Annotated in this window: 50 protein-coding genes and 1 tRNA gene (2 of these 51 running past the window's edge); 25 read left to right on the forward strand and 26 right to left on the reverse strand. The window is 70.0% G+C overall.

Translation table 11 applies throughout. The features are described from left to right. From OG714_RS31860 to OG714_RS31880, 5 genes are all read left to right on the forward strand, one after another. A protein-coding gene (locus tag OG714_RS31860; RefSeq protein WP_406126159.1) for a carbohydrate ABC transporter permease crosses the window boundary here: on the forward strand, positions 1-677 show its 3' portion. Its footprint begins 217 nt before the window's first position; only the last 677 of its 894 coding nucleotides appear in the window; the start codon falls outside the window, past its left edge; its stop codon occupies positions 675-677. Positions 678-871: 194 nt separating this feature from the next. Continuing rightward, positions 872-1,792 carry an ABC transporter ATP-binding protein gene (locus tag OG714_RS31865; RefSeq protein WP_406126160.1) on the forward strand — a complete coding sequence of 307 codons (921 nt, stop codon included), beginning with the start codon at positions 872-874 and terminating at the stop codon, positions 1,790-1,792. Next, positions 1,792-2,607, forward strand: a complete 816-nt coding sequence (locus tag OG714_RS31870; protein WP_406126162.1) for an ABC transporter permease — start codon at positions 1,792-1,794, stop codon at positions 2,605-2,607. Before OG714_RS31865 ends, OG714_RS31870 begins: the two co-directional genes overlap by 1 nt. Positions 2,608-2,632: 25 nt before the next feature. Continuing rightward, positions 2,633-3,967: a sensor histidine kinase gene (locus OG714_RS31875; RefSeq protein ID WP_406126163.1), complete on the forward strand. Its 1,335-nt coding sequence runs from the start codon at positions 2,633-2,635 to the stop codon at positions 3,965-3,967. Continuing rightward, complete coding sequence (locus OG714_RS31880) at positions 3,964-4,629, forward strand: response regulator (protein ID WP_406126165.1); 666 nt, start codon at positions 3,964-3,966, stop codon at positions 4,627-4,629. The genes OG714_RS31875 and OG714_RS31880 overlap by 4 nt, the downstream gene beginning before the upstream one ends. Before the next feature lie 17 nt (positions 4,630-4,646). Here the strand turns inward: OG714_RS31880 and OG714_RS31885 are convergent, their stop codons facing one another. Beyond that, complete coding sequence (locus OG714_RS31885) at positions 4,647-5,993, reverse strand: sialidase family protein (RefSeq protein WP_406126166.1); 1,347 nt, start codon at positions 5,991-5,993, stop codon at positions 4,647-4,649. A gap of 230 nt (positions 5,994-6,223) precedes the next feature. Next, complete coding sequence (locus OG714_RS31890) at positions 6,224-6,925, reverse strand: hypothetical protein (protein WP_406126167.1); 702 nt, start codon at positions 6,923-6,925, stop codon at positions 6,224-6,226. A 252-nt stretch (positions 6,926-7,177) separates the two neighbouring features. Between OG714_RS31890 and OG714_RS31895 the strand changes: the two genes are divergently transcribed. Continuing rightward, on the forward strand, positions 7,178-7,330 hold the full coding sequence (locus OG714_RS31895; RefSeq protein ID WP_406126168.1) for a hypothetical protein: 153 nt from the start codon (positions 7,178-7,180) through the stop codon (positions 7,328-7,330). A gap of 8 nt (positions 7,331-7,338) precedes the next feature. On the opposite strand, the gene hutH is transcribed toward OG714_RS31895, so the two are convergent. The 4 genes from hutH to OG714_RS31915 all read right to left on the reverse strand — a co-directional run bounded on the left by hutH (position 7,339) and on the right by OG714_RS31915 (position 12,001). Next, a complete protein-coding gene (hutH, locus tag OG714_RS31900; protein ID WP_406126170.1) occupies positions 7,339-8,871 on the reverse strand; it encodes a histidine ammonia-lyase in 1,533 nt (510 codons plus the stop codon). Positions 8,872-9,038: 167 nt separating this feature from the next. Then, positions 9,039-9,191, reverse strand: coding sequence for a hypothetical protein (locus OG714_RS31905; RefSeq protein ID WP_406126172.1), 153 nt, complete (start codon positions 9,189-9,191; stop codon positions 9,039-9,041). A 212-nt stretch (positions 9,192-9,403) separates the two neighbouring features. Then, entirely contained in the window at positions 9,404-10,828 is a 1,425-nt protein-coding gene (locus OG714_RS31910) for a GH1 family beta-glucosidase (RefSeq protein ID WP_406126174.1), read from the reverse strand. Positions 10,829-10,957: 129 nt separating this feature from the next. Continuing rightward, positions 10,958-12,001 carry a LacI family DNA-binding transcriptional regulator gene (locus tag OG714_RS31915; protein ID WP_406126175.1) on the reverse strand — a complete coding sequence of 348 codons (1,044 nt, stop codon included), beginning with the start codon at positions 11,999-12,001 and terminating at the stop codon, positions 10,958-10,960. Between the two features lie 492 nt (positions 12,002-12,493). On the opposite strand from OG714_RS31915, the gene OG714_RS31920 reads away from it, so the two are divergent. The 6 genes from OG714_RS31920 to OG714_RS31945 all read left to right on the forward strand — a co-directional run bounded on the left by OG714_RS31920 (position 12,494) and on the right by OG714_RS31945 (position 19,671). After that, positions 12,494-13,816, forward strand: coding sequence for an ABC transporter substrate-binding protein (locus OG714_RS31920; protein ID WP_406126176.1), 1,323 nt, complete (start codon positions 12,494-12,496; stop codon positions 13,814-13,816). Between the two features lie 288 nt (positions 13,817-14,104). Further along, the gene (locus tag OG714_RS31925) at positions 14,105-15,097 is read left to right on the forward strand and encodes a carbohydrate ABC transporter permease (RefSeq protein WP_406126178.1); all 993 of its coding nucleotides are present in this window, start codon (positions 14,105-14,107) and stop codon (positions 15,095-15,097) included. 14 nt (positions 15,098-15,111) lie between these two features. Next, a complete protein-coding gene (locus OG714_RS31930) occupies positions 15,112-16,029 on the forward strand; it encodes a carbohydrate ABC transporter permease (protein ID WP_406126180.1) in 918 nt (305 codons plus the stop codon). Positions 16,030-16,204: 175 nt separating this feature from the next. Then, positions 16,205-17,659 carry a GH1 family beta-glucosidase gene (locus OG714_RS31935; protein ID WP_406126181.1) on the forward strand — a complete coding sequence of 485 codons (1,455 nt, stop codon included), beginning with the start codon at positions 16,205-16,207 and terminating at the stop codon, positions 17,657-17,659. 108 nt (positions 17,660-17,767) lie between these two features. Then, positions 17,768-18,823: a LacI family DNA-binding transcriptional regulator gene (locus OG714_RS31940; protein ID WP_406126183.1), complete on the forward strand. Its 1,056-nt coding sequence runs from the start codon at positions 17,768-17,770 to the stop codon at positions 18,821-18,823. A gap of 62 nt (positions 18,824-18,885) precedes the next feature. Next, on the forward strand, positions 18,886-19,671 hold the full coding sequence (locus OG714_RS31945) for a serine/threonine protein kinase (RefSeq protein ID WP_406126185.1): 786 nt from the start codon (positions 18,886-18,888) through the stop codon (positions 19,669-19,671). Here the strand turns inward: OG714_RS31945 and OG714_RS31950 are convergent. The 5 genes from OG714_RS31950 to OG714_RS31970 all read right to left on the reverse strand — a co-directional run bounded on the left by OG714_RS31950 (position 19,643) and on the right by OG714_RS31970 (position 23,042). Then, positions 19,643-20,140, reverse strand: coding sequence for a GNAT family N-acetyltransferase (locus OG714_RS31950; protein ID WP_406126186.1), 498 nt, complete (start codon positions 20,138-20,140; stop codon positions 19,643-19,645). The genes OG714_RS31945 and OG714_RS31950 overlap by 29 nt on opposite strands. Before the next feature lie 64 nt (positions 20,141-20,204). Beyond that, positions 20,205-20,277: transfer RNA gene (locus OG714_RS31955), tRNA-His, on the reverse strand. 82 nt (positions 20,278-20,359) lie between these two features. Further along, a complete protein-coding gene (gene orn / locus OG714_RS31960) occupies positions 20,360-20,962 on the reverse strand; it encodes an oligoribonuclease (protein ID WP_406126188.1) in 603 nt (200 codons plus the stop codon). Between the two features lie 119 nt (positions 20,963-21,081). Continuing rightward, complete coding sequence (locus tag OG714_RS31965) at positions 21,082-22,344, reverse strand: GlxA family transcriptional regulator (RefSeq protein ID WP_406126190.1); 1,263 nt, start codon at positions 22,342-22,344, stop codon at positions 21,082-21,084. Positions 22,345-22,721: 377 nt separating this feature from the next. After that, complete coding sequence (locus tag OG714_RS31970) at positions 22,722-23,042, reverse strand: hypothetical protein (RefSeq protein ID WP_406126192.1); 321 nt, start codon at positions 23,040-23,042, stop codon at positions 22,722-22,724. A gap of 311 nt (positions 23,043-23,353) precedes the next feature. Between OG714_RS31970 and OG714_RS31975 the strand changes: the two genes are divergently transcribed. Both OG714_RS31975 and OG714_RS31980 read left to right on the forward strand, forming a co-directional pair. After that, the gene (locus OG714_RS31975) at positions 23,354-23,881 is read left to right on the forward strand and encodes a universal stress protein (protein WP_019065779.1); all 528 of its coding nucleotides are present in this window, start codon (positions 23,354-23,356) and stop codon (positions 23,879-23,881) included. Between the two features lie 129 nt (positions 23,882-24,010). Beyond that, entirely contained in the window at positions 24,011-24,574 is a 564-nt protein-coding gene (locus OG714_RS31980; RefSeq protein ID WP_406126195.1) for a GPR1/FUN34/YaaH family transporter, read from the forward strand. 150 nt (positions 24,575-24,724) lie between these two features. Here the strand turns inward: OG714_RS31980 and glmS are convergent, their stop codons facing one another. Further along, positions 24,725-26,542: a glutamine--fructose-6-phosphate transaminase (isomerizing) gene (gene glmS / locus OG714_RS31985; RefSeq protein ID WP_406126197.1), complete on the reverse strand. Its 1,818-nt coding sequence runs from the start codon at positions 26,540-26,542 to the stop codon at positions 24,725-24,727. A 12-nt stretch (positions 26,543-26,554) separates the two neighbouring features. Continuing rightward, positions 26,555-26,812: a hypothetical protein gene (locus tag OG714_RS31990; protein ID WP_327403886.1), complete on the reverse strand. Its 258-nt coding sequence runs from the start codon at positions 26,810-26,812 to the stop codon at positions 26,555-26,557. A 165-nt stretch (positions 26,813-26,977) separates the two neighbouring features. Between OG714_RS31990 and OG714_RS31995 the strand changes: the two genes are divergently transcribed. Beyond that, complete coding sequence (locus OG714_RS31995) at positions 26,978-28,552, forward strand: purple acid phosphatase family protein (RefSeq protein ID WP_406126199.1); 1,575 nt, start codon at positions 26,978-26,980, stop codon at positions 28,550-28,552. A 70-nt stretch (positions 28,553-28,622) separates the two neighbouring features. Here the strand turns inward: OG714_RS31995 and OG714_RS32000 are convergent, their stop codons facing one another. Then, the gene (locus tag OG714_RS32000; RefSeq protein WP_406126200.1) at positions 28,623-29,501 is read right to left on the reverse strand and encodes a DUF4429 domain-containing protein; all 879 of its coding nucleotides are present in this window, start codon (positions 29,499-29,501) and stop codon (positions 28,623-28,625) included. A 95-nt stretch (positions 29,502-29,596) separates the two neighbouring features. On the opposite strand from OG714_RS32000, the gene OG714_RS32005 reads away from it, so the two are divergent. Beyond that, the gene (locus OG714_RS32005; protein ID WP_406132031.1) at positions 29,597-31,186 is read left to right on the forward strand and encodes a beta-N-acetylhexosaminidase; all 1,590 of its coding nucleotides are present in this window, start codon (positions 29,597-29,599) and stop codon (positions 31,184-31,186) included. A 71-nt stretch (positions 31,187-31,257) separates the two neighbouring features. On the opposite strand, the gene OG714_RS32010 is transcribed toward OG714_RS32005, so the two are convergent. From OG714_RS32010 to OG714_RS32035, 6 genes are all read right to left on the reverse strand, one after another. After that, on the reverse strand, positions 31,258-33,036 hold the full coding sequence (locus tag OG714_RS32010; RefSeq protein WP_406126202.1) for an IucA/IucC family protein: 1,779 nt from the start codon (positions 33,034-33,036) through the stop codon (positions 31,258-31,260). Then, positions 33,033-33,599, reverse strand: coding sequence for a GNAT family N-acetyltransferase (locus OG714_RS32015; protein WP_406126204.1), 567 nt, complete (start codon positions 33,597-33,599; stop codon positions 33,033-33,035). The genes OG714_RS32010 and OG714_RS32015 overlap by 4 nt, the downstream gene beginning before the upstream one ends. Next, complete coding sequence (locus OG714_RS32020; protein ID WP_406126206.1) at positions 33,596-34,879, reverse strand: lysine N(6)-hydroxylase/L-ornithine N(5)-oxygenase family protein; 1,284 nt, start codon at positions 34,877-34,879, stop codon at positions 33,596-33,598. Before OG714_RS32020 ends, OG714_RS32015 begins: the two co-directional genes overlap by 4 nt. Then, positions 34,863-36,305, reverse strand: coding sequence for a lysine decarboxylase DesA (gene desA / locus OG714_RS32025; protein ID WP_406126208.1), 1,443 nt, complete (start codon positions 36,303-36,305; stop codon positions 34,863-34,865). Before desA ends, OG714_RS32020 begins: the two co-directional genes overlap by 17 nt. Before the next feature lie 161 nt (positions 36,306-36,466). Further along, on the reverse strand, positions 36,467-37,300 hold the full coding sequence (locus tag OG714_RS32030; RefSeq protein ID WP_406126210.1) for a siderophore-interacting protein: 834 nt from the start codon (positions 37,298-37,300) through the stop codon (positions 36,467-36,469). 113 nt (positions 37,301-37,413) lie between these two features. Next, a complete protein-coding gene (locus OG714_RS32035) occupies positions 37,414-38,463 on the reverse strand; it encodes an ABC transporter substrate-binding protein (protein ID WP_406126211.1) in 1,050 nt (349 codons plus the stop codon). A gap of 263 nt (positions 38,464-38,726) precedes the next feature. Between OG714_RS32035 and OG714_RS32040 the strand changes: the two genes are divergently transcribed. Next, complete coding sequence (locus OG714_RS32040) at positions 38,727-39,848, forward strand: polyprenyl synthetase family protein (RefSeq protein ID WP_406126212.1); 1,122 nt, start codon at positions 38,727-38,729, stop codon at positions 39,846-39,848. Next, the gene (locus tag OG714_RS32045; RefSeq protein WP_406126213.1) at positions 39,845-40,516 is read left to right on the forward strand and encodes a biliverdin-producing heme oxygenase; all 672 of its coding nucleotides are present in this window, start codon (positions 39,845-39,847) and stop codon (positions 40,514-40,516) included. The genes OG714_RS32040 and OG714_RS32045 overlap by 4 nt, the downstream gene beginning before the upstream one ends. Before the next feature lie 7 nt (positions 40,517-40,523). On the opposite strand, the gene OG714_RS32050 is transcribed toward OG714_RS32045, so the two are convergent. Genes OG714_RS32050 through OG714_RS32065 form a run of 4 tightly spaced genes read right to left on the reverse strand, consistent with a single transcriptional unit; the run spans position 40,524 to position 46,307 of the window. Beyond that, on the reverse strand, positions 40,524-41,684 hold the full coding sequence (locus OG714_RS32050; protein ID WP_406126215.1) for an acyl-CoA dehydrogenase family protein: 1,161 nt from the start codon (positions 41,682-41,684) through the stop codon (positions 40,524-40,526). Between the two features lie 5 nt (positions 41,685-41,689). After that, on the reverse strand, positions 41,690-42,628 hold the full coding sequence (locus OG714_RS32055; protein ID WP_406132032.1) for a hydroxymethylglutaryl-CoA lyase: 939 nt from the start codon (positions 42,626-42,628) through the stop codon (positions 41,690-41,692). 23 nt (positions 42,629-42,651) lie between these two features. Next, positions 42,652-44,640: a biotin carboxylase N-terminal domain-containing protein gene (locus OG714_RS32060; protein WP_406132033.1), complete on the reverse strand. Its 1,989-nt coding sequence runs from the start codon at positions 44,638-44,640 to the stop codon at positions 42,652-42,654. Positions 44,641-44,690: 50 nt separating this feature from the next. Further along, entirely contained in the window at positions 44,691-46,307 is a 1,617-nt protein-coding gene (locus OG714_RS32065; RefSeq protein ID WP_406126217.1) for a carboxyl transferase domain-containing protein, read from the reverse strand. A gap of 116 nt (positions 46,308-46,423) precedes the next feature. On the opposite strand from OG714_RS32065, the gene OG714_RS32070 reads away from it, so the two are divergent. The 4 genes from OG714_RS32070 to OG714_RS32085 all read left to right on the forward strand — a co-directional run bounded on the left by OG714_RS32070 (position 46,424) and on the right by OG714_RS32085 (position 50,257). Continuing rightward, the gene (locus OG714_RS32070; RefSeq protein ID WP_406126219.1) at positions 46,424-47,026 is read left to right on the forward strand and encodes a TetR/AcrR family transcriptional regulator; all 603 of its coding nucleotides are present in this window, start codon (positions 46,424-46,426) and stop codon (positions 47,024-47,026) included. 180 nt (positions 47,027-47,206) lie between these two features. After that, positions 47,207-48,364, forward strand: coding sequence for an acyl-CoA dehydrogenase family protein (locus OG714_RS32075; RefSeq protein ID WP_406126221.1), 1,158 nt, complete (start codon positions 47,207-47,209; stop codon positions 48,362-48,364). Between the two features lie 35 nt (positions 48,365-48,399). Then, on the forward strand, positions 48,400-49,281 hold the full coding sequence (locus OG714_RS32080; RefSeq protein WP_406126223.1) for an acyl-CoA thioesterase: 882 nt from the start codon (positions 48,400-48,402) through the stop codon (positions 49,279-49,281). Positions 49,282-49,285: 4 nt separating this feature from the next. Further along, positions 49,286-50,257 (forward strand): cation diffusion facilitator family transporter, encoded by a 972-nt coding sequence (locus OG714_RS32085; RefSeq protein WP_406126225.1) that lies wholly within the window; start codon positions 49,286-49,288, stop codon positions 50,255-50,257. Between the two features lie 25 nt (positions 50,258-50,282). On the opposite strand, the gene OG714_RS32090 is transcribed toward OG714_RS32085, so the two are convergent. After that, the gene (locus tag OG714_RS32090) at positions 50,283-51,071 is read right to left on the reverse strand and encodes a phosphatase (protein ID WP_406126226.1); all 789 of its coding nucleotides are present in this window, start codon (positions 51,069-51,071) and stop codon (positions 50,283-50,285) included. A 66-nt stretch (positions 51,072-51,137) separates the two neighbouring features. After that, entirely contained in the window at positions 51,138-52,643 is a 1,506-nt protein-coding gene (locus OG714_RS32095; RefSeq protein WP_406126227.1) for a PucR family transcriptional regulator, read from the reverse strand. Positions 52,644-52,775: 132 nt separating this feature from the next. Between OG714_RS32095 and OG714_RS32100 the strand changes: the two genes are divergently transcribed. The 3 genes from OG714_RS32100 to OG714_RS32110 all read left to right on the forward strand — a co-directional run. Next, a complete protein-coding gene (locus OG714_RS32100) occupies positions 52,776-54,242 on the forward strand; it encodes a sodium:solute symporter (RefSeq protein WP_406126229.1) in 1,467 nt (488 codons plus the stop codon). A gap of 73 nt (positions 54,243-54,315) precedes the next feature. Further along, positions 54,316-55,284: an agmatinase gene (gene speB, locus OG714_RS32105; protein WP_365300712.1), complete on the forward strand. Its 969-nt coding sequence runs from the start codon at positions 54,316-54,318 to the stop codon at positions 55,282-55,284. Next, positions 55,281-56,902, forward strand: partial view of a thiamine pyrophosphate-binding protein gene (locus tag OG714_RS32110; protein WP_406126231.1) — the 5' portion only. Its footprint extends 64 nt past the window's final position; only the first 1,622 of its 1,686 coding nucleotides appear in the window; the start codon lies at positions 55,281-55,283; the stop codon falls past the right edge of the window. Before speB ends, OG714_RS32110 begins: the two co-directional genes overlap by 4 nt.

Genomic DNA, 56,902 nt, shown 5'->3' on the forward strand with positions numbered 1-56,902 from the left:
TCGAGCAGTCCGACATGACGCACTACTTCGTCAACACACTGATCATCGCGGTTCCGGCCGTGCTGGTCACGCTGCTGCTGTCGTCGATGGTCGCGTTCTACGTCAGCCGGTTCGACTTCCGGCTCAACATCTTCCTGCTGCTGGTCTTCACGGCCGGCAACCTGCTGCCCCAGCAGGTCATCATCACCCCGCTCTACCGCATGTACCTGCTCATCGACCTCCCCGGCATCACGATGAGCGGCAAGCTCTACGACTCCGCGCTCGGCCTGGTCCTCATCCACGTGGCGTTCCAATCGGGCTTCTGCGCCTTCGTGTTGAGCAACTACATGCGGATGCTGCCGAACGAACTGACCGAGGCGGCGCTGGTCGACGGCGCGTCGGTGTGGCGGATGTACTGGCAGATCGTGCTGCCGCTGTGCAAGCCGGCGATGGCGGCGCTGGCCACCCTGCTCTCCATCTGGATCTACAACGACTTCTTCTGGGCGATCGTGCTGATCTCGACCGGCGAGAACATGCCGATCACCTCCGCCCTGAACAACCTCTCCGGCCAGTACTTCACCGACCCCAACCTGGTCGCCGCCGGCGCCCTGCTCACCGCGATCCCCACGCTGATCGTGTACTTCGCACTCCAACGCCAGTTCGTCAGCGGCCTCACCCTGGGCGCCAACAAGGGCTGACGCACCGGCTGTCGAGCCCTTCGCAGGAGAACCACCGCGTACGGCTTCCCCGTCACCCCGCTCACTGGTACCCCGGTACCAGTGACCAGCGGGGTTTGTCCCCTGCGGGCCCACGGGTCGTGACGTGACCGCTCCTAGCCTCGAAGCAGTGCCCCGGCCGAATGCCGGGCCATGCAGAGGCGGGGAGTGGCACAGTGATCGAAGTTCGCGGGCTGACCAAGCGGTACGGGGACAGGACGGCGGTGGACGGTCTGAGTTTCACCGCGCCGCCGGGTCAGGTGACCGGGTTCCTGGGGCCGAACGGGGCGGGCAAGTCCACCACCATGCGGATGATCGTGGGCCTGGACGCGCCGACCAGCGGCACGGCCCTGGTCAACGGCAAGCGCTACGCCCAACACCGGGCGCCCTTGCAGGAGTTGGGGGTGCTGCTGGAGGCGAAGGCCGTGCATCCGGGCCGCTCGGCGTTCAACCACCTGATGGCGTTGGCGTACACCCATGGTGTGCCGCGTCGCCGGGTGGAGGAGGTCATCGACCTGGCCGGTCTGCACGATGTGGCGCACAGGAGGGTCGGGGCGTTCTCGCTCGGGATGGGGCAGCGGCTGGGCATCGCCGCCGCGCTCTTGGGCGACCCCGCGATCGTGATGCTGGACGAGCCGGTCAACGGGCTCGACCCCGAAGGCGTGCGCTGGGTAAGGGAGTTGCTGCGCGGGCTGGCCGCCGAGGGCCGCACGGTGCTGCTGTCCTCGCACCTGATGAGCGAGATGGCGCAGACCGCCGACCGTCTGGTGGTCGTCGGGCGGGGGAAGCTGCTGGCCGAGACGACCGTCGACGGGTTGGTGGAGCAGTCGGAGGACAAGGGCGTGCGGGTGGCCACCGGCGAACCCGCGCGGCTGCGCTCGCTGTTGGCCGCCCCAGGCGTCACCGTCACCTCGACGGGCGCCGAGCGGCTCGTGGTCTCCGGCCTGGACACGCGGCGGATCGGGCAACTGGCCGCCGAGCACCAGGTGCCGCTGTACGAACTGGTCACCGAGTCGGTGTCCCTGGAGGAGGCGTTCATGAACCTCACCCAGGACGCGGTGGAGTACCACAGCAGCGACGCGCGGCGGGCCGCCTGATGGCCGCGAACACCTTCACCGCCACCCCGCCCGTGTACCGCGTGACCGGTCGGCGGGTGATCCGCTCCGAATGGTCCAAGTTCTGGTCGCTGCGCTCCAGTCGGATCACGCTGGGGGTCGCCGTGCTGTTCCTGGTGACGATCGGGGTGATCGCCGCCGCCCTCTACAGCCCGAGCGGCCCGCTGGGCGGCAAGGACGCGGCATCCGGTGCCGCACTGACCCTGGCACTGGCCGGCACCAACCTCGCGGCACTGGCCGTGGGCGCGCTCGGTGTCCTGCTCTCGGCCGGCGAGTACAGCACGGGCATGGTCCGCTCGACGTTCGCCGCCGTGCCCGGCCGACTGCCCGTGCTGTGGGCGAAGTGCGCGGTCTACGGCCCGATCGCGTTCGTCACGTCCACCGTCGGCGCACTGGTCTCCTTCGGGCTCGGGAGCGCCACCCTGCACGGGGAGAAGATCGCCCTGTCCCTCGGGGACGCCGGGGTCCTCCGGTGCCTGCTGGGCGCGGGCCTGTATCTGGGCCTGGTCGGCGTGTACGGCGTGACGGTCGGCCTGATCGTGCGCAACAACGCCGGGGGCATCGCGATCCTGGCCGGCGTGGTGCTCGTTCTGCCCGGCCTGACCGGGCTGCTGCCCAGCTCCCTCGGCGACACCGTCAGCCGCTACCTGCCCAGCAACGCCGGCCAGTCGGTGATGACCCTGCACGAGTCGAGCGACTCCCTGGTCGGCCCGGGAGCGGGTCTGACGGCGCTGCTGGTGTGGGCCGTACTGCTGCTGGCCGGTGCCGCCCAACGGCTGCGCCGCAGTGACGTCTGAGGTCGCGTCCGTGAGGATGGAGCCGATGGACGACAACACGAGGGCGCGGTCGGCCCGGGCAGGGGCGACCGCGCCCTCGCCCGGGCCGGACGCCGTCTGGGCGCACCCCGTGATGCGGCTGCTGCTGCGGGTGCTGAGCCGGCTGCGGGCTGCCGACCGGCGGCGCCCCTGGCTCCTCGACACCACCGTGGTCGTCCTGGTCGCCGCCGCCACGCCGCCGGACCTGCTCGTGCACGGCCCCGGGCACCCCGTGTCGCGCCCGGTGGGAGCCGGCCTGCCCGTCGGCGTGGTGCTGGCCATCGCCGCCGTGCTGGTCGTGCCGCTGTGGTGGCGCCGCCGAGCTCCCGTCGCGGTCTACGGCGCCTGCCTCCTCGTGTGTCCGGTCATGTGGTCGCTCGGCCTGGGGCCCGCGGCGGCCGCCGTCCTGCTGATCGCCCTGTTCGACCTCGCCCTGCACGCTTCGCCCCGGGCGATCTGCTGGGCGCTGCCGGTGACCGTGACGGGGTGGGTGCTGCTCGTGGTCACCGTGATCCCGGCGGCCGGCCCGGTGACCTTCCTGATCCTGTCCGTCGGCACCGGCGTCGGGGCCGTAGCCCTGGGTCTGACCTTCCGGATCAGCAGGCTGTACCTGTCGGCGCTGCGGGAACGGGCGGCGCGACTGGAGATCGAGCGAGACCAGCGCGTCCGGCTGACGGCGGCGGCCGAGCGCTCGCGGATTGCCCGCGAGATGCACGACATCGTGGGCCACAACCTGTCGGTCATGGTGAACCTCGCCGACGGCGCCGCCGTGCTCGTCGCGCGTGACCCCGGCCGGACCGAGCAGGCGGTGCGGCTGATCGGCGACACCGGCCGGCAGGCGATGGACGAACTCCGGCGCGTACTCGGGGTGTTGATCGAGTCCGCGGGGTCGGGGGACATCTCTCGGTCCCCGCAGCCGGGTGTCGGGGACCTGGAAACCCTGCTCGACCGGGTGCGCGCGGCCGGTCTGCCGGTGGCCTACCGCACCGTCGGCCCGGTCGACGCGCTGGGCCACGGCGTGCAGCTCACGGTGTTCCGGGTGGTGCAGGAAGCCCTGACCAACACCCTCAAACACGTCGGCCCCGGCGCCACGGCCGACGTGTCGATCGCGGTCGAGGACAGCGGGCTCCGGGTCCGGGTCACCGACACCGGTTCGCCGTCGCGGGAGCGGTCCACGGCTCCCCGGGGAGACACCGGACACGGCCTGGTGGGCATCCGCCAACGGGCCGCGCTGTACGACGGCACCGCCACCATCGGACCGCGCGAGGACGGCCGCGGCTGGATCGTGGACATCCTGATGAACCCGTCCGCCTCGGCCACGTCCGGAGAGCCCGCGCCATGACCACCGTACTGATCGCCGACGACCAGCCGCTGCCCCGCATGGGCTTCCGGATGCTGCTGGACGGCACTCCCGGCATGACCGTCGTAGGGGAGGCCGACAACGGCACGCAGGCCATCCGCATGGCGGCCGACCTGCGCCCCGACGTGGTCCTGATGGACGTACGGATGCCCGGTGTCGACGGCATCGAGGCGACCCGGCGGATCGTCGCGGCCGGCGCGCGCACCCGCGTGCTCATCCTGACCACCTTCGACCTCGACGAGTACGCCTACGCCGGGCTGCGCGCCGGGGCCAGTGGCTTCCTGCTCAAGGACGTACGGCCGGCGGAACTCCTCGCCGGGATCCAGGCGGTCGCGACCGGCGACGCCGTCGTGTCACCCCGGTTGACCCGCCGCCTGCTCGACGCCCACGCGCACGACGTCCTGGCACCCGAGGCCCAGCCCCGGACGGACCCGCGTCTGGTGGCGCTCAGCGAACGCGAGCACGAGGTGCTCGTGGCGATCGGCTCCGGCTGGACGAACGCCGAGATCGCCGAGCGCCTCGTGCTGACCGAGTCCACCGTGAAGAAGCACGTGGGCCGGGTCATGGCCAAGATCGGTGCCCGCGACCGTATCCAGGCGGTGATCATCGCCTACGACGCGGGACTGGTCGCACCCCGGCCCTGAGGGGGTGGGTGAGCGGGTTACCGGTGGGTGCGCTTCTTGTACAGCTTCAGCGGGACCCGGCTGATGATCGAGTCGAGGGAGGAGTTGTTCCGCCCGTCGGCCCACGTGACGTACGCGTACCCCCCGGCGAGCGTGATCCCCGACCAGCGGTCACCGGGAGGGCCCATCTCGCCGACCGGCTCGGTCACGTGATTGACCTGCACCGGGGCGCTGAACGAGCGTCCGTGGTCGAACGAGACGACCGAGAACGCGTCGCCCGTGGTGGTCCGCCACATGACACCCAGGTCACCGTTCGCGCCGAAGTCGATCGCGGGCCGCTGGGCGTTGGGAGTGGCGATCGTCGTCGGCCCGGTCCAGGTCCTGCCGGCGTCCGGGGTGACGTACACCTCCAGGGTGTTGGAGTCCCGGGGCACCATGACGGCGAACCGGCGCCGGTGGGAGGTGTCGGCCGCCACCCACGGGACGGGGTCGGCGGCCGCGCCCAGTCCCGGAGTCGGTACCAGAGCCCCGGTGCCCGCAGCGACGGGCGTTCCCTGGACGTCGTTCACCGTCGTGTTCGTCCACGTCCGGCCGTCATCCTGGCTGACGTGGAAGTTCACCGGCTCGCCCGCCTCCTGCGAGGCGGACACGAGGATGCCGCCGTACACGGCGATCTCACGACCCGGATAGCCGCACACGAGCGGGATGCCCGGTGCCACCTCGATGCAGGGCATCGGGCCGGGGATCACCCGCGAGTCGCTGCTGAAGGTCCTGCCGCCGTCGGCGCTGACGGAGACCGCGCTCGGGTACTCCCACGCCGCTCCCGCCACCGCGTAGACCTTGCCCGTCGCGGCATCCACCCGCATCTTCGGGGCGCCCCCGAGGAGCAGGGGTGTGGACACCGGGTCGGTCCAAGTCCGGCCGCCGTCCGTCGACTTGGCGACCTGGTTGTGGTTCACGAGGTTCGCGGCGAGCCCTGAGCTGACCTGGTTGTTGTCCACGTACACGGTGCCCTTCGCGTCGAACTGCACGCTCGGCTCACCGCACTTGGGCGCCGCCGTGCCCAGCGGCCACGCCACCCGGGTCCAGGTGTCGCCCCTGTCGTTCGAGTAGGCGAGGAAACACCCGCCGTCGACCGGCTCAAGACCCGGCGAGGGCGGGAAGACCGTCGAGACGAAGACCAGGTTCTTCGGGTCCCTCGGATTGACGGCGACCGTCGGCTGACCTTCTTTGGTGGCGGGCAAGTTGGTGACGTCGACTTCGTGAACCGCGGTGTGGCCGACGGCGTTCGACGCGGCCGCGGCGGCGGACGACTCGCAGAGCAGGAACAGTGTGGAGAGTGCCGCCGCGCTCAGTCTCGCGGACGGACTTCTGAACAGCACCATGGGGATCCTCAAGGCTTCGTGGATCGGGTCCGGTCGGTGACGGTCACCGGTGGTGCCGGATTCCCGCACCAGGCTAGGAACGCCCATGGCCGGGTCCGTGGGACCGCCGGACACAATCGGCTTCGCCGAGTGGGACCGCGGTACCACGGACCAACTGGACTGAGGATGAAGGGTGGTTGGGGTTGAGGATCGGAGGTGGTTGAGACTCGTCGGCCGCCCCCCGCCCCCGCTCAGAAGCCCCCGGGCCCGCCGAAGCCCCCGAACCCGCCGGGTCCGCCCGGCCCACCGCCGAGCATTCCACCGTGCGGCCCGTGATGGTGGAAGCCGTCGAACAGCGCGTCCGCGAGCAACATGCCACCGACACCGGCGGCACCCGCGACGAGCGCGGTCTTCCACCAGGGCGTGCTGTACCAACCCCCGCCCATGGAACGGCCGTTGACGACCCCGCCGGGGTAGTAGTACGGCGTGCTCGCGCCGGGCCGCGCGGACGCGGTGTACGTCTGCCCGCCCACCGTGACCTGTCCACCGGCACCCTGCGCGGGCAACTCGGGCCCCGGGTCGAGTCCCAGCGCGCCACGGGCGGTACGGATGTGATGCAGCCCCTCGACGGCGGTCTGCGTCACGAGCCCGTACTGCATCGGCGAGTAGGCGACGGCGAGTTGCCCCTCGGCGGCACGATGCCGCTCGGCGGCGTCGGCGAGGGCCTGCCGGGCGGCGGCGTTCCCACCGGCGTCCAGCGTCGACAGACTCCCACCGAGCCGCTCCACCCAGCGGGTGGCCTCCGCCCCGGCGTCGGCATCGCAGGTCTGCTGCGCCGCCCCGGGCCCGGCACCGTGTCCGAACCGCGAACTCCCGCCCCCCGCCTGCCTCTTGCCGAAGGCGACGGCCCCGCCGACGATCAGGGCCAGCAGCACCAGCACGATGAAAAACATGACGTCCTCCCGTCTGCGCCGGGATCGGATCACCCCGTACAAGGAGATGAGACCCTGTGGGCCTGAGGGGTCGCTGGACGGGGTCTGAGGGGTGGCTGTGAAAGCGGTGGGCCGAGTTCGAACGCTTCTCGGCGACCGGTCGGTGAAGCCGTGAGGTCGTTGATCGCCTTTCTTCCGCGCGACGCGATTGTCGAGGACGTACGAGATCGACTGCTCGCGCGCGGAGGCGCTGTGGACGTCCGTGAGGGGCGCATGACCGTGTCGCACGAGGGGTCCGTCGCCTGGATCGAACCAGACGTGGAAGGCGAGTCGAGGAGCGAGTACGAGTCGGACGAGCTGACCTTCGTCGAGGGGCTCATCGGGTGGGCCGCCGAATACCTCACGCACGCCACGCCTGAGGTGTGACCGCCCCCTCAGCGTCGCAGCGCCCCCACGACGCCCTCCACGACCCTCAACACATCCCCGCCGCGCACGAGTTCGGCGATGTGCTCGATGTCGGTGTGGAAGCCCCGGTCCTCGTCGACGGTCGGGACGGTCTCCCGGATTCTCGCGCGCAGCGCCTCCGCCGCCGGTGAGGGCGTGAGCGGGGCGAGGAGGTCGAGGGCCTGCGTGGCGCACATCAGCTCGATGGCTATGACGTAGGCGAGCTTGCGGGTCGCGCGGTAGGCCTTCAGGGCCGCCGAGTAGGCGTTGCTGACGGTGTCTTCCTGGTTGGCGGAGGTGGTGACGTTGTCCGCGGACGCGGGCACCGCCAGGCCGCGCAGCTCCATGGTCAGCGCGGCGGCCGTGTACTGGGCGATCATGTAGCCGCTGTTGAGGCCCGGTTGCTGCCGGACCAGGAAGGCGGGCAGCTCGCTGAAGTCGCTGTTGACCATGCGGTCGGTGCGGCGTTCGGAGACCTTGGCCAGGACCGTCATCGCGTTGACCATGGTGTCGGCCTGGATGCCGACGTACGTGCTGTCGCAGTTCGCCCCGCTCAGCGCCACCCCGTCCTCGCCCTCGGGGTGGATGACCGGGTTGTCGCCCACCGAGTGCAACTCCTCGACGATGACCTCCCGCGCCTGCGCGAGCGCCCGCTTCGCGCCGCCGTGCATCTGCGGTACGGCACGCAGGGAGAGCCCGTCCTGGAGCCGGTGGTCGAGGAACTCCGCGCTGATCGCGCTGGACGCGGTCAGCCGTCGTAGATTCTCGGCCACGGCGGCTTGCTCCGGGTGCCGCTTGCGGGCCTGCAACCGGGCGTCGTAGGCGCGGACCGTGCCCTTGAGCGCCTGTACGGAGAGGCTCGCGGCGACGTCGGCGGTGGTCGCCGCGACCTCGGCGTCATGGGCGGCGAGGACGGCGATCGCGGTGACCGAGTGGGTCCCGTTGGTGAGCGACAGCCCTTCCTTGCAGGCGAGTTGGGCCGGCCGCTCCCCGATCCGGGCCAACGCCTCGGCGCCGGGCAGGAGTTCGTCGCCGTACCAGGCCCGGCCCTCGCCCAGCAGTACGAGCGCCATGTGCGCCTCGGGGGCCAGATAGCCCACGGAACCCTCGCCGGGGACGTGCGGTGTGACCCCGGCGTTGAGCAGCCGCCGGATCAGCTCCAGCGTCTCGAACCGGATGCCGGAGAACCCTTCCCCGAGCCCGACCAACTCCATCAGCGCGATGGCCCGGACGACCTCGACGGGCAACGGCTCCCCGACCGACACGGCGTGCGAGCGCACGATGTTGCGCTGGAGCCGCTCGGCGTCCGCAGGGTCGATGACCTCCGTGACGTTGTCGCCGAAGCCGGTGGTGACGCCGTAGACCAGGCGGTTCTCGGCGAGGAAGCGCTCCACCAGCGCGCGTGACTTCCGTACCCGGTCGACGTAGGCCGCGTCGAACTCGACCCGGGCGCCGTGCCGGGCGACCGCGACGAACTGCTCGACGGTGATCGGCTCCCGGCCCAGGGTGACGGCCACGGACATCTCCTCGCGCTTGACGTGTATCCATTCACTTGCAGGTCGAATGAATTATTCTATTTAGCGCGTGGCAAGGGCGGTCGCTCTCGCGGAGGTGGATGGGGGCGCCGGTCGCCGCTGCCGCCGGCATGGCGCTTCCTTTCAGAGGGCGTACATCACGTGCTGGATGAGGCTCAGCGAGTCGCGTGACTCGCGCGACTCCGGCGCCGCCACCGGGTCGACCGGCGCCGACGCCAGTTCCGAACTCGGGTGTGGAGCGCGGCTTCATGGATGACGGCGAGATACGTCACGGGGTGCGGGCCGGTCAGTACACGCTGCCTCGCCATACGGAACTGGGCGTAGCGGTCGGTGCGTTGGGGATTGCCCTCCGTGGCTTCGAGGGACCACCGCCCCGGTCACCGGACCACTGCCCCGGTCACCGGACAGCCGGCCCAGTCGCCGGCACCCCCGGGAGATCTCTGACCCACCACACACCGCCGGGGCGCGGCACGCCCCCGGCATGCCGCGCCCCGTCCCCGTACCCCCGCCTCCCCGTTGGTCAGACGCCCTCCACCGAAGGCAGCGCCCCCGTCCGAGCCGCCTCCCCGTACCACCGCGCGCTCGACTTCGGCGTGCGCGCCAGCGTCGCGTAGTCCACGTACACCGCGCCGAACCGCTTCCCGTAGCCGTACGCCCACTCGAAGTTGTCCATGAGCGACCAGAGGTAATAGCCCCGCACATCCGCCCCGTCGGCGATGGCGCGCCGCACCGCCGACAGGTGGCCGTGGAGGTAGGCGATCCGCTCGGGGTCGTGGACGTTGCCCTCGGGGTCGGCCTTGTCGTCGTAGGCCGCGCCGTTCTCGGTCACGTACAACGGCAGGCCCGGGGCCTCCCTCGTGTAGCGCATGATCAGCTCGTGGAGGCCCGTCGGGTCGATCGTCCAGCCCATCTCCGTGCGCTCGCCCGGGGTCTGGAGGAACGCCACGTCGTCCGCGCCCGGCCAGGGGGAGAACGCGCTCAGGCCGTGCCCGTCGGCGCGCGGACCCACTGGGGCCGCCTCCGCCGATTCCACCAGCGTCGGTGTGTAGTAGTTCAACCCCAGTGCGTCCAACGGTTGGTGAATGAGCGTCAGATCGCCGTCCTGGACGTAACCCCAGTCCGTGATCGACCTCGTCGCCTCGAAGAGGGATCGCGGATACGAGCCGTGCAGCATCGGCCCGTGGAACACCCCGTTGGCCAGGTCGTCGATCTTCCGGGCCGCCGCCATGTCCGCCGGAGACAGCGAAGCGGGCCTGACCACCGAGGAGTTGAGGCTCACCGCGATCGAGTTGCGGGCCGGCATCGCGGACCGCAGCGCCGAAGTCGCCAGCCCGTGGGCCAAGTTGAGGTGGTGGGCCGCCCGAAGCGAAGCGCCCGTGTCCGTACGGCCCGGCGCGTGCACCCCCGAGCCGTAGCCCAGGAACGCGCTGCACCAGGGTTCGTTGAGCGTGATCCACTGGTCCACGCGGTCGCCCAGCGCCTCGCCCATGATCTGCGCGTACTCGGCGAAGCGGTACGCCGTGTCACGCTCGGGCCAGCCGCCCGCGTCCTCCAACTCCTGCGGCAGATCCCAGTGGTAGAGGGTGAGCGCCGGCTTGATGCCGACCGCCAGCAGCTCGTCCACCAGGCGGCGGTAGAAGTCCAGGCCCACCTGGACCGCCGGGCCCCGGCCGGTCGGCTGCACCCGCGGCCAGGAGACCGAGAACCGGTACGCCGTCAGGCCCAGGTCCGCCATCAGCGCCACGTCGTCGCGGTAGCGGTGGTAGTGGTCGACAGTGATGTCGGCGTGATCACCGCCCGCCGTACGGCCCGGCGTATGACTGAAGGTGTCCCAGATCGAGGGCGTACGGCCGCCCTCCCGCACCGCTCCCTCGATCTGGTAGGCGGAGGTCGCGGCTCCCCACAGGAAGGCGGGAGGAAAGGGCGGGGTCGTCAGGTCGGGCATGGAATCGCTCCCATGGGTCGAGTGGCGCCCATTATGCATGGGAGCGCTCCCATGAGCAAAGGGGTAACTCGCACGACGTCTTCCGCCTGCTCCGCGTCGTTCCGTGCACCCCGTCGCCGAGGACGCCGCTCAGGCCGACTCCCGCACCACCAGCTGCGTCGGCAGGACCACTTCGCGGTGGCCGTCGCCGCGTCGGGCGATCTCGTCCAGCAGGAGGCTCGCCATGGTGCGGCCCATCTCCTCCAGCGGCTGGCGGACGCTGGTCAGCGGGGGATCGATGTGCCGGGCCACGATCGAGTCGTCGAAGCCGACGACGGCGACGTCGTGGGGCACCCGCCGGCCCGACGCGCGCAGTTCCAGCACGGCACCCGACGCCATCACGTCGGACGCGGCGAAGACGGCGTCGAGGCCGGGCCGCCGGTGCAGCAGCTCCCGCATGGCCGCGCGTCCGCCCTCCTCCCGGAAGTCGCCGTACGCGATCAGGTCCTCGTCGACGGTGATGCCCGCGCCCTGCAACGCCTCGCGGTAGCCGTCGAGCCGGGCCTGTGCGGCGTCCATGTCCAGGGGGCCCGTGATGGTGCCGATGGTCCGGCGGCCCTTGGCCAGCAGGTGCTGGACCGCGATCCTGGCGCCGCCGTTGTTGTCCGCGCGGACATGCACCAGCGGCTCCCCGTGGCCGCGCCGGCCGGCGAGCACGGTCGGCACGGCGAGTTCGCGCAGCCGGTCGGGCAGCGTGTCGCCGCTGTGGACCGCGAGGATCAGTACGCCGTCCACCCGGTGTGCGGACAGGTAGCCGGCCAGCCGCGCGTACTCCTTCTCGTCCGGCGTCAGGACCAGCAGCAACTGCATCTGGGCGCTTGCGAGTTGGGCCGAGATGCCCCGGATGATCCCCGAGAAGTAGGGCTCGGAGAAGAGCCGGTCCTCGCCCTCGGGGACGACCACGGCGACCGAGTCCGTACGGCGGGTGGCCAGGGAGCGGGCGGCGGGGTTGGGGACGTAGCCGAGTTCGTCGATCGCCCGCTCCACGGCGGCGCGGGCGTGGTCGCTCACCTTGGGGGAGCCGTTGATGACCCGGGAGACCGTGCCGCGGCCGACGCCGGCGAGCGCGGCCACGGCGTTGAGGGTCGGGCGCCGGACGTCCGCACGCGGGGGCGGCTGCTCGGCAGGGCTCATCGTTCACCTTCCGGCGATCAGTGGGGACTTGCCTCATTCTTGCCCAGAAAATCGGGCACCGGCCCGGACGGACGACGCCGGCGCCGCGCCCGTGCGGCGAACCCTTGGATCACCTGCGTGAATCCTGTGCGGGACCGGCCTGTGTCCGGTCGGTGACGCCTTGTGGAGCGACACATTCACGTGACGTGCGGAACACGCTTGCGCAACAACGCCGTTTTCAAGTCTTGACACCCGGCCCAGCACGAAGGAGTCTTCCGGCATGCCGCGTGGGAGCGGTCCCACGGAACCTCGGGGGCTCCCTCCTGTGTGGACCGAACCACCAACGGCCCGTCCCTCTAGCGCACATGAAACACCGTTGACCAGCACCTTTTCACCGCACGCCCAGTGCTGTGGGTCGGCCGCTGCTCGAAACGAGAGGGCAGGTCCGGATCGTCGAGCCTCGGCGGTCCGATTCCTGAGATCCCGTTCCCCACTGGAACAAGGAGTAGTGGAATGAGCATCACCCGTACCGCCGGCGGCCGCGGCCGCAGAGTGGCGGCCGTGACCACGACGGTCCTGACGGCCTCCGCCCTGCTGCTGACCGGCTGCAGCAGCGACGACAGCTCCTCGGACGCCAAGGACTCGAACGGGAACATCACTCTCACGGTGGACGACTTCGGGCAGTTCGGCTACAAGGAAGCCGGCCTGTTCGCCCAGTACCACAAGCTGCACCCGAACATCACGGTGAAGGAGAACACCACCGCCAACGAGCAGGACTACTACCCGAAGCTTCTTCAGCAGCTGAACACGGGCAGTGGCCTGGGCGATGTCACGGGCATCGAGGTCGGCCGGATCAAGGAGGTCGTCGATACCCAGGCGGCCAAGTTCGCCGACCTGAGCAAGACGATCAACGTGAGCGACTGGGTCTCCTGGAAGGAGAAGCAGGCCACCGCGTCGGACGGTTCGGTCATCGGCGCCGGCACCGACATCGGCCCGATGTCCCTGTGCTACCGCTCGGACCTCTTCAAGGCGGCGGGCCTGCCGAGCGACCGTGACTCCGTCGCCAAGGCCGTCGCGGGCGGCTGGGAGGACTACCTCAAGCTCGGCGAGAAGTTCAAGGCGAAGGCGCCCAAGGGCACGTACTTCATGGACTCCGCGAGCGCCATGTACAACGCGGTCGTGGGTTCCTCCGCGGAGCAGTACTACGACGCTTCCGGCAAGGCGATCTACAAGAACAGCCCGGCCGTGCAGCAGGGCTGGAACCTGGCCGCGGAAGCCGCGTCCAAGAAGCTGACCGAGGGTCTGCCCCAGTTCGACGACTCCTGGAAGGCCGCGCTGCGCAAGGGCACCATCGCCACCGTGGCGTGCCCCGCCTGGATGGCCGGCCAGATCTCCATCAACGCCGGTGACGCCTACAAGGGCAAGTGGGACATCGCCCGTGCGCCCGGTACCAGCGCGGCCAACTGGGGCGGCTCCTTCCTGGCCGTGCCCAAGACCGGCAAGCACGTCAAGGAGGCCACCGACCTGGTCAAGTGGCTGACCTCTCCCGAGCAGCAGGCCGCCGTGTTCAAGGCGATCGGTGTCTTCCCGTCGAACAAGGGCGCCTACGAACTCGCCAGCGTGAAGAACGCGACGCTGCCGTACTTCAACAACGCCCCGATCGGCCAGATCTACGCCGACGAGGCGAAGGCCATCCCCGAGGCCGTGCTCGGCGCGAAGGACGGCACGATCAAGGACACGATCTCCACGCAGATCAACAACATGGAGCAGCGGGGCACCAAGCCCGACAAGGCGTGGAAGGCCGCGACCGAGTCGATCGACAAGGTCATCGGCTGACACAGGCCGCGGTGCGGGCGGCCCGGCGGGCGCCCGCACCGCAGCCTGTGCGTGGGGCCGTGCGGGGGCTCCTGCCGTAGGCGCGGGGCCTGACGACCTCGGCGCCCCGCACCGGCCCCGGTCGTCAAGTGCCGGTCCTTTCCGCGGTGTTCGGCGCACACTCACCGGACACCGCCGCACCGTGTCCGCCGGGACCGGCGACCCGAGTTCGACGACGTGCCCCAGGCCGGATCTCCGGTCCCCGCCCCCGCCCGTACCCCGGCCGAGATCCAGGGAAGGACTTCCTCCGTGGCAACCACAACCCCCACACGGGGTGCCCCCGCCCCGCCACCCGGCGGCTCCGGCACCGCGTCGAACCCGCCCAGCGTGTGGCGCACCCGGCTGTGGCGCTTCGACGACAAGGCGTCGCCGTACGCGTACATCGCCCCCTTCTTCCTCATCTTCGGTGCCTTCGGCCTCTACCCGATGCTGTACACGGGCTGGATAGCCATGCACCGGGTGGAGATGACGAGCCTGAACCAGTCCGAGTGGGTCGGCTGGCACAACTTCGCCACGATCCTCCAGGACTCCGAGTTCTGGACGGCCGTCACCAACACCTTTGTCATCGGTGTCATTTCGACCGTCCCGCAGCTCCTGATGGCCCTGGGCCTGGCGCACCTGCTCAACTACAAGCTGCGCGCCAGCACCGTCTGGCGGACGGTGATCCTCACCCCGTACGCCACCTCGGTGGCGACCGCGGCCCTCGTCTTCGCCCTGGTCTTCCGGGCCGACGGAGGTCTGCTCAACTGGGTGCTGCACTTCGTCGGCATCGGCAACACCGACTGGGGCAACGGGGAGTGGACGTCCAAGATCGCCATCTCGATCATCGTGATCTGGCGCTGGACCGGCTACAACACCCTGATCTACCTGGCGGCCATGCAGGCCGTGCCCGCCGACCTGTACGAAGCGGCCTCGATCGACGGAGCGACGCGCTGGCAGCAGTTCCGCAAGGTGACCGTTCCCTCGCTGCGGCCGACGATCCTGTTCACCATCGTCATCTCGACCATCGGTTCCATGCAGCTGTTCGGTGAGCCGCTGCTGTTGCAGGGCGGCACGCTCGGCTCCACCGGGGGGAGCGAGCACCAGTACGAGACGCTCAGTATCTATCTCTTCAACTACGGCTGGAAGCTGGGGCACTTGGGCCCGGCCGCGGCCGTGGCCTGGGCCATGCTCGTCCTGCTCCTGCTCATTGCCCTGATCAACTGGATCGTCGGCCGGTTCGTGCGCAACAGCGCGGCCTGACGGGAGCGATATCGATGACCACGACCAGCCCCACCAAGACCGCGCCGGACCTCCACCCGGCGCCGCTTCCCGTCACCCCGGGCAAGAGCCGACGCTTCAAGCTGGGCGCCGGCCAGCAGCTCAAGGGCGGCCCGTTCACCTACGCCACCCTGACCGTCGTAGGCCTGTTCTCGATCTTCCCGCTGTACTGGACGCTGGTGGCCGCCTCGCACGACCAGCAGCGGGTCCTCGACAGCCCGCCGCCGTTCCTGCCGGGCGGCCGGCTGTGGAGCAACCTCCAGGCGGCCTGGGAACAGGCCCACTTGGGGAAGGCGATCTTCAACACCGTGATCGTGGCGGGCTGCATCACCGCGGCCACGCTGTTCTTCTGCACCCTCGCCGGTTACGCCTTCGCCAAGATGCGCTTCCGCGGCCGTGGCGCCCTGATGACCGCGGTCATCGCCACCCTGACGATTCCGCCCCAACTCAGCGTCGTACCGCTGTTCATGATGATGGCGGACATCGGCTGGGGCGGAAAACTGGAGTCGGTGATCTTCCCGACCCTCGTCGGTGCCTTCGGTGTCTTCTTCATGCGCCAGTACCTGTCGGAGGCCCTGCCGTACGAACTCATCGAGGCGGCCAAGGTGGACGGGGCGTCCAACATCCGCATCGTCTGGAACGTGGTCCTGCCCGCGGCCAGGCCCGCGATGATGGTGCTCGGGATGCTCACCTTCGTGCAGGCGTGGAACGACTTCTTCTGGCCCTTCCTCGCCCTGAACCAGGAGAACCCCACCATCCAGGTGGCGCTCGGCCAGCTCAGCGCCTCCTACACCCCCGACCAGAGCATCGTCATGGCCGGGGCGCTGATCAGCACCCTGCCGCTGCTGCTGGTGTTCGTGATCTTCGGCAAGCAGATCATCGGCGGCATCATGGCGGGCGCCGTCAAGGGCTGACGCCGATCGCCGACCGTCAACTGCCGGTCGCGCAAGCTCCGTTCACCGTCCCGTACGGCCCGCTCCGCACGCGGGCCGTACCCGGCCGGGCGCCCGTCGTCGTGCCCCGTCCGCTTCCCCCCTCACCGCCGGATCACCGTCCGGCTTTTACTCACTCCACTTCGGGAGCGCTCACATGACTGCCGTACGACAGGAAACCAAGGCCGAGCCGGCCTCCGCCACCTCCTTCCCCCCGGGCTTCGTCTGGGGTGCCGCCACCGCCGCCTACCAGGTGGAGGGTGCCGCCGCGGAGGACGGCCGGACCCCCTCCATCTGGGACACCTTCAGCCACACACCGGGAAAGGTGCGCAACGGCGACACCGGTGACATCGCCGCCGACCACTACCACCGGTACCGCGACGACGTGGCGCTGATGAAGGACCTCGGCCTGAAGGCGTACCGGTTCTCCATCTCCTGGTCCCGGGTCCAGCCCACCGGCCGCGGCCCCGCCGTGGAGCGCGGTCTCGACTTCTACCGCAAGCTCGCCGACGAACTGCTCGCGGCGGGCATCACCCCCGTCGCCACCCTCTACCACTGGGACCTGCCGCAGGAGTTGGAGGACGCGGGCGGCTGGCCGCAGCGCGACACCGCGCACCGCTTCGCCGACTACGCCGGGATCATGGGCCGGGCCCTCGGCGACCGCGTCGGCCTGTGGACCACCCTCAACGAGCCCTGGTGCAGCGCGTTTCTGGGCTACGGCTCGGGGGTGCACGCGCCGGGCCGCACCGACCCGGCGGCCACCTTGCGCGCCGCGCACCACCTCAACCTGGGTCACGGCCAGGCGGTCGGGGCGCTGCGCGAGGTCCTGCCGGCCTCCGCGCAGACCTCCATCACCCTCAACCTGCACCAGGTGCGCCCGCTCACCGACAGCCCCCAGGACGCGGAGGCCGCACGCCGTATCGACGCGGTCGGCAACAGGATCTTCACCGGCCCCCTGCTCGACGGCGCCTACCCCGAGGACCTGCGCGCCGACACCGCGCACCTCGTCGACTGGGCGGAGCTGGTGCGCGACGGCGACCTGGCCGAGATCTCCCGGCCCATCGACGTGCTCGGCGTCAACTACTACGCGCCGACCGTCGTCTCGGCCGGCTCCGGCGACGGCGCCACCAAGAACGACGGCCACGGCGCGAGCGACCACTCACCGTGGACCGGCTCCGAGAACGTGGACTTCCACCTCGCCAACGACCACCTCACGGCGATGAACTGGGCGATCGACCCCAGCGGCCTGCACACCCTCCTGACCGACCTGGCCGCCTCGCACCCCGGGCTGCCGCTGATGGTCACGGAGAACGGCGCCGCGTTCGACGACTACGTCTCCCCCGAGGGCGTGGTGAACGACCCGCAGCGGATCGCCTACCTGCACGCCCACCTCGACGCCGTCCGCAGGGCCGTCGCCGACGGAGCCGACGTGCGCGGCTACTTCCTGTGGTCGCTGCTCGACAACTTCGAATGGTCCTACGGCTATTCGAAGCGCTTCGGCGCCGTCTACGTCGACTACTCCACGCAGCGCCGCATTCCCAAGGCGAGCGCCCACTGGTACGCCGGGGTGATCCGGGGCAACGCGCTGCCGACGGCCGGCGAGGACGGGTGAGGCCCGACGGGCGAGGACCCCGGTCGACGAGGGACGATGGAGGGCGGGGCGTCCGGGCCTCGGCTGTTACATTCCTGGCCTGAAAGCTGCGAACGGAAGGCGGCGACCATGGCGGTCAGCGGTGGGCGGAACCGGGGCGGCAGGCGGCCGACCCTGGAGGAGGTCGCCGCCCGTGCCGGTGTGGGCCGCGGCACGGTCTCCCGGGTGATCAACGGCTCGCCCAGGGTCAGCGACGCGACCCGCGCCGCCGTCGAGGCGGCGGTCGCGGAGCTCGAGTACGTCCCGAACACGGCGGCCCGTGCGCTGGCCGCCAACCGCACGGACGCGATCGCCCTCGTCGTCCCCGAGCCGGAGACCCGCTTCTTCGCGGAACCGTACTTCTCGGACATGCTCAAGGGTGTCGGCACCCAGCTGTCGGACACGGAGATGCAGCTGCTGCTCATCTTCGCGGGCAGCGACCGGGAGCGGCAGCGCCTCGCCCAGTACCTGGCGGCGCACCGCGTGGACGGGGTGCTGCTCGTCTCGGTCCACGCGGACGACCCGCTGCCGGACCTGCTGACCGCGCTGGAGATCCCGGCGGTGATCAGCGGCCCCCGGTCGGCCGGCGAGCCCCTGACCTCGGTCGACTCCGACAACTACGGCGGCGCCCGCTCAGCCGTGGAGCACCTCCTGTCCCGCGGGCGCAGGCACATCGCCCACATCACCGGCCTCCTCGACGTGTACGGCGCCCAGCGCCGCGTCGACGGCTACCGCGAGGCACTCCTCGACGCCGGCCACGAGGTCGACGAACACCTCATCCAGCCGGGCGACTTCACCGAGGAGGGCGGCCGCCGGGCGATGAAGGAACTGCTGGCCCGCCGCCCCGACGTGGACGCGGTCTTCGCCGGCTCGGACGTGATGGCGGCGGGCGCCCGCCAGGTCCTCCGCGAGGAGGGCCGCGTGGTCCCCGACGACGTGGCCCTGGTCGGCTACGACGACTCGGCCATAGCCCGCCACATGGACCCGCCCCTCACGAGCGTCCGCCAGCCGATCGAGGAAATGGGCCGCTCGATGATCGACCTGCTCCTCGCGGAGATCGCGGACCGCCGCCCGGCCACGTCCCGGGGGTTGGAGCGCCGACATGCGGTGCTGGCAACGGAGTTGGTGATTCGGGCGTCGTCCTGAAAGGGGGGCGCGTAGGGGGTTTTCTCTCCCCACCCGGCCGTTCACCGTCCAGGCTGGGTCCCATGACACCCCGTCCTCATCCCCTCCTGGCCGTCGACAGGATCCCCGCCACCGAGCCCTACCTCCGCACCGTGGGCAAGGTGTTCCGCGCCTTCCGTGAGCAGGACTCCGGGTGCGTCTCCTACGGTGTCCAACTCCCGGACGGGGAGAGCTGGTTCGTGAAGGAGGCGACAACTGCGGCCGCCCAGGCCTCACTTGACGGTGCCTGGGAGTTCCACCGGGCGGTACGGCACCCGGCGATCGTCCCGCAGCTGCGTCGGATCGCCGTGGCGGGCAGCGGCCGTACGGCGGTCGTCATGCCCTGGCGCCACGGGGAGTCCCTCTACGGCCCCGCCCGCGCCCGTTTCCGCGCCTTGCCCCTCGCCTCCGTCCACCGCGCGGTCGATCGCATCCTGGACGCGCATCTCGCGGTGGAGGCCGCGAGGATGGTGGCGGTCGATCTGTACGACGGGGCGTTCCTCTACGACTTCGGCGGCGACGTCCTGCACCTCATCGACCTCGATGAGTACCGCCCCGGCCCCTTCTTCCTTCAGGGGGACCGACTCCCGGGATCGGCCCGCTTCATGGCACCTGAAGAGTGGCACCGCGGCGCCCGCATCGACATCCGTACGACGGTCTACGCACTCGGCCGCGCCGCCCGCCTCCTTCTCGACGCGGGTGACGGCGAGCGCGCCTGGCGGGGTTCCGCGGGTCAACTCGCCGTGCTGGAAAGGGCCACCCGCTCCGATCCCGCCGAACGGTTCGCGGGCGTACGGGAGTTCACGGAAGCGTGGCGCGCCGCCACCTGATCTCGCCGTCCTGCCACTGGTCGGTCGGCGTCAGGCCCGCCGCCGTGGCGACCGCTGCGGATGCCCGGTGGTCCGGGTGGATGTGCGCCACGACCGTAGGGACCGCCTGCTCTTCGAGCCACGACACCAGGCCCCGCGCCGCCTCGCTCGCCAGGCCGCGGCCCTGCCAGGGTTTCCCGACCACCCAGGCGATCTCGGCCTCGGACCCGGTCACGGTGGCCTGGACAGTGCCCGCGAGGTGGGCATCGGCGCGGAGGCGGAGGACCCAGTTGAGCCAGCGGACCGCCGGGTCCGGGGAGCCGGCGGCCAGGCGCTCGTAACGGGTGCGAAGCGCGGCGGGGGAGAGGGGAGCCCCGCCGATGAAGGTGTGGAGCGCCGGGTCGGAGAGGACGGCGGCCATCTCGGTGGCGTGCTCCGTGCGGAGGGGGAGGAGGTCGAGACGGGTGGTGCGGATGCGCACTGGGTACATAGGTGGCTCCCGAAAACGAATCAGCCGGTGACTTCGTTTCCGAAGCCACCGGCCGATTACACAGGGTGAGTGACGGGACTTGAACCCGCGACTTCCTGGACCACAACCAGGTGCTCTACCAGCTGAGCTACACCCACCATGCCCGGTCGTTCACTCTGAAAGTTTCCGACCGGCCGAGAAAAAGTGTACAGGGTCCGAAGGGGTGCTCGCGCACGCCTTTTACGAGGTGGGCTGGACGTGCTTCGCGGCGATCGTGCGGGCCGTTTCGGAGTCGGGGCCGGGCTGCGGGACGAAGATCGCCTCGCGGTAGTAGCGCAGCTCGGCGATGGACTCGCGGATGTCGGCGAGGGCGCGGTGATTGCCCTTCTTCTCGGGGCTGTTGAAGTAGGCCCGCGGGTACCAGCGGCGGGCCAGCTCCTTCACCGAGGACACGTCCACGATGCGGTAGTGGAGGTACTCCTCCAGGGTCGGCATGTCACGGAGCAGGAAACCGCGGTCGGTGCCGACCGAGTTGCCGCACAGCGGGGCCTTGCCCGGCTCCTTGACGTGCTCCCGGATGTACGCCAGGACCAGCTCCTCGGCGTCGGCCAGCGTCGTACCGCCGGCCAACTCGTCGAGCAGGCCGGATGCGGTGTGCATCTGGCGTACTACGTCCGGCATCGTCTCCAGCGCCTGGTCCGGCGGGCGGATGACGATGTCCACCCCTTCGCCGAGCACGTTCAGCTCGGAGTCGGTGATGAGGGCGGCCACCTCGATGAGAGCGTCGTCGGACAGCGAGAGGCCGGTCATCTCGCAGTCGATCCACACCATGCGATCGTTCATGTGTCTAACCTTAAGGTGCGCGCCGCCCGGCTGAACCGACCGTGCGGTGACCTTGTGCCGCGGGGCATGCGAAAACCCCCGGAGATCTCCTGCGAGAGACCTCCGGGGGCGTGCTGTCGCTACGTCGCGCTCCGCTGGCCGGGCAGACTCGCCGCCCGACTTGTGGCGTACGCCTCACGGCCGTTCTCCGCCGAGGCGGCCGACGCGGACGCCGTCGCCGACAGCGCGCTCGCCGCCGTACGACGTGTCTGCATCGGGACCGGGCCGTCCGGGTGCAGCGCGGGCGGCAGCCCGGCCGGACCCAGGGACGCCGGACCGCCGGGCTGGCCGGGAGCGCCGTCGCTGTCCACCTGCTTGTCGCCCTGGGGCCTGCGGGCGCGGTACGCGGCCCGGTAGGCGGCGGGCGACGAGCCCAACTGGCGCCGGAAATGGCCGCGCAGGGCCACCGGCGAGCGGAAGCCGCAACGGCCCGCGACCTCGTCCACCGAGTAGTCCGACGTCTCCAGCAGACGCTGCGCCTGGAGCACCCGCTGCGTGATCAGCCACTGCAGGGGAGCGCTCCCGGTGAGCGAGCGGAAGCGGCGGTCGAACGTACGCCTGCTCATGTACGCGCGTGCCGCCAGCGTCTCCACGTCGAACTGTTCGTGGAGGTGCTCCAGCGCCCAGGCGACGACCTCCGCGAGCGGGTCGGCGCCGATCTCCTCTGGTAAAGACCGATCGAGGTAGCGCTCCTGACCGCCGCTTCGGCGCGGTGGGACCACCAGGCGGCGGGCGAGCGCGCCGGCCGCCTCGTTGCCGTGGTCCGTCCGCACGATGTGGAGACAGAGATCGATTCCGGCCGCCGTACCGGCGGACGTGAGGACGTCTCCGTCGTCGACGAAGAGTTCCCTCGGATCGACGTGCACCGACGGATAGCGCTTGGCCAGCGTCGGCGCGTACATCCAGTGGGTGGTCGCGGGACGGCCGTCCAGCAGGCCCGCCGCGGCCAGCACGAAGGCGCCGGTGCACAGGCCGACGATGCGGGCCCCTTCTTCGTGCGCGCGGCGGATCGCGTCGAGTGCCTCCTCCGGCGGTGGCGAGGTGATCGACCGCCAGGCCGGCACGACGACGGTGCCTGCCCGTGAGATCGCTTCCAAGCCATGCGGTGTGGTGAGTTCCAGCCCGCCCGTGGTGCGCAACGGGCCTTCTTCGCCGCCGCACACAAGCAGGCGGTAGCGCGGAACTCCGGCGTCCTGCCGGTCGATTCCGAACACCGACAGCGGTATGGAACTCTCGAAGATGGGGCCGCCGCTGAACAGCAGCACCGCGACGATCTCCTTGCGGCGTCGCCCGGAAAGTTTCCGGGCCGCGGCTTCCGGCGCGGCAGTGGAGTCGTGGCTCATACTGCTAAGCCCCCCTCGGTGGTCGCGGCTCCTCGGTTGTGTCGCTCCTGCACGTTTCCCCTCGGTCCTGCACGAGTCCCCCGCCGTAAGACGTCAAGATCGAATCTACTGTGTCCAGTGGTGCCGGGGTGACCAGTTCGGCAACCGGCACATTGTCGACATGGCAACTTGGCGTGAAGCATTCGATCACGAAGCGTTGCACTCGTGGGCCGTGCAGGGAAGTGCGCCTCGTCTTAGTGGCCAATCCCCGTAGGGTGCGCAAGGCCTCCCAGACCCTTTCCGTGCAGGTGGAACGGGGGTTGGGGGGTGGTTCGGACAACAGATGCGCGGTGACCGGAAGTTGGCTGAAAAGCGTCGGGCGCGTGCGCGGAAACCGGTCAGTCGACCGGTGCACTTCCCCCGGCGTGCCGCCCGCCCCTGTGCGCCCCCGCGCCGGCCCGGTGGCGGTGGCCGCGGTGCGAGGAGTGTTCTTCGGCCAGCAGCCGGGCCGCGCCCTGCTCGGAACGGCGCAGCAGCACCCGGCAGGCGGCGGTGACGGCCGCGAGACCCAGGGCCGTACCGGTGGCGCCGGCGAGGGAGGTGCCGTACCAGAGGAGGACTACGGGGACGAGGACACAGCTGAAGACCGCCCAGCGGACCACGTCGGTGGCGGTGTCGTGGCTGGGGTGTGCCTCGGAGGTCGTGCGGTGTCCGGACATGGCGTGCTCCCTGGGGCGGCGGCTCGCCGGGTTCAACGCTTGTTCGATGCGTCGGTCACTGTAGGGCAGTCCATCGATGTGCGCGGATAAGTGAATCCTGTGCAAACCGCCTGTACGGGGCAGCAACCATTGCGTTACGGGCGCCCCCTCGTGCATGCTCCGGGGAACTCCGCCGGAGCATGTGCGGGATATGGGCTAAGGAGGAGTGCCGCCGTACCCTTGGGGGTATGGGGTTGGGAAGATGATTCCCGGACACAGCTCCGCCGCATCCTGTTGTCCCCTCCCAAGAGGATCAAAAAGCCGAGACACCCATGGCCGGTCACGAATCTTTCGAACCCGCGGACCGCAAGCGGCCCGTCGCCGATCCCACGGCGGCCGAGCCCCTGGCGGCGGAACAGCCACGTCATTCCTGCGACCCAGCCTTCAAGCACGGCGTCGTCGTCGGTTTCGACGGCTCGACGTCCAGTGAGCGTGCCCTCGCCTACGCGATCGGCATGGCCCATCGCTCGGGCTCGGGCCTGGTCATCGTCCATGTCGCCAACCGGCTGCCCACCACGGTGTGGGCGGGCTGCGAGCCACCGGTCTTCGTCGACGTGCCGGACCACCGCACCGAGGTGCTGGGCCTTGAGCTGGCGTGCGCCGAGTACTTGGCGGAAGTGCCCTGGATCCTCGTCGAGCGCGGCGGCGACATCTGCCACGAACTCGAAGAGGTGGGACGGGAGTACGAGGCGGACGCGATCGTCGTCGGCTCCACCCATGGGATCGTCGGACGCATCTTCGGCTCCGTCGCGGGGCGGCTCGCGAAGCGGGCGCAGCGGCCTGTCGTCGTCATTCCCTGACGCGTCGGCCTGTTGGCCGAACTCACAGGTGAGCTCCCGAATTCGCCGTTGTGCAGAGGTGTTTGTGTCCTTGTGAAGGGCATATATCGGTCACACCGCACAACCGCACATGCATGAAGGGAGCCCGCCGTGGACAATGACGTCTCTGCGGGAAGCACCACCTCGATCGTCGGCCGACTCGCCCTGGGAATCACCCTGTTGGCCTTCGGGCTCGGGTACACCGATGTCATCAACGGAGTGTCGGCGGCTGACGCCGTGTCACTCGCCCACTACGTAGGCGGAGTTGCGCTCTTCGTCGCCGGACTGTTCGCCTTCCGTGACGGCGACACGGCTTCCGGTACGGCCTTCTCGGCCTTCGGCGCGCTCTGGTTCACCTGGGCCGTCTCCGCGGGGGGCTCCGCCTCAGCCAACGCGGCGGGGCTGTTCCTGGTCCTGTTCGCTCTCGTCGCCCTCTCCGTGACCCTCGCCGGCGGGGATCAACTCACGCAGGGGACCTACGGGTTGTTCTTCGTCTCCCTCGTGCTGCTCGCGATCGCCCAGTTCGCCGGGAACGACGGGCTGGGGAAGGTCGGGGGGTGGTTCGGTGTCGCTGCGGGGGCTGTCGCCTGGTACTCGGCGACGGCGGCGCTTGCGCACTGGCCGACGGTGCTTCCTCGACGGGCTGCCGGCCGGGGTGTGACGGCAACGGGCTAACTGGCAGCCGAGGCCGGGGCGTTGGGCTACCCCGGCGACATGAACGAACCCCCCGTGCATTGAGGCTGCACGTGGGGGTTCGTTCTGTTTCGTCGGCCGCTGCGGGTGCGTCGTGGTTGCTCGCGCAGTTCCCCGCGCCCCTGAAAACCTCTACTCGACCGTGACCGACTTGGCGAGGTTCCTCGGCTTGTCGATGTCCCGGCCGAGCGCCAACGCCGTGTGGTAAGCGAGGAGTTGGAGCGGGATGCCCATCAGGATGGGGTCCAGTTCGTCCTCGTTCTTGGGGACCACGATTGTCTGGTCGGCCTTTTCCTGGTGCTGGTGGGCCACCGCGAGGATGCGGCCGCTGCGGGCCTTGATCTCCTCCAGGGCCGCGCGGTTCTTCTCCAGGAGGTCGTCGTCGGGGACGATCGCGACCGTGGGGAGGGCGGGCTCGATCAGGGCGAGGGGGCCGTGCTTCAACTCCGAGGCGGGGTAGGCCTCGGCGTGGATGTACGAGACCTCCTTGAGCTTCAACGAAGCTTCGCGAGCTACCGGATAGCCGCGGACCCGGCCGATGAACAGCATCGAGTGGGCCTCGGCGTACTCGGCCGCCAGCTTCTTGATCTCCTCCTCCTGGTCCAGGATCTCGGAGATCTGGGCCGGCAGCTTGCGCAGGCCCTCGATGATGCGCTTGCCGTCGCGGACGGAGAGGTCGCGGGTGCGGCCGAGGTGCAGGGCCAACAGGGCGAACGCGACTGTGGTGTTGGTGAAGCACTTGGTCGAGACGACACAGACCTCGGGGCCCGCGTGCACGTACATGCCGCCGTCCGCCTCGCGGGCGATCGCCGAGCCGACGACGTTCACCACGCCCAACACGCGCGCGCCCTTGCGCTTCAGCTCCTGGACCGCCGCCAGCACGTCGTACGTCTCACCGGACTGCGAGACCGCGATGTACAGGGTGTCGGGGTCGACTACCGCGTTGCGGTACCGGAATTCGGAGGCCGGCTCGGCGTCCGCGGGGATGCGGGCCAGCTCCTCGATCATCTGGGCGCCGATCATGCCCGCGTGGTACGAGGTGCCGCAGCCGAGGATCTTCACGCGGCGGATCTGCCGGGCCTCGCGGGCGTCCAGGTTCAGGCCGCCGAGGTGCACGGTGGAGAAGCGGTCGTCGATGCGGCCGCGCAGCACGCGGTCCACGGCGTCGGCCTGCTCGAAGATCTCCTTGTGCATGTAGGTGTCGTGGCCGCCCATGTCGTAGGAGGCGGCCTCCCACTCGACGGTCGTCGGCTCGGACGTCGTCCGCGTGCCCTCGGTCGTGTATGTCCGGAAGTCGTCGGCCTTGAGGGTGGCCATCTCGCCGTCGTCCAGCGTCACGATCTGGCGCGTGTGCGTCACCAGCGCGGCGATGTCCGAGGCTACGAACATCTCCTTCTCGCCGATGCCGAGGACCACCGGGGAGCCGTTTCGAGCCACCACGATGCGGTCGGGGAAGTCAGCGTGCAGGACGGCGATGCCGTACGTCCCCTCGATCACCCGGAGGGCGTCGCGGACCTTGTCCTCCAGCTTCTCCTGCTGGGAGCGGGCGATGAGGTGGGTGAGGACCTCGGTGTCCGTCTCGGAGAGGAACTCGACGCCGTCCGCCTCCAGCTTCTTCCGGAGGTCGGAGGCGTTGTCGATGATGCCGTTGTGGACGACGGCGACCTTGCTGTCGGCGGACAGGTGCGGGTGGGCGTTCACGTCGGAGGGGGCGCCGTGCGTGGCCCAGCGGGTGTGGGCGATGCCGGTGGTGCCCTTGAAGCGCGCCGGGACCTTGGCCTCCAGGTCACGGACCCGGCCCTTGGCCTTGACCATCTTCAGGCCGGCCGTCTTGGGGGTCGTCACGACGATGCCCGCCGAGTCGTAGCCGCGGTACTCCAGCCGCTGCAAGCCCTCCAGCAGCAGCGGGGCGACGTCACGCTTGCCGATGTATCCGACGATTCCGCACATGTATAAGCATTCCTAGCCGTAGACGATGCGGCGCAGCTGCCGGAGCGTGAGCTCCGGTGGTGCGACCGCCCGGTATTTCAGGTCCGCCTCGATCCGGTCGAAGATCGTCGCGTTCACCAGGCCCTGGGCCTGGAGCTCGCGGTGGCGGCGACGGACGTAGACCTCGGTCGTCTCGTCGAAGTAGGCGAGCACGTCCTGGATCACCCGCAGTGCCTCGCCCCGGTTGAGGGGGGAGGAGCGCGTCAGATGATCAACGAGTTCGTCGTGCACCCGGTTGATCCTGGAGCACCGAAGGGCGGTTTGCAAGAATCCTGCCCGATATCGGGCAACGGTCTGTTGAAAGTCTTATGGGGCTCTGTTCGTAAGCTGTCCATCCTGTGTCTTGCGCACCGTTGCCCATGTCGACGAGTTTCAGACGCCATGGACATTCCTCGTATGGGAGTACCCGCGGAGCTCGCAGAGCGCATGAGCATGGCGGAACAGCACGAGTACCTGCGCGCGAGATTCTCGCGGCGCACGATGATCAGGGGCGGTGCCGTCACGCTCGGCGCCGTCGCGGGTGGCGTGTTCGTGCCGGGCGGCATCGCCCAGGCGGCCGTCCCCACCCAGGCGAGCACCAGGACCACGCCCGCCACCGAGTCGGTGAACGGGGCCCTCGTCTCCCCGTTCGGCCGGCACCTCGCCTTCGGCAACGACCCGCGCACGGAGGTGACGGTCTCCTGGCAGGTCCCGACCGACGTCAGGAAACCGTTCGTCCGGATCGGCGCGCACCCCTGGGACCTCTCCCACAAGATCGAGGCCGAGGTGCGCTCGCTCTACACCCCGGCGGGCGTCGGCGCGAGCGGCGACCACACCCAGTACTACCTGCACGCCAAGCTGACCCACCTGCGCCCGGGCAGGACCTACTACTACGGCGTCGGCCACGCGGGCTTCGACCCGGCCGAGGCCCACCTGCTCGGCACGCTGGGCACCTTCACCACCGCCCCCGACCACAAGAAGCCGTTCACCTTCACGGCCTTCGGCGACGAGGGCGTCGGCTACCACGGCCTGGCCAACAACAGCCTGCTGCTGGGCCAGAACCCGGCCTTCCACCTGCACGCCGGCGACATCTGCTACGCCGACCCGGCCGGCGCGGGCCAGACCGCCGACGCCGGCTTCGACTCGCGCACCTGGGACCAGTTCCTCGCGCAGACCGAGTCGGTCGCCAAGTCCGTGCCGTGGATGCCCGCCTACGGCAACCACGACATGGAGGCCTGGTACTCGCCCAACGGCTACGGCGGCGAGGACGCCCGCTGGAACCTGCCGGACAACGGCCCCGACAAGAAGAACCTGCCGGGCGTCTACTCCTTCGTCTACGGCAACACCGCGGTCATCTCGCTGGACGCCAACGACGTGTCCTTCGAGATCCCGGCCAACCTCGGCATCTCCGGCGGCACCCAGACCAAGTGGCTGGAGGCGCAGCTCAAGAAGTACCGCGCGGCGCACGACATCGACTTCGTCGTCGTCTTCTTCCACCACTGCGCGTACTGCACCTCCACCGCGCACTCCTCGGAGGGGGGAGTGCGGGGCGAGTGGGTGCCGCTGTTCGAGAAGTACACGGTGGACCTGGTCATCAACGGCCACAACCACCAGTACGAGCGCACCGACGTCATCAAGAAGAACGCGGTCGTCAAGAAGCTGCCGATCGGCGGCACGGCGTACCCGGAGACCGAGGGTGTCGTCTACGTGACGGCGGGCGCGGCCGGCCGCAGCCTGTACGCGTTCTCCGCCCCGGACTCCTACGAGGGTCACGTCGCCGACCTCGACTCGGTGGCCGCCTTCGTCAACACGAAGGACGGCAAGGTCAACGAGACGGTCGCGTGGTCGCGCGTCCGCTACCTCAACTACTCGTTCTTGCGCGTGGACGTCCAGCCCGCCTCGAAGGGCCGTACGACCACCCTGACGGTCCGCGGCATCGCCGAGACCGGCGCCGAGATCGACCGCTTCACGGTCGCCCGCAAGGCCAAGTAGCCCTGAGCCAGCCCGAGTTACGCCCGGAAGGCAGGGCGCCACTCGTCCCGCGGGCGGTCCTCCCGGATGGTCACATCCGTCTGAGGACCGCCTGTTTGGCCATCGCGAACTCCTCGTCCGTGAGCACCCCGTCCCGGTGCAGCTCGCCGAGTTCCCGCAACCGCCGCAGCAGCGCGTCGTGGCCGTCCTCCGCCGCGGCCGTCAACTGCCGTACGGGTTCCGGCTGTTCAGGTCGTACGTCCGTCTCGGCGGCCGGGTGCGGGAGGCGGGCCTGTACGGCCGCGGCGACCAGGGCCATCAGCGGGTCCTTCTTGAAGCCCCACAACTCCACGGAGTTGGGGTCGTACTTGGGCGGCGCCTTGGTCGGCGCGTTGCGCACCGAGAAGCGGATGTAGCCGTTCTCCAGGCCGGCCGAGGGGCGCCACTCCACGCCGACGAGGTCGGTGACGGCGAGGGTGCGGGCGCCGGCGGCGGACTTGGCGTCCTCGGTCTTCCAGTTCCACTCCAGCCGTACGCGCTCGCCGTCGAAGCTCGCCGTGCCGTCCCCGGCGGACACCGAGAGCGGTACGGCGGGGCCCGGCAGCAGGTACGCGTCCACCGGGTCGGCCGGGACCTCGTCGAGCAGCAGGGCGTTGCGCACCTCGTCCACGAAGTACTCGGCGACGCCGTACCGGTCCGATTCGACGGGGAGTTGGTAGGGGTCGTCGCCCTCGGTGAGCCGGCCGCCGGTGGCGTGCAGCAGGGGGTCGGCGCCGTCACGCAGCCGCAGTCTCAGCCGCCCCGACCTACGGCCCTGCTCGAACGAGACGCCCGCCAACGCGCCCAGGGGGACGACGAGTTCGCCCAGTGTCTTGCGGAACAGGCCGACGTTCTTGTCCCGTCCTGGAGTCAGCCGCAGGGCGTCGCCGTCGAAGATCCAGGTGCCGTCCTTCTGGATGATTTCCGCCATGGGAGGGATTCTTCCACCGGTCAGGCGACAGAATGGTCTGTACCTGTCCGGGCTCAAAGGAAGTTCAAAGGAAGGGACCGCTCGTGAGACGCCTTGTGAGACAGCGCCACAGAACGACCCACCTCCTCGGCTCGCTGCTGCTCGTCGCCGCCGCGAGCGTGTCCGTCGTCGGCGCCGCACCCTCCGCCGCGCCCACCACCGCCACCCCGCTGGGCCGGGTGGTCCCGGCGCCCGCCAAGGTCACCCCCGCGGGACATCCGTACCGGATCACGAGCAGCACCCGGATCCGCGTCGACGACACCCGTGAGTCGCGCCGGATCGGCGCGTACCTCGCGGGCATCCTGCGCCCCTCCACCGGCTACCGGCTGCCGGTCACCTCGCGCGGCAAGGGCGGCATCCAACTCCGCCTGGCCAAGGGCACGTTCGGCGCCGAGGGCTACCGGCTCAACAGCACCCCCGCCGGTGTCACCATCACCGCGAGCAGGCCCGCCGGGCTCTTCCACGGCGTGCAGACCCTGCGCCAACTCCTGCCCGCCGCCGTCGAGAAGAAGTCCGTGCAGCGCGGCCCCTGGCAGATCGCGGGCGGCACCATCGAGGACTCCCCGCGCTACGCCTACCGCGGCGCGATGCTCGACGTCTCCCGGCACTTCTTCACCGTCGCCCAAGTCAAGCACTACATCGACGAGTTGGCGCTCTACAAGATCAACACCCTGCATCTGCACCTCAGCGACGACCAGGGCTGGCGCATCGCCATCAACTCCTGGCCCCGCCTGGCGACCTACGGCGGCTCGACCCAGGTCGGCGGCGGCGCGGGCGGCTACTACACCAAGGACGACTACAAGGAGATCGTCCGCTACGCCTCCTCGCGCTTCCTGGAAGTGGTCCCCGAGATAGACATGCCGGGCCACACCAACGCGGCCCTCGCCTCCTACGCCGACCTGAACTGCGACGGCGTCGCGCCCCCGCTCTACACGGGCACGGACGTCGGCTTCAGCTCGCTGTGCGTCGGCAAGGACCTCACCTACAGCTTCGTGGACGACGTCATCCGTGAGCTGGCCGCGCTCACCCCGGGCCGCTATCTCCACATCGGCGGCGACGAGGCGCACTCCACCAGCCATGAGGACTACGTCAAGTTCATGGACCGGGTGCAGCCGATCGTCACCAAGTACGGCAAGACGGTGATCGCCTGGCACCAGATCACCGGCGCCCACCCCGTGAAGGGCGCCCTCGCCCAGTACTGGGGTCTCGACGACACCGACGCCGCCGAGAAGGCACAGGTCGCGGAGGCCGCGAAGAACGGCACCGGGCTGATCCTCTCGCCCGCCGACCGCGTCTACCTCGACATGAAGTACACCGAGGACACCCCGCTCGGCCAGGACTGGGCGGGGCTGGTCGAGGTGAAGCGGTCCTACGACTGGGACCCGGGCAACTACCTCGCCGGGGTGCCGAGTTCGGCGATCCGTGGTGTCGAGGCGCCGCTGTGGTCGGAGACCATCGTGACCGACGCCGACATCCAGTACATGGCGTTCCCCAGGCTGCCGGGCGTGGCCGAGCTGGGCTGGTCGCCGGCCTCGACGCACGACTGGGACACGTACAAGGTGCGGCTCGCGGCGCAGGCGCCGCGCTGGGACGCGCTGGGGATCGACTACTACCGGTCGCCCCAAGTGCCATGGCCCGCGAGCTAGTTGAGCGGTTCCCGTAAAAGGGACGGGCACCCCGGGGGACCGTACCCCGGGGTGCCCGCCTGCTTGTGGTGTCAGAACCCGGCGATCGGATTCTTCAGGGTGCCGACGAGCTGGAGCGCGCCGGAGGGGTCCGCCAGGTCCACCATCTGCTTGTTGTCGCGCAGCTGGAGACGGTTGAGGCAGGACAGCGAGAACTCGGGCGCGAACATGTCGTACTGCCGGAACTTGTCGGCGAGTTCGGGTGCCGCGTCCTGGTACTCGCGGGTGACGTCCGCGACCGTACGCCAGAAGTCGTCCTCCTCCAGGACGCCTGCGGCGGCCAGGTTGGACGCGAGGAAGCGGAAGAAGCAGTCGAAGACGTCGGTGAAGATCGACAGCAGTTTCTTGTCCTCGGGGACCTCGACCCGCAGCCGCTCCACCGTCGGCGGCAGCACCGCGTCCGGGTCCATGACGGCGATCTCCTCGGCGATGTCCTTGTAGATCGCGCGCTCGACGACACCGTCCTTCAGGACGAGGATGACGTTCTCGCCGTGCGGCATGAACACCAGGTCGTAGGCGTAGAAGCTGTGCAGCAGCGGGGTGAAGTACGCCCGCAGATACCGCCGCAGCCACTCCACCGGGGCGAGCCCCGACCGCTCGATCAGCGCGCCGGCGAAGGACGCGCCCTCGTGGTCCAGGTGCACCAGCGAGGCCATCGTGGCGAGGGACTCGCTGTCCTGGAGCGAGGAGACCGGGCTCTCGCGCCACAGCGCCGCGAGCATCTTGCGGTACGGCGAGTAGCGGTCGGTCGCCGCCTCGTACTCCAGGTGCCGGTAGCCGACGGCGGCCTGCTCGCGGATGATCGACAGGCCGGTGGACTTCAACACCGGGTCGTTGTCGATGAGTTGGGCGAGCCAGTCGTTGATCGCCGGGGTGGCCTCCATGTAGGCGGCCGAAAGTCCGCGCATGAAGCCCATGTTGATGACGGACAGGGCCGTCTTCACGTAGTGCTTCTCGGGGTTGGACTTGTTGAAGAAGGTCCGGATGGACTGCTGGGCGAGGTACTCGTCGTCGCCCTCGCCGAGGCAGACGAGGTGGCCGCGGGCGATCTCGGCGGCGAAGGTGACGCTGAGCTTGTTCCACCACTGCCAGGGGTGGACCGGGATGAGGAGGAAGTCGTCGGGGTCGAGACCCCGGTCGACGAGGGTCAGCCCGAACCGCTCGACCGTCTCGGCGCCCAACTCCCGCCGTATGAACGACTCGTACTCGATGCCCACGCCCGCCGTGAACGCGGCCCGCGAGCGGTGCGCGGCCAGCCACACCAGGCGGACCGGGCTCGCGGTCTCGGGGGCGTACGAGAGGTACTCGTGGATGCCGAAGCCGAGCCTGCCGTTGTTGGCGACGAAGCAGGGGTGGCCCTCGGTCATCCCCGTCTCGATCGCCTGGAAGTCGCTTTTGACCAGCTCGGCGACCGGGATCTGCGGCTTGGTGAGCTTGTAGCAGGTGCCGGAGAGGGTGGAGGAGATCTCCTCCAGGTAGACCGGCAGGATCTCCTCGCTCAGCCCGAGCGCCTGCTTCAGCTCGATGAAGAAGTCCAGGGCCGCGAGGGGGAGTTCGGCGCCGTCGCGGTGGCGGCTGATGGAGTCGGCGTCGACCTGCCAGTGGTCGAGGGCGTGCCGGGTGGCGGCGAACCGGTAGCGGGTCAGGCCGTCGTCGCTGCGGACGACGTACAAGTCCCCGTCCTTCTCGGCCGGTTCGGGGGTGATCAGCCGCTCGTGCGCGAACTCGGCGAGGGCCTTGCGGATCAGGAGGCGGTTGGCCTTCTCCCAGCGCTCGGGGGAGAGGTGGGCCACGGCGTCGGCGAGGCTCATGCGGACACCGCCGTAGCGGCCAGGCTGTGCTTGTTGAAGAAGCGTTCCCGTGTGCAGAAGCTCAACAAAGCTTTTTTCTCCGGCTTCTGGATCTCACGCTCGGGCACGAACCCGACCGCCTCGTTCAGTGCGTGCACGGCGGTGTTGGACACGTCCGGTTCCACGACGACGCGTGCGACGGCCGGGTCCTCGAAGAGGCGGGCCATCACGGCGGTGATCACCGCACGGGTGAAGCCGTGGACGGGGGCCTCGGTGGCCGGCGTCAGGAAGTGCATGCCGACGTCACCGGGCAACGGCTCGTACAGGCCGACCAGTTCGCGATGACGGGGGTCGTAGTACTCCATCAGGAAGGCGGGCACACCGTCCTGGAGCCCGAGCAGCGCGTGCTGGTGCTCGTCGGCCGCGATCTCCATGTAGGCGCGCTCGACGTCCTCCAGTTTCGCGTCCTGCATCATCCAGAACGCGGCCTTGGGGTGGGTGAGCCACCGGTGCAGCAACTCGGCGTCCTGGAGCGGGTCGAGGGGGCGGAAGGTGAAGGTGCCTGTGTCGGTGAGGGCGGTCATACGGCGAACTCCTGGAACGCGATGGTCTGTTCGACCGGGTAGTACTCGGTGCCGAGCAGCTCACGGATGATGTACGAGTTGCGGTACGCGCCCATGCCCAGGTCCGGGGACGTGATGCTGTGCGCGTGGACGCCGGCGTTCTGAAGGAAGACGCCCCGGCCCGTGGTGTCGATCGAGTAGTTGCGCGCGATGTCGAAGCTGCCCCGGGAGTCGTAGCGCAGCCGCTCGTGCACGGGCTTGAGGAACTCCGGCTCGGCGTACTTGTAGCCGGTGGCGAGGATCAGGCCCTGGGAGCGCACGGTGTAGTCCTTCTCCTGCTCCTCCTGACGCAGGCCGAGTTCGTAGACGCCGTCGCGGTAAGTGGCGCTGTCCAGCGAGGAGTTGGTGAGCAGCCGGGTGGGGACGGGCCCGCCGACCTTCTTCTGGTAGAGCAGGTCGAAGATCTCGTTGACGAGGTCGCCGTCGATGCCCTTGAACAGGCCCTTCTGCTCGGCCGTGAGGCGGTAGCGGGTCTCTTCCGGCAGGGCATGGAAGTAGTCGATGTACTCCGGGGAGGTCATCTCCAGCGTGAGTTTCGTGTACTCCAGCGGGAAGAAGCGCGGCGAGCGCGTCACCCAGTTCAACTCGTAGCCGTGGACGTCGATTTCACTGAGCAGGTCGTAGTAGATCTCGGCGGCGGACTGCCCGCTGCCGACCAGCGTGATCGACTCCTTGGCCTGCAACTCCGCTTTGTGGTGCACGTAACGGGAGTTGTGGATGAAGTCGCCGCCCAGACCGGCGACGGCCTCCGGGAGATACGGCGGGGTACCGGTGCCCAGGACCAGATGCCGGGCGCGGTACACGTCACCGGCCTCGGTCCGGACGACGTAGACCTCGCCCTGTTCCTCGTACGTCACCTCGCTCACCGTCGTGCTGAAGCGCACGTTGGAGAGCTTGTTGGCGGCCCAGCGGCAGTAGTCGTCGTACTCGACGCGCAGCGGGTAGAAGTTCTCGCGGATGTAGAAGGGGTACAGACGCCCCTTCTCCTTCAGGTAGTTGAGGAAGGAGTACGGCGAGGTCGGGTCGGCGAGGGTGACCAGGTCCGACATGAACGGGGTCTGGAGGTGGGCGCCGTCGAGGAACATGCCGGCGTGCCACTCGAAGTCGGGCTTCGAGTCCAGGAAGATTCCGTCGAGTTCGGCGATGGGCTCGGTGAGGCAGGCGAGGCCGAGGTTGAAGGGCCCGAGCCCGATGCCCACGAAGTCGTAGGTCTTGTTCGAGGCTTCAGGAAGCGCGGTCAAGGGACTCTCCCAGGTACTGCTCGGCATGGCCGGCGATCAGGTCGAGGACGGCGGCGATGTCGTCGGTCGTCGTCTCGGGGTTGAGCAGGGTGAACTTCAGGTAGTGGCGGCCCGCGACCTTGGTGCCCGCGACCACCGCGTCACCGGACGCGAACAGGGCCTTGCGGGCGTACAGGTTGGCGCGGTCGATCTCGGCCGGGTCGGTGACGGCGGCCGGGATGTAGCGGTAGACGAGGGTGGAGAGCGAGGGCTCCACGACGACGTCGAACCGCGGGTCGGCGGCGAGGAGCTTCCACCCCTCCTCGGCCAGGTCGCAGACCTCGTCGAAGAGTTGGCCGATGCCGTCGGCGCCCATCACGCGCAGCGTCATCCACAGCTTGAGCGCGTCGAAACGGCGGGTGGTCTGGAGGGACTTGTCGACCTGGTTGGGGATGCGCTCCTGCACCGCGCGGCGCGGGTTGAGGTACTCCGCGTGGTAGGTCGCGTGGCGCAGGGTGTCGGCGTCGCGGACCAGCAGGGCGGATGAACTCACCGGCTGGAAGAAGGACTTGTGGTAGTCCACGGTGACCGAGTCGGCGCGCTCGATGCCGTCGATCCGGCCCCGGTGCTTCAGCGAGGCGAGCAGCCCGCAGCCGTAGGCCGCGTCGACGTGCATCCACACCCCGAACTGCTCGCACAGGGCGGCGACTTCGGGCAGCGGGTCGATGGAACCGAAGTCGGTGGTGCCGGCGGTGGCGACGACGGCCATGGGGACGAGCCCGGCGTTCTTGCAGCGCTCCAGCTCACGGGCGAGCGCGACGGTCTGCATGCGCTTGTCGGCGCCGACGGGTATCGACACGACGGAGTCCTGCCCGAGGCCGAGCAGTTTCGCCGACTTCTTCACGCTGAAGTGGCTCACTTCGGAGGCGAAGACACGCAGTTCGGCCAGGCTGTCGGTCTTGGCCTCCTCGCGGGCCAGCAGCAGCGCCTGGAGGTTGGACTGGCTGCCGCCGGAGGTGAACACCCCGTCGGCGTGCGGCCCGAGGCCGATCCGCTCGTTCGTCCAGTCGATCAGTTTCCGCTCGATGAGCGTGCCGCCGGCCGACTGGTCCCAGGTGTCCAGGGAGGAGTTGACGGCGGAGAGCACCGCCTCGCCGAGCACGGCCGGGATGACGACCGGGCAGTTGAGGTGGGCGAGGTAGCGGGGGTGGTGGAAGTAGATCGCGTCACGCAGGTAGACCTCGTCCAGCTCGTCGAGCACCGCGCCGGTGTCGTGGAGCGGGCGGTCGAGGTCGATCCGGTCGATGAGGGGGGAGAGGGCGTCGACCGAGACGCCGGTGAACGGTCGTTCCGTGGTGGCGAGTTTGGCCGCCACCCGCTCCACGCCTTCCGTCACGGAGCGGCGGTAGTGCTCCGCAGTCGTGTCATTGAGCAGGTGCGAGCGCATGTGGGGGTCCTCCGGTGGGGAAGTCCGTGCGGGACAGGTGAGCGGCGGGGTTCCGCAACATCAACTTAGGTAAGCCTAACCTAACGTAATGTCCATGAAACCCGCCGCTCCCGTGACAGCCGTCACTCACGCATCAGCTGCCTCTCACGCCCAGTTGTCCCTCACCCGGCGTCGCGCAACTGCTCCTCGCTGAGCCCCTGCCGCCAGTACCCGACGAAGGTCACCCGGCGCCGGTCGAAGCCGCGCTCACCCACGAAGTGCCGCCGCAACGCCTTCACTTGACCGGACTCGCCCGCGATCCACACGTACGGCCGCTCGGCGGACGGGAGTTGGGCAGCGCGAAGGGCGCCGAGGGCCATGGGGGACCCCTCGGCGCCCTGGTTCTCACGCACCAGCCAGGTGACTTCGGCATCGGCCTCGGTGGCCAAGTCCTGGATATCACCGGCGTGTTGGACCTCCAGCCACACCCGCGCACGGGTACCGGCGGGCAGCGCTTCGAGAATCGCCGAAGCGGCCGGTACGGCGGTCTCGTCGCCCCACACGACCACGAGGTCGGCGTCCTCCGGCGGCCGGAACCGGATCGCCCGGTTGTCCGCGATCGCCGGCCCGAGCAGCACGACCCGATCACCGGCCGAGGCGTGAGAGGCCCAACGGGAGGCGGGCCCGGCGGGTTCGTGCAGTACGAAGTCGATGTCGATCTCGTCGGGATCACGCCGCAGGGCGCGGAGGGTGTACGACCGCATCACGGCCCGTACGCCGTCCGGGAGTTCACGCCAGCCCTGCCACCACCCGTCCCCGAGCTCGAACGGAACGGCGGGCTCCAGCTGACCGGGTTGGGGGAGGAAGAGCGACAGGGACTGATCACGCCCGTCGGAGAAGAAGAACGCCAGATCGTCCCCAGCAAAGGAGACCCGAACGAGAGACGGCCCGAGCCGCTCCGTCCGCACGACCTGGAGTGAGAAGAAGCGGAACGGGGCGGCAACGGCCGTAGTCATGGAGGGGGGCTCCTCTGGAGGGGCGTCAGGTGTCCTACCCAAGGGGCGCGGGGAGCTGCGCGCCCAGCCACAACCGGCCCGCAGCTCTCCACGAAAGCGAAACCACCCCTAGATCAACTGACCTTCTTCGCGTTCTCGATCGCCTTCGCCAGATCCTCAAGCAACGGCGCGCACTTGGCATACGACAGGATCGGCTCGGGGTTGCGCGCGATCACCTGGTCCGCCTTCACCGCGGGCAACTTCTTCCACGTGCCCTCGGTAATGTCGGCGGGCTGAATCGCCGAAGTCCGGTTGTCCATCATGATGATGTCCGCCCCGTACTTGTCGACGTTCTCCCAGCTGAGGTTCTCGTACCAGCCACCGCTCGCCTTCAGCGCGGCAGCGGACGGCTCGACGAAGTTCACGCCGAGAGACTTGAAGTACTCCAGGTCGACGGAGAGATTCGACCCGGAGACGTAGAAGATGTCCTGGCTCGCGGAACCCACGAGAACCTTGACGTCCGGCTTGGCCTTCGCCGCGGCGCGCAGCCGGGCCGCGGCGTCCTCGAAGCGCTTCTTGGCCGCGGTGATCGTAGAGGAAGTGGTGTCCGCGCCAAGGGACTTGGCCAGTTCCAGCATGCGCGCGAGCGGCGTCGGCAGCTGCACGTCGTACACCGAGATACCGACGGAGGGCGCGCCCACGGCGAGGATCTTCTTCTTCGACTCCTCCGGGACGTACCAGAGCGTGCCGGCCGAGTCGAACATCGTCGTGATGAGGACGTCGGGGGAGAGGGCCGCGTACTTCTCGATGTTGAACTGGCCCCACTCGTTGCCGATGATCGTGACCTTGCTGATGTCCAGGTCGCCGGCCTGCACATCGGCCTTGCCGTCCTTCAGCTTGGTCGGTCCGAAGACGCCCTTGGACTCGATGCCGTAGTCGTGCAGCGCGGCGGCGACACCGATGAACGAGACGATGTTCGCCGGGATCCTGTCGGTCTTCGCGGTGGTGCCGCGGTCGTCCTTGAAGGACCAGGGGCCGGACTTGGCGGCCGCCGTCTCCTTGTCCGAGCCACCGCTTTTCGCGTCGTCGTCGCCGCAGGCTGCGAGCACGGCGCCGAGGCCGAGGGCGCCGCCCGCGGCGAGGATGCCGCGGCGGGAGAGGTGAGTGGCACGGGCGTTGGACATGTGTGGCTGCTTTCGAACAGGGCGGATCACCCGCCGGACAATTCGAAGGTAGGTTAGCCTAACCTCACCAACTGTCCAGCGGGCGGGGCTCCAGCCGCCCGAGCCTGTGCCCTCGCCGTGCCCGGCTTGTAGGTCGATGCCCCAAGCGATTTGGCTTTCAACCGCCTTGTCTCGCCCGGCCGTTGTGATCATGCTCCTTCGTAGGGGGAGCTGCGCACTGTTGTTCGGTCGTCTGCGGAGGTGGAGTGGCTACCACGGTGGGTGTGACAGGTGTGGAAGCGGTGGTGCGGAACGACGCGGCCCTGCTGGAGGACGACCTGGCCGAGTTCCTCGACGCGCTGACCGCCCCGGTACGGGCGCCGGTCTCCGTGTACGACGCGGCCCTGCGCCGCGCCCTGTACGAACCGGTCGCCGACGCCCTCGGCTCGAAGGTGGGCCAGCAGGCACTGCCTCCCACACCCGGAGCGCCCGGCGGCCGGGCTCCGCTGCGGCCCTCGATGGTGTACTGGGCGTACCGGAACTACCGGGGGTTCCCCGAGGAGCCGGAGGGCCTCCCCGAGAAGGCCGAGGGTGTTTCCGACTTCGCGGTGATCCGCCGCACGGCCGTTGCCGTAAGGATTCTGCTGAAGGCCGCGGTCGCCCTCGACGACATCCAGGACGGCAGCGACGTCCGCTACGGCGAACCCGCCCTCCACGCCACCCACGGCGCCCCGCTCGCCCTCAACGCCGGCGCCTGGCTGATCATGTCCGCGCTGCGGCACGCGGCCGACCCGGCCGTCGTGGACAGCCTGGTGCGCTCGGTCGGCAACGGCTTCACCGGGCAGGCCGCCGACATGTCCTCGCGTACGGCGCTCACGCGCGCCGAGTTGCTGGCCGCGCCGCGTGCCACCCGGGTCGGCTTCTGGGAGTCGACGGCCACCCTGAAGACCGGGACCCTGTTCTGGATGCCGCTCGACGCGGCGGTCGCGGGGCTGCGGGTGGTCGAGGACGACCGGCTGGCCCTGGACGGCGCGATGCGTCAACTGGGCCTCGCCAGCCAGCTGTTCAACGACCTGACCGACTTCGTGCCCGAGTTCGGCGGCGCCAACACCCACGAGGACTTCGACGGTCTGGGCAACCGGGTCTTCCTCGAACTCCTCGACGAGGACGGCGACCCACCGCCCGGCGAGGACTTCAAACCGTACGTTCTCGGTCACCCCCACCTTGAGCGCACGCTCCTCGCGCTCGCCGAGGAGGCCGTGGCCCTGAAGAGCGCCGCGAAGGACGCCGTGCACGGCGTGTGCCGCTCCGAGCGCAGCGCCGCCTACTTCGACGTGACGATCGAACGCAAGGGCCACCTCATCGACCGTCTGCTCGCGACGGTCCGGCAGCGGAGCGGCGTATGACGGACACGGGCACGGACATCGCCACCGGTACGAGCGTGGGCACGGGCACGGTGACCCGGCGGCTGAGGAACGGCACCCGCGCCTGGCACGAGGCCCTGGAGACCACCGGGTTCGCCACCGCGATGCTCGCCGGGACTCTGCCGCTGGACCGCTACGTCGGCCAACTCGCCGCCTACCACATGGTGTTGGAGACCCTGGAAACCGAACTCGCCCGCGCCGGCTGCCCGTCCGTCGCCTCGGTGTGGTCGCCCGACCTCGTCAAGCTCCCCCTCCTCGAACGCGACCTGCGCCACTTCGCCGCCCTCGGCACCGCCCCCGAACCCGGCCCGGCCGCCCAGGAGTTCGCCGAGGAGATACGGCGCACTGCCGCGACCGAACCCCGCGAACTCCTCGGCTTCCTCTACGTGTTGGAGGGCTCCACCCTCGGCGCGATGTTCCTGTGCCGGTACGTCACCGAGGCGTACCGGCTCACGGACGGGAACGGCGCCTCGTACTACGGCAGTGGCGACCGCGCCCGCTGGACGGCCTTCGCCGAGCGCCTCGACCGCGCGCTCGGCGAACCCGCCGTACAGGAAAGGGTCCTGGCCGCCGCCGAACGGGCCTACCGCCATATCGCCCTGATCTCGGGGGAGTTGTCGGCAGGGCTGGACAGTCCGGCGCCCGTCTAGCGTGCGCTCAGCCCGCGAGGCCCAACTCGCGGGCGATCAGCATCCGTTGGACCTCGCTGGTGCCCTCGCCGATCTCCAGGATCTTGGAGTCGCGCCACATGCGGGCCACCGGGTACTCGTTCATGAAGCCGTAGCCGCCGTGCACCTGGGTGGCGTCACGCGCGTTGTCGACGGCGATCGTGGAGGAGTACAGCTTAGCGAGGGCCGCCTCCTTCTTGAAGGGTTCGCCGGCGAGCAGGCGGGAGGCCGCGTCGCGCCAGGCCAAGCGCGCGGTGTGGGCCTTCATCTCCATGTCGGCGATCTTGAACTGGATGGCCTGGTTGGCGCCGATCGGCCGCCCGAACGCGTGCCGTTCCTTGGCGTACTTCACCGACTCGTCGACACAGCCCTGGGCGAGACCGGTGGCCAGTGCCGCGATGGCGATGCGGCCCTCGTCGAGGATGCGCAGGAACTGGGCGTAGCCGCGGCCGAGTTCGCCGAGCAGGTTCGCCGCCGGGACCCGAACGTCCGCGAAGGACAGCTCACGGGTGTCCGAGGCGTTCCAGCCGACCTTCGAGTACGGTGCCGCGACCGTGAAGCCGGGTGTCCCGGACGGCACGATGATCGACGAGATCAGCGGCTTGCCGTCGGGCTTGCGACCGGTGACCGCGGTGACCGTCACCAGACCGGTGATGTCCGTACCGGAGTTGGTGATGAAGCACTTGGAACCGTTGATCACCCATTCGTCGGTGTCCGGGTCCAGGCGGGCCGTCGTCCGCGTCGCGCCCGCGTCGGAGCCGCCGTCCGGCTCGGTCAGCCCGAAGGCGCCGAGGATCTCGCCTGAGCACAGCCGGGGCAGCCACTCGGCCTTCTGCGCGTCGGTGCCGAAGAGATGGATCGGCATCGCGCCCAGCGACACCCCGGCCTCCAGCGTGATCGCGACGGAGGAGTCCACCCGGGCCAGCTCCTCCAGCACCAGGCCCAGCGCCAGATAGTCGCCGCCCATCCCGCCGTACTCCTCAGGGAAGGGCAGTCCGAACAGGCCCATGCGGCCCATCTCGCGGACGATCTCGTACGGGAACTCGTGCCGCTCGTAGAAGTCGCCGATCTTCGGCGCGACGACGGCGTGCGCGAACTCCTCGACCGTACGGCGGAGTTCTTCCAGTTCGGGGGAGAGACGATGGTCCATGGCGGTCACTGCTCCTTGTGGGGCTGCGCTGTTTTACCGAGTGCGCGGACGGTGCGGGACGGGCTGGGTCGGCCCAGTTGTCCGGCCATCCACACGCTGGTGGCGGTGAGACGGCCGAGGTCGACGCCGGAGTCGATGCCGAGACCCCGGAGCATCCACACGAGGTCCTCGGTGGCGAGGTTGCCGGTCGCGGACTTGGCGTACGGGCAGCCGCCGAGGCCGCCCGCGGAGGCGTCCACGGTGGTGACGCCGTGCTGGAGGGCGGCCAGGGTGTTGGCGAGGGCCTGGCCGTAGGTGTCGTGGAAGTGCACACCCAACACATCGGTGCGAACGCCCTGTTCATTGAGCGCGGCAAGGAGTTCGAGGACGTGACCCGGGGTCGCGACGCCGATCGTGTCGCCGAGGCTCAGCTCGTCGCAGCCCATGTCCAGCAGCGACTTGCAGACATGGACGACCTGATGGATCGGGACGGCGCCCTCCCAGGGGTCGCCGAAGCACATCGACAGATAGCCGCGCACATGCGCGTCACCCGCCTTCGCCCGCGACACCACCGGCTCGAACATGGCCAGCGCGTCGTCGACGGTCCGGTTCAGATTGGCCTTCGCGAAGGCCTCGGTGGCGCTGGCGAACACGGCGATACGGCTCGCCCCGAGCGCGAGGGCCCGGTCGAGCCCGCGTTCGTTCGGCACGAGTACCGGGAGTTCGACCCCGGGCAGATCGCGCACGAGGGGGAACAGCTGCTCCGCGTCGGCCAGTTGGGGCACCCACTTGGGGTGGACGAAGCTGGTCGCCTCGATCGTGGTCAGGCCCGCGTCGGCCAGTCGCCGCACGAACTCGGCCTTCACCTCCGTGGGCACGGTCGCCTTCTCGTTCTGCAGCCCGTCCCGCGCCCCCACCTCGTGGATGCGGACCCGGGCGGGCAGACCGGGCGCTGGTACGACCATCGGGAGTGCCGCCGGTCCGAGAGTCACTGGTCCTCCTCCGCGGGTGTGACGACCGCCAGCACCTGGTCCATGGCGACCGTCGCACCGGGTTTCACGTCGAGTTCGGCGACGGTGCCGGCGTGCGGCGCGGAGACGACGTGCTCCATCTTCATCGCCTCCACCACCAACAGGCTCTGCCCCGCGGCCACTTGATCCCCCACGGCGACCTTCACCACGGTCACCGTCCCCGGCATCGGCGCGGTCAGCGAACCGGCACCGGACCGGTCGGCCCCGCTGAGCGAGGCGGCCACCGGGTCGTGGTCCCGCACCTGCCACGCGTCCCCGTCCCGGCCCAGCCAGGTGCCGTCCGGCAGGGCGGTGAAGATGTGGACGAGGCCGTCGAGCCGCAGGACGAACCGGCCGTCGGGTCCGGCCGCCCCGAACCCGCCGAGCGGCTCCTCGGCGCCGTCCGGCAGCAGTTCGGTCCCGCCCTCGGGCGTACGGCGTACGCGTACGGTCACCGGGTCGTGGCCCGGCACCTGTAGCGGGTGTGCCGTCCAGGCCCGCTCCCCGCCCAGCCGCCAGCCGTCCGTGGCGTCGAACGGGTCGGCCCAGCCGGAGCCCCCCGCGGGTGCGAGCGCCGCGTGCCGCAGCAGCGCCGCCGCCGCGTAGACCTCCACCGGTACCTCACCGGGCACCAGCCCGTCCGCCTCCCGCTCGACGAGCCCGGTGTCCAACTCGCCCGCCACGACCGCCGGATGGGCGAGCAGCCGCCGTAGGAAACCGGCGTTCGTCGGCACGCCCAGCGTCACCGTGGCCGCGAGGGCCGCCCGGAGTTTCCTGAGCGCGGTCGCGCGGTCGGGGCCGTAGGCGATGACCTTGGAGAGCATCGGGTCGTAGAGACTGCCGACCTCGGTGCCTTCGGAGAGGCCGGAGTCGGTGCGGATGCCGTCGCCCGAGGGCTCGTTCAGCTTCAGGACCGTGCCGCCGGAGGGGAGGAACCCGCGTGACGGGTCCTCCGCGCAGATGCGCGCCTCCACCGCGTGTCCGGTGAGCGTGATGTCGTCCTGCGCGAAGGGCAGCCGCTCGCCCGCCGCCACCCTGAGCTGCCACTCCACCAGGTCGAGCCCGGTCACCAACTCCGTTACCGGGTGCTCCACTTGGAGGCGGGTGTTCATTTCCATGAAGTAGTACGACGACGGGTCGGTGCCCGGCACGATGAACTCGACCGTGCCCGCGCCCGCGTACCCGCACGAGCGGGCCGCCTGGACCGCCGCCTCGCCCATCGCCGCGCGCGTGGCCTCGTCCAGGAGGACGCTCGGGGCCTCCTCGACGACCTTCTGGTGCCGGCGCTGCAAGGAGCACTCGCGTTCGCCGAGGTGGACGACGTTGCCGTGGCCGTCGGCCAGGACCTGGATCTCGATGTGCCGGGGGCGGTCGACCCAGCGCTCGACCAGGAGGGTGTCGTCGCCGAAGGAGGCGCGGGCCTCGCGGCGGGCGGCGGCGATCTCGTCGTCCAGGAGGGTGAGGTCGTGGACCAGGCGCATGCCCTTGCCGCCACCTCCGGCCGACGGCTTGAGGAGGACGGGCGCGCCCAACTTGTGGGCCGCCTCGGCGAGTTCGGGGTCACGGCCGCCGGGGACGACCGGTACCCCGGCCGCCTGCACGGTCTCCTTGGCGCGGATCTTGTCCCCCATGAGTGCGATCGCGTCCGCCGGAGGGCCGATGAAGACCAGTCCGGCGTCGGCGCACGCGCGCGCGAAGGCCGCGTTCTCGGCGAGGAAGCCGTAGCCCGGGTGCACGGCCTGCGCGCCGGAGCGGGCCGCCGCCTCCAGCAGCCGCTCCACCGACAGATAGCTCTCCGCGGCCGGCGCCGGACCGAGCCGTACCGCCGTGTCGGCCTCGCGGACGTGCCGGGCGTCCGCGTCGGCGTCGGAGAAGACGGCCACCGAGCGCACACCGAGCGAGCGCAGGGTGCGGATGACGCGGACCGCGATCTCGCCCCGGTTGGCCACGAGGACCGTCTCGAACATCTCGAATGTCCTGGATGTGTCGCGCATGTCAGGCATCTTGGGCATCCTCATCACATCCGGAAGACGCCGTAACCGGGTTCCCCCAGTGGCGCGTTGGCACAGGCGGTCAGGGCCAGACCCAGCACCTGGCGGGTCTCCATCGGGTCGATGACCCCGTCGTCCCAGAGGCGGGCGGTCGCGTAGTAGGCGTTGCCCTGGCGCTCGTACTGCTGCCGGATCGGGTCCTTGAAGGCGTCCTCGTCCTCGGCGGGCCACTCCTCGCCGCGCGCCTCCAACTGGTCCCGCTTCACGGTCGCGAGGACCGACGCGGCCTGCTCGCCGCCCATCACGGAGATCTTGGCGCCGGGCCACATCCACAGGAAGCGGGGGGAGTACGCCCGGCCGCACATCGAGTAGTTGCCCGCGCCGTACGAGCCGCCGACCACGACCGTCAGCTTGGGCACGCGCGCGCAGGCGACGGCGGTGACCATCTTGGCGCCGTGCTTGGCGATGCCGCCCGCTTCGTAGTCCCGCCCGACCATGAACCCCGAGATGTTCTGGAGGAACACCAGGGGGATGCCGCGCTGGTCGCACAGCTCGATGAAGTGGGCGCCCTTCTGGGCGGATTCGGAGAACAGGATGCCGTTGTTGGCGACGATGCCGACCGGGTGGCCGTGGATGCGGGCGAACCCGGTGACCAGGGTCTGCCCGAACTCGGCCTTGAACTCGGCGAAGCGCGAGCCGTCGACCACGCGCGCGATGATCTCCCGTACGTCGTAGGGGGTACGGGAGTCGACGGGGACGGCGCCGTAGATCCCGTACGGGTCGACCTTGGGCTCGACCGACTCGGTGACCTCCCAGGGAAGGGCCCCGCGCGCGGGGAGCGTGGCGGCGATGGTCCGGACGATCCGCAGGGCGTGCGCGTCGTCCTCCGCGAGGTGGTCGGTGACACCCGACACACGTGCGTGGACGTCGCCGCCGCCCAGCTCCTCGGCGGTGACGACCTCACCGGTGGCGGCCTTCACGAGGGGCGGGCCGCCCAGGAAGATCGTCCCCTGGTTCCGGACGATGACGGCTTCGTCGCTCATGGCGGGGACGTAGGCGCCCCCGGCGGTACACGACCCCAGCACAGCGGCGATCTGGGGAATCCCCGCCCCCGACATCCGGGCCTGGTTGTAGAAGATCCGCCCGAAGTGGTCGCGGTCCGGGAACACCTCGTCCTGCATGGGCAGGAACGCGCCCCCGGAGTCGACGAGATAGATGCAGGGGAGGCGGTTCTCGAGGGCGATCTCCTGGGCGCGCAGATGCTTCTTCACGGTCATGGGGTAGTACGTCCCGCCCTTGACCGTGGCGTCGTTCGCGACTATCACGCACTCGCGGCCGCTGACCCGGCCGATCCCGGCGATGACACCGGCGGCGGGGGCGGCTCCGTCGTACATGCCGTCGGCGGCCAGCGGAGCCAGCTCCAGGAAGGGCGAGCCGGGGTCGAGCAGCGTGTCGACGCGGTCGCGGGGGAGCAGCTTGCCGCGCGCGGTGTGCCGGTCCCGGGCCCGCTCACCGCCGCCGAGCCGGGCCGCGGCGAGCTTCTGCCGCAGCTCCTCGCCCAGCGCGCGGTGCGCCGCCTCGTTGGCCCGCCATGCCTCCGACGCGGGATCCGCCGCGCTCGTCAGCTCCGGTGCCTCTTGCATTCTGTGGGTCCCCTCGCACAGCGATCGGCTGTCATCGGCTGTCATCGACGGTTAATGAGCGTTAACCATTTCCTTCAGGTTAACGACCGCTAACCTCCCTGTCTAGAATTGCTTCCATGACCACGAGAACCGACGCCCCCACCCGCCGCGAGCAGATCCTCAAGGAGGCCGCGCGGCTCTTCGCCGAGCGGGGTTTCCACGGTGTCGGGGTCGACGAGATAGGCGCCGCGGTCGGTATCAGCGGGCCCGGCCTGTACCGGCACTTCCCGGGCAAGGACGCGATGCTCGCGGAGCTGCTGGTAGGGATCAGCGGCCAGCTCCTCACGGGCGCGAAGCGGCGGCTGGCGGAGGCGGAGGGGGTGACCTCCCCGGGGGTGCTGCTCGACTCCCTCATCGAGGGGCACATCGACTTCGCCCTCGACGACCGCCCGCTGATCACGCTGCACGACCGGGAGCTGGACCGGCTCCGGGACACCGATCGGAAGCTGGTGCGTCAACTCCAGCGCCAGTACGTGGAGTTGTGGGTGGAGGTCGTGCGCGAGGTGTACCCGGAGCTGGCCGAACCCAGCGCGCGGTCGGCGGTGCACTCGGTGTTCGGCCTGCTCAATTCGACTCCGCACCTGGGGCGACCGGGGTCGTTGCCCGGGCGGGGGGCGACGGCGGAGCTGCTGCACCGGATGGCGAGGGGGGCGTTGGGGGCGGCGGCTTCGGGTGGGTGAAGGTGGCGTGACGAGCGTTACGTGCCCGTTCCACTGGACGCTCCCGCCTACCGGCCGGTACGCTCGATGCTGAGCAAGCGCTTAGCCATCGGACCGCAATCATCAATTGAGGAACCCCGATGGCGAGCAACCACATCCGCGAGAGCGGCGCCGGTTTAGGCGCAAAGAAGGGTGGCGGCGGTGCGCCGTACGGTGTTTGACGAGGACCACGAGGCGTTCCGGGAGACCCTGCGCGCCTTCATCGAGGCCGAGGTCGTCCCGGTCTACGACGAGTGGTTCGCCGCCGGCCAGGCGCCGCGCGAGTTCTACTACAAGCTCGCCGAGCTCGGCGTCTTCGGCATCCGCGTGGACGAGGAGTACGGCGGCGCGGGCATTGACTCGTACAAGTTCGAGGCCGTCCTCTACGAGGAGACCGCGCGCGCGGGTGTCTCCTTCGGCGGCTCCGGTGTGCACGTGCTGCTCGGCCTGCCCTACATCAAGCTGCTCGCCAACGACGAGCAGAAGAAGAAGTACCTGCCGAAGTTCGTCTCCGGCGAGGAGATGTGGGCCATCGCGATGACCGAGCCGGGCACCGGCTCCGACCTCGCGGGCATGAAGACCACCGCCAAACTCTCCGAGGACGGCACGCACTACGTCCTCAACGGCGCCAAGACCTTCATCACCGGTGGCGTGCACGCCGACCGCATGATCGTCTGCGCCCGCACCGCCCCGTCCTCCAAGGAGGACCGCCGCCACGGCATCTCCCTCTTCGTGGTGGACACCAAGGCCGAGGGCTACTCGGTCGGCCGCAAGCTCGACAAGCTCGGCCTGAAGACCTCCGACACCGCCGAGCTCGCGTTCGTCGACGTGAAGGTCCCGGTCGAGGACCTCCTCGGCGAGGAGAACAAGGGCTTCTACTACCTCGGCCACAACCTCGCCTCCGAGCGCTGGGGCATCGCGTTCGGCGCGTACGCGCAGGCCAAGGCCGCCGTCCGGTTCGCCAAGCAGTACGTGCAGGAGCGCGTGGTCTTCGGCCAGCCCGTCGCCGCGTTCCAGAACACCAAGTTCGAACTGGCCGCCTGCCAGGCCGAGGTGGACGCCGCCGAGGCCGTCGTGGACCGCGCGACCGAGGCCCTGGACGCCGGTGAGCTGACCCCCGCCGAGGCGGCCAGCGCCAAGCTGTTCACCACCGAGGTCGCCCACCGCGTGATCGACCGCTGCCTCCAGCTACACGGCGGCTACGGCTTCATGAACGAGTACCCGATCGCCCGCCTGTACGCGGACAACCGCGTCAACCGCATCTACGGCGGCACCAGCGAGATCATGAAGACGATCATCGCGAAGGACATGGGCCTGTAAGGTCCCCGAAATTACCGGCCAGTAGAAAAGGTGCCATGAGCAAGGCACTTCAGGGTCTCCTCGATCTGCTCGACCTTGAGCAGATCGAGGAGAACATCTTCCGCGGCCAGTCCCAGTCCGCCGTCGTACCCCGCGTCTTCGGCGGACAGGTGGCGGCCCAGGCGCTGGTCGCCGCCGGCCGGACGGTCTCCGAGGACCGTCTCGCCCACTCCCTCCACGCGTACTTCCTGCGCCCCGGCGACCCCGGCGCGCCCATCGTCTACACCGTCGAGCGCATGAACGACGGCCGCTCCTTCACCGCGCGCCGCGTCGTCGCGGTCCAGCACGGCCAGCCGATCTTCGCCCTCTCCGCGTCCTTCCAGCGCCACGAGGACGGCCTCGAACACCAGGCCCCCATGCCGTCCGCCCCCGACCCGGCCACCCTGCCCACCTCCCAGGACCGGCTGCGTGGCTACGACCACATCGCCCCCGAGGTCGTCGAGAAGTTCATCGAGGCCCGCGAGGCCATCGACCTGCGCTACGTCGAGGAGCCGCCGTTCGGAAAGTTCGGCGCACCGCGCGAGCCGCACTCCCAGGTGTGGTTCCGCACCAACGGCAAGCTCGAAGGCCCCATCGACGATCCGCTCCTCCACGTAGTACTCGCGACCTACGTCTCCGACATGACCCTCCTCGACTCCGTCCTCCTCGCGCACGGCCGCGGCGGCTGGGCCGTAGGAGATGTCGTAGGAGCGTCGCTCGACCACGCGATGTGGTTCCACCGGCCGTTCCGCGCGGACGAGTGGCTGCTCTACGACCAGGAGTCGCCGTCGGCGTCCGGCGGGCGTGGGCTCGGGCAGGCGCGGATCTACACGCAGGACGGCCAACTGGCCATCTCCGTCATTCAGGAGGGCGTGGTCCGGGTTCCTCGGGAACACTGAGGCCATGGCAGAAACAGAGGAAGGTGACGGCGGCGGCGAGTCCACCGTCACGGTGATCGTCGCGGCTGTCGCCAACCTGGGCATCGCGCTCGCCAAGGCGGTCGCCGGCGTCATCAGCGGCTCCAGCGCGATGCTGTCGGAGGCCGCGCACTCGGTCGCCGACACCGTCACCGAACTCCTCCTGCTGACCGCCCTCAAGCGCAGCAGCAAACCCGCCGACGAGGAACACCCCCTCGGCTACGGTCCCGAGCGCTACATCTGGGCGATGCTCGCCGCCGTCGCCACCTTCGTCGGCGGCGCCGTCTTCTCGATCTACGACGGCATCCACACCCTCGTCGCCGGCGAGGAACTCGGCGACCCGCTCATCTCGTACATCGTGCTCGGCGTCGCCTTCCTCCTGGAGGGCTACTCCCTGCGTACGGGCGTACGCCAGGCGCGCGGCGAGGCCGCCCGCTTCGACGCCTCCTTCAAGCGCTACCTCCGCTACACCCCCGACACAGCGGTCAAGGCCGTAGTCCTGGAGGACTCCGCCGCCCTCGTCGGCCTGGTCCTCGCGGCCGGCGGCCTGCTCGGCGGCCAGCTCACGGGCTCGGGGGTGTGGGACGGCATCGCCTCCCTCTGCATCGGCGCCCTGCTGCTCTACGTCGCCTGGGTGCTGGGCCGCTCCAACGCCGAACTCCTCATCGGCCGCCCCCTCCCCAAGGCCATGCGGGACCGAATCCGCGAGGAGCTGCTCGGGGTCGAACACATCGAAGCCGTACTGGAGTTGACGACCCTCGTGCAGGGCCCGCGCGAGGCGCTGGTCGCTGCGAAGATCGACTTCCGGGACAGGTCGACCGCCGCGCAGATCGAGTGGGCCTGCGAACAGGCCGAACAGCGGCTGCGGGAGGCGTTCCCGTCGGTGAACCGGGTCTATCTGGACCCGACACCGGGGTACGCGCAACGCCGGGCGGAAGGGCTCAACCCCTGGCCGTGACGGGTGAGTTGAGTCCCGACCCTCCTCAGCCGAGTCCCGCCTCCGCCAGCAGATACGCCGTCATCGGGTCGTAGTACCTGGGGCTGACGACGTGGTCGTCGAGCGGGACCGCCACCTGTACGGTCCCCTCGGACTCGGCGAGGAAGAGCGCCGGGTCGTTGCAGTCGGCGTACCCGACGGAGTCGACCCCGTGCCGCCCCGCGTACCCCGCCCAGCCGTGGTCGGCGACGACCAGGTCGGGCAGCGGGCGGCCCTCGCGCTCCAGGGCGGTGAGGATCGCCTTCATCGGCTCACCGGAGTGCGTGTGCCAGAGCGTCGCCCCGTGCTCCAGGACGGCCACGTCCGCGAACTGCATGACGTACCCCTCCTCCGTCTGCAGCCCCTCCGGGATCACGACGATCTCGCAGCCCGCCGTGCGCAGGGCGGCGGCCGTGGCACGGTGCACGTCGAGCAGACCGCCCGGGTGACCGGTCGCGAAGAGCACCCGCTGCTGCCCGTCGGCCGCCTTGCGCAGCCGCGCCGCCAGCCGGTCGAGCCCCTCGACCGTCAGCTCCGGGTCGATGGTGTCCTGGCCGTAGCGGTACTCGGGATCGTCGTTCACACCCACCCGCTCCGCCATCACCGCGAGCACGTCCTGCTCGTCGGTCCAGCGGCTGCCGAGCTCCAGGCCGAACCAGTAGTGACGGTCGCCGTTCGCGAGCTTGCGGTAGTGGGAGAGGTTGTTCTCGCGAGGTGTGGCTACGTCGCCCGCGATACGGGTCTTCACAAGGTGATCGACGAGCTCGGCGCGGCTGGGGGTCCCGGGTATCGGCATGGTTCCCATTGTGAAGCAGAGAGTTGTGCGCGTGCCCGACGTCCCGAACGCTGGGATGTGGATCACTCACACCCGCCCGAGTGCGAACCACAGCTCCATCCGTACGTCCGGATCGTCCAGGTCCGCCTCCAGCAGCGCCGCGCACCGGGCGATCCGCTGCCGCACGGTGTTGCGGTGCACGGCGAGCGCGACCGCCGTACGGTCCCAACTCCCGTGCAGGGAGAGCCAGGTGCGCAGGGTCTCGGTGAGCGCGGGGTGGCCGGCGAGCGGCGCGAGGAGGGTACGGGCGTGCGCCTCGGCCTCGCCGTGGGGGAGCAGTCCGGCGAGACCGGCGCGGCCCGAGGCGCCGTGCCGGACCAGCGGGGCGCGGGTCGCCCGGGCGCGGGCCAGGGCACGGGCCGCCTGGGTGTCGGCGGCGGACCAGTCCTCGGGAGCGACGGCGGCGCTGACACCGAGGGTCCAGCCGGGCTGCGGGGCGGGTTCCCGGTCGCCGGGGACGAGGACCCGTACGACGTCCGGCGCCAGGTCGATCAGCGTGGAACCGAGCGCGGCGCCCAGGGCGGAGGCGGCGACGGGGTCGGGGACAGGGGTGCTCCCGGCGTCGGACATCGCGTGCACGACGACCCACCGGTCCCCGCCGAGCAGCGCCGCGACGCCCTCCGGCGGGGCGCCCAGCAGCAGCCGTACGAGCGCCGACGAACGGTCCGCTCCCGTGCGGCTCTGGTGTTCGCCGGTGAGGAGGGAGAGGAGTACGGCGGCGACGGAGGCGATGGTGTGGTCGCCGGGGGCGCGGTCCGGGGCGGCGACCCCGAGGACGAAACCCTGACCGGTACCGAGGGCGTACGCGGCGAGGTGGGCGCCGGGGACGGTGTCGGTGGCGGAGGTGGGGGACGTAGGGGACGCAGGGGATGAGGCCGGAGCGGCGGGTGGTCGTACCACTCGCGCCAGCCCCGCCAACGCCTCCCCCGTCTCCGCCCCCTGCGCTCCCCGTCCCGCCGCCGCGATCTCCGTGCCGTCCGGCCCGTACAGCACGGCCCGGCCGCTCACCCGCTGGGCGAGTTGCCGTAGCACCGAGGGGACCGGATCGGGGCGGGAGGCCGCTGCGGCCAGGCTCTGCTGGGCCTCGGTGACGCGGCGGAGTTCGGCGAGGCGGGCCTGCGCCATCAGTTGCCAGACCGCGCGGGCGACGCGGGAGAACGGGGTCGGCGGCGGGACCTCCAGGAGCGGGAGGTCGTAGTGGTCGCAGGCCGCGACCAGCGATCTCGGCACCGTGTCGTGGACCGGCGCGACGCCGAAGCCGAGGGCCACGCCGCCCGCCTCGACGATCCGGGAGACGTAGTCGGCGAAGTACGTGCCCGAACCGGCCGCCTCCGGGATGTGCACTCCCGCAGTCAGCAGCAGTTCGCCGCCCAGCAGGTACGGATACGGGTCCGGCATCTCCGACGTGTGCGCCCAGTGGATCGCGATGTCGGGGTCGGACGGCCCGGCGATCTGCCGCAGCCCCAGATCCTCGCGGGCCAGGAGGGCGGAGAGATACACGGGTGGAGTGGGCGGAACCGTGAGGTCCGGCATGGTGGACGTTTCCTCCATCACCTCGAGCTCGGATGGATGAAACGTACACTTCGCAGCCGCTTTCCGGCCACCTAGGGTCAGTCGCGACGCAAGCCCCCCAAGACCCCGGCAGTGCGCGAAGGAGGCCCCCACATGGCCGTCGACTACACCGTCATCGTCGTCTACCTGGCCGGCATGCTGGCCATGGGCTGGTGGGGCATGCGCCGCGCCAAGTCCAAGAGCGACTTCCTGGTGGCGGGCCGCCGCCTGGGCCCCGTCATGTACTCCGGCACCATGGCCGCGATCGTCCTCGGCGGCGCGTCCACCATCGGCGGGGTGGGCCTGGGCTACCAGTACGGCCTGTCCGGCGCCTGGATGGTCTTCACCATCGGCCTCGGCCTGCTCGCCCTCTCCGTCTTCTTCTCCGCCCGCATCGCCCGCCTCAAGGTGTACACGGTGTCGGAGATGCTCGATCTCAGGTACGGCGGCCGCGCGGGCGTCATCTCCGGGGTCGTCATGTGGGCGTACACCTTGATGCTGGCCGTCACGTCCACCATCGCCTACGCCACGATCTTCGACGTCCTCTTCGACATGAACCGGACCCTCGCGATCGTCCTCGGCGGCTCCATCGTCGTCGCGTACTCGACGCTCGGCGGCATGTGGTCGATCACGCTGACGGACATGGTGCAGTTCGTGGTCAAGACGATCGGCGTGCTCCTGCTTCTGCTGCCCATCGCGGTCGTCAAGGCCGGCGGCTTCGGCGAGATGAAGGCGAAGCTGCCCACCGAGTACTTCGACCCGCTGGGCATCGGCGGCGAGACGATCTTCACGTACGTCCTGATCTACACGTTTGGCATGCTCATCGGCCAGGACATCTGGCAGCGCGTGTTCACGGCCGGCAGCGACAGGACGGCCAAGTGGGGCGGCACGGTCGCGGGCACGTACTGCCTCGTCTACGCCGTCGCGGGCGCCGTCATCGGCACGTCGGCCAAGGTCCTCTACCCGAACCTCGGCAGCCCGGACGACGCCTTCGCGACCATCGTCAAGGACGAACTCCCCATAGGTGTAAGGGGGTTGGTGCTCGCCGCCGCGCTGGCCGCCGTGATGTCGACGTCGTCGGGCGCGCTGATCGCCTGCGCCACGGTCGCCAACAACGACATCTGGTCGCGGCTGCGAGGTGCCGTACGGCGGGAGGACGACGACGAGCGTGACGAGGTGCGCGGCAACCGCGTCTTCATCCTCGTCATGGGCGTCGCGGTGATCGCCACGGCGATCGCCCTGAACAACGTCGTGGAGGCCCTGACGGTGGCGTACAACCTGCTCGTCGGCGGACTCCTCGTCCCGATCCTCGGCGGACTGCTGTGGAAGCGCGGCACCGCACAGGGCGCGCTGGCCGCCGTGGCCGTCGGCGGCCTCGCGGTCGTCGGCCTGATGGCGACCTACGGCATCCTCGCCAACGAGCCTGTCTACTACGGCCTGTTGCTGTCTCTGGCCGCCTATGTGACCGTCTCCCTCGCCACGCCGGCGACCGACGCGGCCGTACTCGCCGCCTGGCGGGACCGTCTCGCGGGGCGCGGTGCACCAGAACGCGCGTCCGAACCGGTCGCCGCCCACCAGTAAAGTCGTAGTCAGGCGTACAAAACCGCAGGAAAAATCCCATACGCGACGAAGCGTAGGAAAGAAGGCAGTGCCCATGACCAGCAACGAGACGCCCCGCGGCCCGGTCGACTCCTCCCGCACCCCGCGGTACGCCGGACCCGCGACCTACGCCCGGCTGCCGCGCCTGGACGAGGTCGGCACCGCCGACGTCGCCGTGGTCGGGGTGCCGTTCGACGCCGGAGTCTCGTACCGGCCGGGCGCTCGCTTCGGCGGCAACGCGATCCGCGAGGCGTCCCGGCTGCTGCGGCCGTACAACCCGGCGCAGGACGCGTCCCCGTTCGCGCTGGCGCAGGTCGCGGACGCCGGTGACATCGCGGCGAACCCGTTCAACATCAACGAGGCCGTCGAGACCATCGAGGCCGCGGCGGACGAACTCCTGGGCACCGGCGCGCGGTTGATGACCCTGGGCGGCGACCACACGATCGCGCTCCCGCTGCTGCGCTCGGTGGCGAAGAAGCACGGCCCGGTAGCGCTGCTGCACTTCGACGCCCATCTCGACACCTGGGACACGTACTTCGGCGCCGAGTACACGCACGGGACGCCGTTCCGCAGGGCGGTCGAGGAGGGCATCCTCGACACGGAGGCGCTCTCGCACGTCGGCATCCGCGGTCCGCTGTACGGCAAGCAGGACCTCAAGGACGACGAGAAGATGGGCTTCGGCATCGTCACGTCCGCGGACGTCTACCGCCGGGGCGCCGACGAGGTCGCCGACCAGCTGCGCCAGCGCATCGGCGACCGGCCCCTCTACATCTCCATCGACATCGACTGCCTCGACCCGGCCCACGCGCCCGGCACCGGCACGCCCGAGGCCGGCGGCCTGACCTCCCGCGAACTTCTGGAGATCCTGCGCGGCCTGGCATCCTGCAACCTGGTGTCGGCGGACGTCGTCGAGGTGGCACCGGCGTACGACCACGCCGAGATCACGTCGGTGGCCGCGTCGCACACCGCGTACGACCTGATCACGATCATGTCCCGTCAGATTGCCGAGGCTCGTTCGAAGTGACCCACGACCACGACCTGGAACTCCACCCGACCGCGGCTCAGACGGAGGCCGCGCTGAATCCTCCCCCCGGCCGCAACGGCGGTGACCTGGTCGTGGAGACCCTGGCGGGCCTCGGCGCGACGACGGTGTTCGGCCTGCCGGGCCAGCACGCGCTCGGCATGTTCGACGCCCTGCGCCGCTCCGACCTGAGGTACATCGGCCTACGGGTGGAGAACAACGCCGGGTTCGCGGCGGACGCGTACGGCCGCATCACGGGCGAGGCGGCACCGCTGCTCCTGTCGACCGGCCCGGGCGCGCTGACCTCACTGGCTGCGCTCCAGGAGGCGCGGGCGGCCTCGGCCCCGGTGCTGGCGATCAGCAGTCAGATCCCGACCCCCGGTCTGGGCGGCGGCCGCCACGGCTACCTCCACGAACTCCCGGACCAGTCCGCCTCGTTCAGGGGCGTGGTGAAGTCGGTCCACACCGTCCGCACCCAGTCACAGATCCCGTCCGCGATCGCGGAGGCATGGAAGTCGGCGCTCACGGCCCCGCACGGCCCGGTGTGGGTGGAGATCCCCCAGGACGTACTACTGGCCGAGACCCTCCTCCCGGTGGTGACGGCGGTGGACGCGACACCGGAGGACCTGGTCCCGCGCCCCGAACTGACCGCCGTAGCAGCGCACTTGCTGTCGAACGCGGCCCGCCCGGCGATCATCGCGGGCGGGGGAGTCGTACGGGCGGACGCGTCGAAGAAGCTGCGGCAACTGGCCGAGAAACTCCAGGCACCGGTGGTGACGACGCCCGGCGGCAAGGGCGCGTTCCCGTGGACGCACCCCCTGTCCCTCCAGTCCTGGCTGGAGGACCGCCACACGACGGACTTCCTGGAGGACGCGGACGTAGTGCTGGTGGTGGGCTCGGGCCTGGGCGAACTGTCGTCGAACTACCACACGTTCGCTCCGCGCGGCCGGGTCATCCAGATCGAGGCGGACCTCGGCAAACTGGAGTCGAACCACCCGGCGTTGGGCATCCACGCGGACGCGTGGCACGGGTTGCAGGCGCTGCTGGAGACGGTGACGGAGCGGGCGGACGAGACGGCGGCGGGGCGGGTGGGGGAGGTATTGGGCAGGGTCCGGGAACGCATCGCGTCCCAGGAACTGACCCTGGAACAAGGCGTGTTGGAGTCCGTACGCAAGGCGCTACCGGCCAACTCCCCGTCCTTCTGGGACATGACGATCCTCGCGTACTGGGCCTGGTCGGCGTTCGACGCCAAGGGCCCCAACCACCTCCACTCCGCCCAGGGCGCCGGCGGCCTCGGCTACGGCTTCCCGGCGGCGCTCGGCGCGGCCGCCGCGGACCCGACGCGTCCGGTGCTGGCGGTGTCGGGGGACGGTGGCGCGCTGTACTCCATCGCGGAGTTGGCGACGGCCAAGCAGTACGACCTGAACGTCACCTGGCTCATCGTCGACGACGGCGGGTACGGCATCCTCCGCGAGTACATGACGGACGCGTTCGGCGAGGCGACGGCGACGGAGCTGACCCGGCCGGACTATGTGGCGTTGGCGGAGTCGTTCGGGGTGCGGGGGGTTCGTACGTCTCCGGAGGCGCTGGAGTCGGACCTGGCGAAGGCGTTGGGGGAGCC

Origin of the sequence: Streptomyces sp. NBC_00989 (assembly GCF_045162655.1) — a bacterium.
Taxonomy (GTDB): domain Bacteria; phylum Actinomycetota; class Actinomycetes; order Streptomycetales; family Streptomycetaceae; genus Streptomyces.

Bases quoted from the DNA above. Each gene is read 5' to 3' on its own strand.
- OG714_RS31910 (WP_406126174.1), bottom strand. From the start codon at position 10,828: ATGCCCGACCTGACGACCCCGCCCTTTCCTCCCGCCTTCCTGTGGGGA.
- OG714_RS31930 (WP_406126180.1), top strand. From the start codon at position 15,112: ATGACCACGACCAGCCCCACCAAGACCGCGCCGGACCTCCACCCGGCG.
- OG714_RS32045 (WP_406126213.1), top strand. From the start codon at position 39,845: ATGACGGACACGGGCACGGACATCGCCACCGGTACGAGCGTGGGCACG.
- OG714_RS31995 (WP_406126199.1), top strand. From the start codon at position 26,978: ATGGGAGTACCCGCGGAGCTCGCAGAGCGCATGAGCATGGCGGAACAG.
- OG714_RS32070 (WP_406126219.1), top strand. From the start codon at position 46,424: ATGACCACGAGAACCGACGCCCCCACCCGCCGCGAGCAGATCCTCAAG.
- OG714_RS31915 (WP_406126175.1), bottom strand. From the start codon at position 12,001: ATGAGCCCTGCCGAGCAGCCGCCCCCGCGTGCGGACGTCCGGCGCCCG.
- OG714_RS31945 (WP_406126185.1), top strand. From the start codon at position 18,886: ATGACACCCCGTCCTCATCCCCTCCTGGCCGTCGACAGGATCCCCGCC.
- OG714_RS32010 (WP_406126202.1), bottom strand. From the start codon at position 33,036: ATGAGCCTCGCCGACGCCGTGGCCCACCTCTCCCCCGAGCGCTGGGAG.
- OG714_RS32035 (WP_406126211.1), bottom strand. From the start codon at position 38,463: ATGTCCAACGCCCGTGCCACTCACCTCTCCCGCCGCGGCATCCTCGCC.
- OG714_RS31965 (WP_406126190.1), bottom strand. From the start codon at position 22,344: ATGAGCCACGACTCCACTGCCGCGCCGGAAGCCGCGGCCCGGAAACTT.
- OG714_RS32095 (WP_406126227.1), bottom strand. From the start codon at position 52,643: ATGCCGGACCTCACGGTTCCGCCCACTCCACCCGTGTATCTCTCCGCC.
- hutH (WP_406126170.1), bottom strand. From the start codon at position 8,871: ATGTCCGTGGCCGTCACCCTGGGCCGGGAGCCGATCACCGTCGAGCAG.
- OG714_RS31975 (WP_019065779.1), top strand. From the start codon at position 23,354: ATGGCCGGTCACGAATCTTTCGAACCCGCGGACCGCAAGCGGCCCGTC.
- desA (WP_406126208.1), bottom strand. From the start codon at position 36,305: ATGCGCTCGCACCTGCTCAATGACACGACTGCGGAGCACTACCGCCGC.
- OG714_RS31870 (WP_406126162.1), top strand. From the start codon at position 1,792: ATGGCCGCGAACACCTTCACCGCCACCCCGCCCGTGTACCGCGTGACC.
- OG714_RS32000 (WP_406126200.1), bottom strand. From the start codon at position 29,501: ATGGCGGAAATCATCCAGAAGGACGGCACCTGGATCTTCGACGGCGAC.
- OG714_RS31935 (WP_406126181.1), top strand. From the start codon at position 16,205: ATGACTGCCGTACGACAGGAAACCAAGGCCGAGCCGGCCTCCGCCACC.
- OG714_RS31885 (WP_406126166.1), bottom strand. From the start codon at position 5,993: ATGGTGCTGTTCAGAAGTCCGTCCGCGAGACTGAGCGCGGCGGCACTC.
- OG714_RS31880 (WP_406126165.1), top strand. From the start codon at position 3,964: ATGACCACCGTACTGATCGCCGACGACCAGCCGCTGCCCCGCATGGGC.
- OG714_RS32015 (WP_406126204.1), bottom strand. From the start codon at position 33,599: ATGACCGCCCTCACCGACACAGGCACCTTCACCTTCCGCCCCCTCGAC.
- speB (WP_365300712.1), top strand. From the start codon at position 54,316: ATGACCAGCAACGAGACGCCCCGCGGCCCGGTCGACTCCTCCCGCACC.
- OG714_RS32065 (WP_406126217.1), bottom strand. From the start codon at position 46,307: ATGCAAGAGGCACCGGAGCTGACGAGCGCGGCGGATCCCGCGTCGGAG.
- OG714_RS32055 (WP_406132032.1), bottom strand. From the start codon at position 42,628: ATGGTCGTACCAGCGCCCGGTCTGCCCGCCCGGGTCCGCATCCACGAG.
- OG714_RS32080 (WP_406126223.1), top strand. From the start codon at position 48,400: ATGAGCAAGGCACTTCAGGGTCTCCTCGATCTGCTCGACCTTGAGCAG.
- OG714_RS32050 (WP_406126215.1), bottom strand. From the start codon at position 41,684: ATGGACCATCGTCTCTCCCCCGAACTGGAAGAACTCCGCCGTACGGTC.
- OG714_RS31890 (WP_406126167.1), bottom strand. From the start codon at position 6,925: ATGTTTTTCATCGTGCTGGTGCTGCTGGCCCTGATCGTCGGCGGGGCC.
- OG714_RS32060 (WP_406132033.1), bottom strand. From the start codon at position 44,640: ATGTTCGAGACGGTCCTCGTGGCCAACCGGGGCGAGATCGCGGTCCGC.
- OG714_RS31950 (WP_406126186.1), bottom strand. From the start codon at position 20,140: ATGTACCCAGTGCGCATCCGCACCACCCGTCTCGACCTCCTCCCCCTC.
- OG714_RS32100 (WP_406126229.1), top strand. From the start codon at position 52,776: ATGGCCGTCGACTACACCGTCATCGTCGTCTACCTGGCCGGCATGCTG.
- OG714_RS32085 (WP_406126225.1), top strand. From the start codon at position 49,286: ATGGCAGAAACAGAGGAAGGTGACGGCGGCGGCGAGTCCACCGTCACG.
- OG714_RS31895 (WP_406126168.1), top strand. From the start codon at position 7,178: ATGACCGTGTCGCACGAGGGGTCCGTCGCCTGGATCGAACCAGACGTG.
- orn (WP_406126188.1), bottom strand. From the start codon at position 20,962: ATGAACGATCGCATGGTGTGGATCGACTGCGAGATGACCGGCCTCTCG.
- OG714_RS32030 (WP_406126210.1), bottom strand. From the start codon at position 37,300: ATGACTACGGCCGTTGCCGCCCCGTTCCGCTTCTTCTCACTCCAGGTC.
- OG714_RS31920 (WP_406126176.1), top strand. From the start codon at position 12,494: ATGAGCATCACCCGTACCGCCGGCGGCCGCGGCCGCAGAGTGGCGGCC.
- OG714_RS31875 (WP_406126163.1), top strand. From the start codon at position 2,633: ATGGACGACAACACGAGGGCGCGGTCGGCCCGGGCAGGGGCGACCGCG.
- OG714_RS31970 (WP_406126192.1), bottom strand. From the start codon at position 23,042: ATGTCCGGACACCGCACGACCTCCGAGGCACACCCCAGCCACGACACC.
- OG714_RS32090 (WP_406126226.1), bottom strand. From the start codon at position 51,071: ATGCCGATACCCGGGACCCCCAGCCGCGCCGAGCTCGTCGATCACCTT.
- OG714_RS31905 (WP_406126172.1), bottom strand. From the start codon at position 9,191: ATGGCGAGGCAGCGTGTACTGACCGGCCCGCACCCCGTGACGTATCTC.
- glmS (WP_406126197.1), bottom strand. From the start codon at position 26,542: ATGTGCGGAATCGTCGGATACATCGGCAAGCGTGACGTCGCCCCGCTG.
- OG714_RS31940 (WP_406126183.1), top strand. From the start codon at position 17,768: ATGGCGGTCAGCGGTGGGCGGAACCGGGGCGGCAGGCGGCCGACCCTG.